This is a genomic window from Stenotrophomonas sp. (genome assembly GCF_032061965.1).
Taxonomy (GTDB): domain Bacteria; phylum Pseudomonadota; class Gammaproteobacteria; order Xanthomonadales; family Xanthomonadaceae; genus Stenotrophomonas.
In genome coordinates this window covers 1-57671 of the sequence record NZ_DAMBEF010000022.1, presented here as the reverse complement: position 1 = coordinate 57671, position 57671 = coordinate 1, and the positions used below count along the sequence as shown (strand labels likewise).

Genomic DNA, 57671 nt, shown 5'->3' with positions numbered 1-57671 from the left:
CCCAGCGCGCCGGCCAGGCCGAACGGCAGCAGCACGCAGAACAGCCAGGCACAGCGGTGCAGCAACAAGGTGTAGGCAAACGGCAGCGGCGTGCCGGCAATACGCTCACAGCCGGCCTGCACGCTGGCCATGCCGTGCAGGCGGGCTTCGAACTGGGCGTAGAGATAGGGATCCAGCCTGCCCTCGCGCAGCGGCACGGCCAGTTCGCTGGCCAGCTGGTTCAAGGCGCCATCAGGAATATTGCGCCGCGCCAGTACCGCGGCCTGGTCCGGCTGCAACCACGGCGCACAGGCCGCCGCTTCATCGCCGCCGCGCAGGCGTGCAGCCAAGGCATGGGCAAAGCCGGTCACCAGCTGCGTGCCGCGCAGGTGCAACTGCGGCTCGGCCACCAGCAATGCGTTGGCCTCGCGGGCAAAACCGCGCGCTTCGATCAGCAACTGGCCCCATAGCTTGCGGCCTTCCCACCAACGGTCATGGCAGGCGTTGTTGCGGAAACTCAGGAAGATCGACAACACCAGGCCCAGCAGGGTGAAGGGCACCACCGACAGGCCAGTGCCCCCCAAGGGATGCCAGCTGCGGCTGAACGCGGCCACCAGCACCGCCAGCACGCCGATGGCCAGCACCTTGGGGGCGATGGCCGGCACGATGGAGCCGCGCAGGATGTACAGCAGCTGCCAGCCAGTGGGACGGGGGCGGATGATCATCGAAGGAGCTTGGGGCCGTGACGGGCCGATAACGCCGGAATATTCCGGACAGCCCAGCTATTTTACGCCCCCGGCCTGTATAGGACCGGGCTGGATGCTCCCGTCAGACGATGCCGCCGCCGATGCTCAGGCGGATCACGCCGACCACGATCACGATGCCGTTGAGGATCAGGCCGGTCTTGGCCCGCCCGCGCTTGGCCGCTTGGGTGAACAGCAGGCCGATGGCAGCAATGATCGCGCCAATGGCAGCAAACGGGATCAGGAACCAGTTGCCCCACCCCAGCAACGGGATGAATGCCAGCACCATCCACAACAGGGCGACGATGCCCCAGATCAGACTGATCAAGCCCATGCGTATTCCCTCCAAAGGATCTGGGGCCCAAGATAGCCGGGAACCCCGGCCGTGCCTATGGCCGGATTGTCGCCGGATTCAGTCAGGGCGACGGATCATCCACGGACACCGACTCATCGGGGAGTACGCCATGAAATTCCCGCTTGCCATCGCATTGGGCATCGCCCTGGCCACTGGCGGCTGCGCCAGTACCTCCAAAGTGATGCTGGGCCAGGCCCGCGCGCCGGTGGACCCGGCCAGCGTGCAGATCTACTCCACCCCGCCGGCCGGATCGGTGGAGATCGCCCAGCTCGAATCCTCCAGCGCGGTCGGCTTTGGTACCCAGGGCCAGACGGATGCCGCCATTGCCCGGCTCAAGCGTGAGGCTGCAGCACTGGGCGCCAATGGCGTGATCCTGATGGGCGTCGGCGCTGGCGGCTCGCCAGTGGGCATGTCGGTAGGCGCAGGCAGCTTTGGCCGGCACACCGCCGGTGGTCTGAGCGTGGGCATCCCGACCCAGCAGAAACGCGCCGCAGGCGTGGCGATCTGGGTACCGCCGCAAGCGCAGAACTGAGGAATCAGGCAAGAAAAAACCGGCCCTGCAGGCCGGTTTTTTCGTTGTTCTGCCCGCTCCGGGGGGGACACGCGCTCAACGCATGGCTTGAGTGGGCGAGCGTCACGGCAATGGACAAACCGATGCCAAATGCCGGCACGCGGGCGTCGGTCGGCAAGATCATCGGTTGCCAAGCTCCCGGGTGCGCTGCGCTTACCCGGGCTACGGTGATTGACCCATGTGCCGGCTTACTGCTTGCGCTGGGCCGGGACAAAGACCTCGTTCACGGCGGCGGCCAGCTGGTCCGGCGGCAGCAGGCCTTGGTCGAGCAGGAAGTTGTTGAAGGCCAGGCGGTCGAACTTGTCCCCCAAGGCCAGTTCGGTCTGCATGCGCAGTTCCATGATCCGCGTGTAGCCGTAGAAGTAGCTGCAAGCCTGGCCCGGTGAACGCACGGTGTAACGGTCCAGTTCCTGCGTGGCCATGGCCTCGGACAGGCCCACGCCCTCCACCAGCACCTTGCGGGCCTGATCGCGGTCGGTCTGGCCCAGGTTGAGTGCCGGGTCCAGCATGGCGCGGGCCGCACGCAGCAGGCGGAACTGCAGGGCGATCATCTGCCCGTCCAACGGCTCGAACGGCACCATCTCGGCTTCGGCATACAAGGCCCAACCTTCGACATTGACCGAGTTGAATGCAAACAGCGTGCGCGCCAGCGAGATGCCGCGCTCCACCATCGCCGCGAACTGCAGGTCGTGGCCCGGGCGCCCTTCGTGTGCACTCAGGGTCCATGCCGCCGAGCCAAAGTTGAAGTCGTCGTACTGCGCTTCGGCACCCGAGGCCGGGTTACCCAGCGGCAGCACGAAGGTGCCCTGCTGGCCGGTGTTGCCGACCAGCGGTGCCGGCAGGTAGTGCGGTGCCGGCGACGCGGCGCTTTCGGCCTCGCTGCCCAGTCGCATCTGCAGCGGACGCTGCGGCACATCGACGATGCCCTGCTTGCGGATGATCGGGTCAATCGCATCGATGACGCCGCGGTAATGCGATTCGAGCTGGTCGTTGCCGATCTTGTCCTGCTTCAGCGCGCGGATCACCGCGGCGTAGTCGCTGTTGTCGGCGACCTTCAAGCCCTTGGCCTGCACCACCAGCGGTGCCAGCTGGCGCATCATCGCGCGGGTTTCCATGTATTCGAGCTGGGCACGCTGCATCAGCAGGGCCGGGTCGATGTCCACGCCCACTTCCTTGAGCTGGAAGGCATACAACTCGGCCGGCAGACGGTTGTCGGTACGCGCCTTGGGCAGCACTTCCTTCTGGGTCCAGGCGATGTAGTCCTTCATCTGCGTGGACAGCTCGGCCAGCGATGCATCAGCGCCTTCGATCTTGTACTTGGCAAACAGCTTGCCGATGCCAGCGATATAGGTATCGACGTTGGCCAGCGCCTGGTCGACTTCAATCCTGGTCGGCTGCAGCAGGTTGGGCGTGCCACTCTTTTCTTCGTAGCGCTGGCGCGCCAGCGTGGCCAGCGGCTGCGTGCCCGGCGCCTGGCCGAGGTAGGCCTTCAGGCGATCCAGGGCTTTCGCGCGGCGGGCCTCGGGCACCTGGTCGGACAGCAGGCCGTTGAGGCCGCCAAACACCGTTTGCGGGACATCCACCCACGGCATCAGGTACTTCTCGTTGAGAGTGCTGCTCTCGATGTTGCGTTCCGCCGCACCGATCAGGATCTGCAGGTCCTGGCGCACATTCGGGTCGCGCTCGACCTGCAGTTTCTCGCGCAGCTGCTCGCGTGCCTTGCCCAATGCGGCGCGATAGCGGTTGCTGTTGTCGGCGCCCAGGTCGACGACCTTGTCGTCATACCCCGGCACACCGAAGAAGCTGGTCATTTCCGGCTGGAACGGCGCCTGCGCCTGCAGCAGGATCTGCGCCAGCTCGTTGCTGTGTGCCACCCATGCCGGTGCTGCCGGTGCGGTCTTGGCGGCAGCGGCGGGCGCTGCAGTTGCGGTGAGCGACAGCGGGGTAGCGAGCGCCAGGGCAACGGCGAGGACGAGAGGCTTCATGGGTGGCTCCAGAGGGAATGCGCAGACCATAGGCAGCCACCGCAGCGCCGGCAAGGGCCGGAAGTCCGGGGAGCGCGCCGACGGCCGCAACATCGGGCCCTGATCTGCCCCGCCCGCCCGGTTGCCCCGGTGGATGGTCATGCCCCACGGCCACAACACGGTGTCCCGGCCAGGGCCGGCGCCGTCGCTTCAGGGGCAGTGCGCGGTCACCGCACACAGCTTTTCGTCGGCGGTGCGCAAGTCCAGCTTCTCGTGCCGGCCGGGCAGCGTGATGCTGAGCTTGTCGAACTGCCACGCCGCATTGCCGGAGCGGCTGGCCTCAAGGTTGATGCCGGCCTTGCCGTGTGGGCCGGAAATGCGGATCAGCATCGACGCCTGGCTGACATCGGCGAAACGCCCAATGTTGCCGAATACGAACGATGCTTCTTCGATCGGCTGCCCCAGGGCCGCCTGAACCTCCGGCGCAGCCCTGGCACGCGCCAGCGCCTGCTGGTACGGCTCACTGCTCTTGAGCGGTGCCGACATCTGCCGGAACCCGCTCCAGCTGGCCAGGCCCCAACCACCCAGCATCACCACCACGGCCAGCGGCAATACCCACTTCAGGTTGCGCTGGAACCAGTTCCGCGGCGGCTTGCCCGAGGCGCTGCCAGGCAGTGGCGGTGGGGCGGCTGACATTCCCTGTCCCCTGCCTGTCAGGGCTTGAGGCAACGGCCGAGGAAGTTCTCGGCCATGCGGTAGCGGTGCAGTGCATCCGCGCCTGACAAACCGTGCTTGGCACCGGGATAGGTCATCAGCTCGAACGGTTGGCCACGCTTCTGCAAGGCGCTCATCAGGCTGGTCGAGTTGGAGAACAACACGTTGTCATCGGCCATGCCATGGATCAGCAGCAGCGGCGAGGTCAGCCCGGCGATATGGGTGAGCACGCGCGCTTCGCGGTAACCGTCGACGTTGGCCGCCGGCAGGTTCATGTAGCGCTCGGTGTAATGCGTGTCGTACAGGCCCCAATCGGTGACCGGTGCACCGGCCACGCCGCAGGCGTACTGGTCCGATGCCTTGGCCAGCAACATCAACGTCATATAGCCGCCGTTGGACCACCCCTGCACGCCGATACGGCTGCCATCCACCCACGGCTGCGCCTTCAGCCACTCCACGCCCTTGAGCTGGTCGGCTACTTCCACCGTGCCCTGCACGCCGTACAGCGCGCCGCCGAAGTCGCGGCCGCGACGCGGCGTGCCACGGTTATCCAGCGAGAACACCACGTAGCCGCGCTGGGCCAGGTACTGATTGAACAGGTGATCGCCACGGCCGGGCCAACTGTCAGTCACGGTCTGCGAGGCCGGACCGCCGTACACATAGACGGCAACCGGATACTTCTTCGCCGGGTCGAAGCCTTCGGGCTTGATCACACTGTAGTTCAGCGGGGTCTTGCCATCGGCGGCGGTCAGCGTGCCGTACTCGACCGGGCGCTGCGCATCGCGGTACCGGGCGTAGGGGTGCTTGGCGTCGGCCAGGTTGTTGTCGAGCAGGGTGGCGATCTTTTCGCCATTGGCCCGGAACAACTCGATCTGCGGCGGCGTGGTGTGGTTGGACCAGCTGTCCACATAGACGCTGGCGTTGTTGGCGAACGCGGCGCTGTGCATGCCCGCCGTCTTCGACAGCTTGGTCGGCGTGCCACCGGCCAGCGGCACGGAATAGATTTCGCTGCGCAGCGCGGATTCCACGCCGGCACGGAAGTAGACGGTACCGGCGCCTTCATCGACGGCCAGCAGCTCGTCCACCGGCCAGTTGCCAGAGGTCAGCGCAGTCATGTTGCTGCCGTCGGCGTTGGCCACGTACAGGTGCTCGAAACCGCTGCGCTCGGACGACCACAGGAAGCGGCCATCCTTGAGGAAGCGCAGGCTGTTGTGCAGTGGCACCCAGGTCTTGCCGGTCTCGGTGACCAGCACCTGCTGTTTGCCGTCTGCCAGGTTGACCTCAATCAGCTCCAGCGTGTGCTGGTTGCGGCTCTGGCGCTGGAAGCTGAGGTGCTGCGGATCACGCCAGTTGACGCGGGTCAGGTAGATGTCGGTCTGCTTGCCCAGGTCCACCCAGTTGACCGTTGCATCAGCGCGCGGCGCAATCACGCCCAGGGTGACCAGCACGTTGGGATCACCGGCAGCCGGATAGCGCTGCTCGATCATCTCCACGCGGTCGGCATACATTTCATAGCGCTTCTGCACCGGCACCGGGGTTTCATCGATGCGGGCGAAGGCAATGGCCGAGTCATCCGGCGCCCACCAGTAGCCGGTGTGGCGGTCCATTTCCTCATCGGCGACGAATTCGGCCACACCGTTGCCGATGGTGGCGCTGCCATCGCGGGTCAGCTGCAGCTGCTTGCCGCTGGCCAGGTCGATCACCCACAGGTTGCGCTCGCGCACGAAGCTGACAAAGCCGCCCTTGGGCGAGAGCTTGGCATCGGTGCTGAAGCCTTCGCCGTGGGTGAGCTTGCGCACCGCATCGCGGCCCTGCTTGCCCAGGTCGTACAGGTACAGCTCGCCGCCGAGCGGGAACAGCAGGGTCTTGGCATCCGGCGACCACTGGTAATCGACGATGCCGCTGTAGGCGGCAATCCGCTGGCGTTCGCGGCGGGCCTTTTCGGCATCGCTCAGGGTTTCGGTGCCAGGCAGCACCACCTTGGAATCGACCAGCAGCCGGGTCTGACCGCTGGCGATGTCGTATTCCCACAGGTCCAGCTGCTTGACGTCGCTGTCCTTGCCACGCAGGAAGGTAACCCGCGAGCCATCCGGCGCCACCTTGGGCTTCATCAACGTTGGGCCGGACAGCGGCGCATTGCCGGTGATGGCTTCGAGGGTGAGCTTTTCAGCGTGCACGGCGGGGGTGGCGAGAATCATGGCAAGGGCGAGGAACAAGGGACGCATGGTTTACCTGTCAGTGACAGCACGGATCAGGCAATGCTAGCCGAGCCCCGGCCGCATTGCCCCTGCCGTCAGTCAGTCGCGCCTGCCGAACAGCAGGCGCTTCTCTTCGTCGCTGAGCGGCTGTCCGGCCTGCGGATTGACCGTCGGGCCGACCGCATAGGCACGCTGGGTTGCGGGCCGATCGGCAATGGCCTGGTGCCAGCGGCGCAGGTGCGGGAAGGCATCGAAATCCACCGGCAGCTTGGCGTAGGCGCCGATCCACGGGTAACTGGCCATATCGGCGATACCGTAGTCCTCGCCGGCCAGGTACGCGGTTTCGGACAGGCGCTTGTCCATCACCCGGTGCAGGCGCCGCACCTCGCTGTCATAGCGTTCGATGGCGTAGGGAATGCGCTCGGGTGCGTAGACATTGAAATGTCCCATCTGCCCGCTCATCGGGCCCAGACCGCCCATCTGCCAGAACAGCCACTCCAGGGTGGCGGCGCGGCCGCGCACATCGCTGGGGATGAAGCGGCCGGTCTTCTCGGCCAGGTACAGCAGGATCGCGCCGGACTCGAACACGCTCAGCGGCGCGCCGCCATCGGCCGGGGCGTGGTCGACGATGGCCGGCATCTTGTTGTTGGGCGAGATGGCCAGGAATTCGGCCTGGAACTGGTCACCCTTGCCGATATTGACCGGGTGGACGCGGTACTCAAGCCCGGCCTCCTCAAGGAACAGCGTGATCTTGTGGCCATTGGGGGTGGGCCAGTAGTACAGGTCGATCATGAATGCGCCTCCATCAAGACTGACACCGAGTGTACCTAGGACCGGCGCTTGGCAAGGTGCAGGATCGACCATTACCCTGCCTGCTTTCCGCAACGCAGCATCTCTTTCATGTCCGAGTACAAACCGCTCAGCCCGCTTTCCTCCCTGATCTTTGCCTCGCGCTGGCTGCAGTTGCCGCTGTACCTGGGCCTGATCGTCGCCCAGTGCGTCTACGTTTTCCTCTTCGCCACGGAACTCTGGCACCTGGTGTCCGACGCGCGCGGGCTGAGCGAACAGAAGATCATGCTGATCGTGCTCGGGCTGATCGACGTGGTGATGATCTCCAACCTGCTGGTGATGGTGATCGTCGGCGGCTACGAAACCTTCGTCTCGCGCCTTGGCCTGCAAGGCCACCCGGACCAGCCGGAGTGGTTGAGCCACGTCAATGCCTCAGTCCTGAAGGTGAAACTGGCCATGGCGATCATCGGCATTTCTTCCATCCACCTGCTGAAGACCTTCATCGAGGCCGGGCAGCTGGGCATGCCGTTGTGCACGCCTGAACTGACGGCGATCAAGTCGCCTTGCACCAGCTTCACGCGTGAAGGCGTGATGTGGCAGACCATCATCCACTGCGTATTCATCCTGTCGGCCATTGGCATCGCGTGGACCGACAAGCTGATGTCGAACGGGTCGGGGCATAAGGGCGCCGCACACTGAACCTGCTGATGGGCGTCACCATCATGTGACGCCCATCACTGTTTTGCCCGAACCCTACCTGCCACTGCCGCAGACCGGGCACACGATGCTAGATTCGCGCTTTATTGCTGGGTGGCAAGGCATCGGGAGTGCCGCGCCCATCGCCTGCCGGGCCCATGCAGTCCACGTTGTCCGTCGATTCAAGGGGATGTTTGATGTCGCACGTCACGAAGCTGCGCCTGTTGGCGCCCGCCCTGCTGTTGGCCACCCTGGCCGCCTGCTCGGGCAAGGATGAAACCGCGCCGGCCGCTGCTGAAGGCGCCGCCGCACCTGCCGCCACCTCCCCCGCCACGGTTGCCGCCGACAAGGCTGCCGCGGAGAAGGTGCAGGGCATGGACACCACCCAGCTGCGCGATGCCGCCAGCGCCGCACTGCGCGAGAACCGCATGTATGCACCGGCCGGTGACAACGCGCTGGAGTATTACGTCGCCCTGCGCGACAAGCTGCCGAACGACGCGACGATCAAAAGTGCCCTGACCGACCTGCAGCCCTACGCCCTGATCGCCGCCGAGCAGGCCCTGGGTCGCGAAGACTTCACCGAAGCCCAACGCCTGATCACCCTGCTGGAGAAGGTGGACCCCACCGCACCGGCGCTGCCGCGCCTGAAGCAGGGCGTCACCGGCGGCATGCAGGTCGCCGAGCGTCGTACCGTGGAAGAAGCCGACAAGGCCAAGAAGGACGCTGAGAACAAGGTCAAGCAGCAGGCCGAGCAGCAGCGCCTGGCCCAGCAGCAGGCCGCCGAAGCCAGCGCGGCGCAGGCGCTGGCCGCCAAGCAGGAAGCCGCGCGCAAGGAAAGCGAGCGCCTGGAAGCCGACCGCCAGGCCGCCGCACGTCGCGAAGCCGAGCAACGCAGTGCTGCTGCAGCCGCCGCCCAGCAGGCCGCCGCGCCGAAGCCGGCCGCAGCCGCACCGTCGCTGCGTGCGGTCAGCACGCCCGCGCCGCGCTATCCGGCCGACGCACTGCGCTCGGGTACGTCCGGTGAAGTGCTGGTCGAGCTGACCGTCGGCACCGATGGTTCGGTCACCGACGCCCGCGTGCTGCGTGCCAACCCGGCCCGCGTGTTCGACCGCGAAGCACTCAATGCGGTGCGCCGCTGGAAGTTCGAGCCGATCGGCAGCCCGGTCACCACCCGTCGCACCTTGGCGTTTGCGCCGAACAAGTAATTGGATTTTGTCTGCGAAAAAGCCCGGAGCGATCCGGGCTTTTTCTTTTGCAACCTGCGCGTAGAAACACGCCTGCCATTGAAGCGCGGAACTCGCGCCCCTGCGGTAGCCCGGGTAAGCGCAGCGCACCCGGGGCGGTTGGCATCCGTTCGCAGCCGCGTCGGTGACCTGATTCCCGGGTGCGCTGCGCTTACCCGGGCTACGTTGCTTTTGGTAGTGCCGAGCCACGCTCGGCAGAAGCCTTACCGGTGAAGCCCCTGCCGAGCATGGCTCGGCACTACGGGTTCGGCTTGCCGAGCATGGCTCGGCACTACACCCCGCCAGGCCACGCATGGCCCGGCGAAACGCTATCAGCCGGAGATCGCCAGGCGCTCCTGCCGGTAACGCCATACCGCTACTGCCCACAGCAGTACCGCCAGCAATGCCGAGGCAGCCAGGTACACCGCCCACTGCGTCGCCGACGGCATCTCGCCGCGCGTCACCTTCACCAGCATCTGGTTCTGCGACAGGAACGGCACGGCGTACTGCCACAGCTGGGTGTCCTTCAGCGGGTAGGCCATCAAGGCGTAGCCCGGCAGCATCGGCAGAAGCATCAGCCACACCATGTGGCTCTGCGCTTCCTTCATGCTCTTGGAGCTGGCCGACAGGCAGGTCAGCAGCGCTGTACCGATCAACACCAACGGCAGCAGGATCACCAGCAGCTTGCCCATTGCCGCAAAGCTGACGTCCAGCGAGCGCGCGGCACCACCGCCGATGCTGGCGCTGACCTTGAACGACACCAGGATCAGCAACATCGATGCCAGGCCCAACACCACCGCCGCCAGCATCTTGCCGCTGACCAGTGCACCACGTGCGGCCGGCGTGGCCAGCAGCGGCTCCAACGATTGCCGCTCGCGCTCACCGGCGGTGGTATCCATGGCCAGGTGCGAGCCACCGATGAAGGCGAACAACATCAATACCAACGGCAGTACCACCGACAGGAAGATGCCGCGCTTGGCCTCGGCCGTGGCCAGGTCACGTGTGCCCACATTCACCGGCGCGGCCACCATCGGATTGACGCCACGCGCCAACAAGCGCAGCGCGCCCATCGACTGTCCGTACTCATTGAGCACGGCGCGTACCCGCGCGATCTGCACATCACCGGTACGCCGGGTGGTATCGGCAACGATCTCCACCTTGGCCGGCTTGCCGGCATGCCAATCGGCGGCGAAATCCTTGTCGATCACCACCGCCAGGTCCTGGTGCTGGCTGCGGATCAGCGCTTCGATATCGGCGGGTGCCTCGGTGGCGTTGATGCCGCGACTGGCCAGGAAGGCCACAAGATTGGGCGCGCGAGCCATCCCTTCAACCGGGATGGTGAGGTCCTTTTCCAGCTGTGTTTCGGCACGCAGGTTGGTCAGCTTGTTCATGCCCAGGAACAGCAGCGGGTACAGCAGCGGTGCGGTCAGCAGGGTCAGCAGGAAGGTGCGGCGATCGCGGGCGAAGTCGCGCAGCTCCTTGCGCATCACCGTGATGATGGCGCGGAAGTATCCGGTCTGGCTCATGCGTGCAGGCCCTCCTCGCTGCCGATCAATTTCACGAACGCGTCTTCCAGGTTGTTCTCGTGGGCCTGCTCGCGCAGTTCCTCCGGCGTGCCCTGGGCCACTACCCTGCCCTGCGCGACGATGACAATGCGGTCACACAGTGCGGCCACCTCCTGCATGATGTGGCTGGAGAAGATCACGCAGCGGCCTTCCTCGCGCAGCTCCTTGAGGAAGCCACGCAGGCCACGGGTGGTCATCACATCCAGACCATTGGTCGGCTCGTCGAGGATCACGTTGCGGGGGTCATGGATCAAGGCGCGGGCGATCGCGGTCTTGGTGCGCTGGCCCTGGCTGAAGCCTTCGGTTGCACGATCGAGGAAGTCCTCCATCTGCAGGGCCTTGGCCAGCCGCGCGGTGCGTTCGACGATGGCGGCCGGCGACATGCCGTGCAGCTCACCGAAGTAATCGATGTTCTCGCGCGCGGTCAGGCGCTTGTAGACCCCACGCGCATCGGGCAATACGCCCAGGCTGCGGCGGACCGTGTTGGGGTCGACCGCGGCATCGACGCCATCGACCAGCACGCGGCCGCTCTCCGGGGTCATCAAGGTGTACAGCATGCGCAGCGTGGTGGTCTTGCCGGCGCCATTGGGGCCGAGCAGACCGGTGATCTGGCCGTCATGGGCGGTGAAGCCCACGTCATCCACGGCGATCACTGGCGTTTTGTCCTTGCCCTTGCCGGGGAAGGTCTTGCGGAGTCGTTCTGCAACGATCATGGAAGCGGATTCCTCAGTGATGCGGTGATGTCACGGTTCCCAGCCATTGAAGCTGGTGAACGGCGGCACGTAATTGAGCTTTTCCAGGCAGGCACCATCGAGTGCCTTGGCATCGGCGGTGTCCACGAACTGGCCAAACAGCTTGGGCATGCAGCCGGCACCGATCACGTTGTGACCTTGGCCGCGCAGCACGAACAAGCGGCCATTGCTCAGCGTCTTCACCACCTCCTCGCCATAGCGCGGCGGCGTGACCGGATCGAACTCGCCCTCCAGCACCAGGGCCGGCACCTTGCCTGCCAGCGGCTTGTGGAAGTCGGCCGGCGCGGTGCCCTTCGGCCAGGCGGCGCACATCGCACCCAGGCCCTGTGCCATCTGGTCACCCAACACGGTGCCGGCATTGTTGGCCGCCGCTTCCGGCGCAAGGCTGTCGGCGTCCTCGCTGCAGATGACCGACAACTGCATGCCCATGGCCATGGCGTCCTTCATGTCGTCCTGCATCATCTGCGCCAGTGCCATCAGCTCTTCGTAGCGACCACCGTTGGCCTCGTGGATCAACTTCGGCAACAAGGCCGCTGCCGCCGGCATGTAGGCATACATGCGCACCAGCCCTGCCACGTTTTCCGCACGCAGCATGTTCTCGCGCGACTGCCCGGTAGCAGCATCGCGGTAGCGCACGCTCACCGGCTGTGCACGCAGCTTGGCCAGCAGCGCATCCAGTTCGGCGCGCGGATCGCCCAGCTTTTCCTTGCAGGCAGGCGAGTTGGTGCACTGGGCGAACTGCAGGGCCAGCGCATCATCCAGGTTGCGGGCGAAGATATTTCCCAGCTGCAAGCTGTTGGGCACTACCGAATCCAGCACGATGCTGCGTGTGGCCTGCGGATGGCGCATGGCGTACTGCTGTGCCACGCGGGTGCCATAGCTCACGCCGACCAGGTTGATCTGCGCCGCGCCCATGGCCTGACGTACCGCATCCAGGTCGGCCACCGCTTCGGTGGTGGTGTAGAACCGCAGGTCGGCCTTGGCTGCGAGCTGTGTCGCGCACTTGGCTGCCTCGGCCTGCATCGCCGCCGCCGACATGTCCTCGCCTTCGTAAGCCGCACAGGACAGCAGGTTGGATTCACCCGTGCCGCGCTGATCGACCAGCACCACGTTGCGGTGCTTGCGTACCTCGCGGAATGCGGCATCCACTTGCGGATAGGTTGCCACCGCCGCCTGGCCCGGCCCGCCGGCCAGGAAGAACACCGGATCGGGCTGTACTTCGCCTTCCTTTTCCGGCGTGAGCACGGCGATGTTCAAGGCGATCTTGCGCCCCTGCGGGTTGGCCCGGTCCTCGGGCACCTGCAGCGTGCTGCATTGGGCCTCGAGGGCTTCACGACTGAACGGCGAGCTCAGCGTGCAGGGCTTGAAGGCAAGCGTACCCAGCTGCAGGGACTTGCCTGCGGTCGGCTCGCCATCGGCACTCGCCGAGGGTCCGGCGGCTTTGCAACCCAGCAGGCCTGCCACGAGGGCGGCGGCCAGCAAGGTGATTCGGGTATTGCGGGACATCATCGGAACAGCCCCTCACGGTTGGATGGAACAACGGTTCTGCCTATACCAGACGCAGCGGCGGCAGCTATGTGACAGCAGGGAAGAAAATATCTTCGATCTTCGCCCCGAACAGATCGGCAATGCGGAATGCCAGCGGCAGGCTGGGATCGTACTTGCCGGTTTCCAGCGCATTGACCGTCTGCCGCGATACCTGCAGCTGCTCGGCCAACTCACCCTGCGACCAACCCCTGGCATCGCGCAGCTCGCGTAATCGGTTATCCACCAGGCGCCTCAGTTGTAGCGCCGCACGACCACGGCCTTGGCCAGCCCATAGGCCAGGCAGACCAGTGGGAACACCCAGATCATCGCGCTGCCGGAGGGTATGTCGATCACCTTGGCGGTCTGCAGGAAGCCACCGGTCAGATACACCAGCGACACGAAGGCGGTGGCGAAGCTGACGGCTTCCAGCTCGATGCGCTGCTGCAGCTCGTCCACATCGCGGATGTAACGCACCATCGCCCGCAGCATCAAGACGATCGGCGGCACCGGCAACAAGGCAATGAGTACACGCAGCAGCGGCTCGTCCACGCGCTTGAGCAACAGGCTGGAAATAATCAGCAGCACCGCATAGCCGCCCATCGCCCACATCACCTCGCGGGTGTAACGACGCCGCAGGGCTGCCGGCGCGCTATCGCAGCCATCGGGCATCAACCGCTGCAGCAACGCCGCCAGTACCAGCCCGGCGGCGATGCCCAGCAGGCCCCCTGCCAGGCGCTGGCTACCGTCGAAGTGGGCCCACAGCCACACTGCAGCACCGCCCAAGGCGCTGACCGCGGCCCCCGCCAGGATGAGCGCAATCCTGCGCCCGCGGCTCACCGCGCTACCCCACAATACCGAGCGACTGCATGAGGCACGCAGCGCGGCAACGAATGGCAGGGACAACCAACCGGCGTCATGACGGATTCCTGTAAAGGATGCTTTACACATCCTGCGGGTAGCCGTGCCGGGCTGTCAAGCTCCCTTTACACAAATGAAGTCAGCACCGATACCCGGCCCGCGCTCGTCAGGCGACAGCACCGCACTTGCAGCAACCCCACCATAGCCGCCATCGACGATGCAGGCGCGATCACGACCGTTTGCCTTGGCGTGATAGAGCGCGACATCGGCGCGCGATATCAACTGCTGCAGCGTGCAGGTCCTGTCGGCCACAGCCACCCCGATGCTGACGGTGTAGTGCAACGCTGCGGCCTGGGTGGGCACCGATGCAGCCCGCACCGCCTGCACGGTCGACTGCGCTGTTTGCATGGCTACCGCGGCATCGGCACCAGGCAGCAACATGATGAATTCCTCGCCCCCATAACGCGCCAGCACCGCGCCAGGATGTGCCGCACATGCCCGCATCACGATTGCGAAATGACACAGCACCTCGTCACCCACCAGGTGCCCCCAGTTGTCATTGATGCGTTTGAAGTAATCCAGGTCCAGCACCAGCAGTGCGAAGGGACGGTCACTGGCCCGCGCCGCGTCCATGGCTTTGCGGCCGGCATGCAGCAGCGCGCTGCGATTCAACAGGCCGGTCAAGCCGTCATGGCTGGCACGCTCGTTCAATTCGCACAGCAATTGCTCGACCAGCAGCAACATCAGCGCCGAACATTGCGCTATCAACAAGACGATGCCGGCACTCATCCGCTGCGACAGCGCCATCGTGACGTGATGTTGTGTCGCCGCGGAAAAGTCAGACGACACTCCCAGGCCGTAGATGCCATGGGCCACATGTGCGGCAAACACGAACGCCGCCACGTAGTAGCTCATGCGCAAGCGGGTTGGTGGCTGTCGCAGCAGCATCCAGGCAAGCCAGGAATAAAGCACCACCGACCACAGGCAGGACAGTGCCCGCTGCAGGCCTGGCACATGGCATACAAGGCCATCGAGCAACATGACGACCAGCAAGGGTGCCAATACCAGTACAGGCTTCCATACCGGGAGTGGACGCCGCACATGCAGGGACACGCCCTGCAACAGCAACACCCCACCGCACAGCGCAAAAGCGGCGAAAACAACGCTCGGGCCCAGTTGCGACAACGTGGGATCGGATTGCCGCATGTACACCGCAGCGGACCACAGCCACAGGCTTGCCGCCCATGCGCGCAAGGCGGGCCGTCGCGGCAGGATCAGCAGCAACATGGAGAAGCCGATGGCCGCGCCAATGCTGACCGCAGCGCTGATTGACGCAAGGGGACTGCTGAAGCTTGCGATCATCGGGACGGCCTCCTTCCTTGGCACGTCCAGACGATAACCGCGACACCGCGCGTTCAGCCGTTGGCGAACGCGCAATCAGTCACGAAACACTTTCCCGTTCCGGGCATACAGCAGCGCAGGGCCTACTTGCTGCTGACGTACTTCTCGCGGCGGATCTGCGGCATTGGCAGACCGGCCTGCTTCAGCACTTCGACGCAGGTATCGACCATATCCGGGTTGCCGCACAGGTAGGCGATATCGCGGGCCGGGTCCGGCGCGATTTCGGCCAGTTGCTGCTGCACGTAGCCCTTGCGGACATCCGCGTGCGGGTTTTCCGGCAGTTCCCGCGACAGGCACGGCATGTAGCGGAAGCCGGGGTTGGCAGCGGCGAAAGCATAGAAGTCATCGCTGTACAGCAGCTCTTCCGGGCTGCGTGCGCCCTGCAGCAACACCACTTCCACGCCACGCTCGGCCATGGCCGCCTTCAACTGCGGCAGCATCGAACGGTACGGGGTGACGCCGGTGCCGGTGGCGATCAGCACGTAGCGGGCATTGTGGTCGCCCGGCTGCAGGCAGAAGCGGCCGAACGGGCCGCTGCCGCTGACGTGGTCGCCCAGGTCCATGCCCTCGAACAAGGCCGTGGCGGCGCCGCCGGGAACGAAGCTGACCGCGATTTCCACCGCCTCGCCCGGGCCCAGGGCGCGGTCATGGATGGTGGCCAGCGAATAGCTGCGCTTGGTGGCGCTGCCATCGGCGTAGTCGAAGTGAATCTGAATGAACTGACCGGGCAGGAAATCCAGCGGCTGGCCGTCATCACGGACGAACTGGTAGTGGCCGATGCTGGGCGCCAGCATGCGGCGGCCGACCAGCTTGAGGGGAAATTGGATTGGCACAGGAGGGGAACAGTGTGTAACCGGGTATGGACCGCGGGGCCTCCTATAATACCGGCCTGCACTTATCCGACGCCTGTACCCGGCGCGAAGGCCCGAGATTGGATTCCCCTATTGTTCCCGGCGCAGCTGCCCTGCGCATCACCGACCTGCGCAAGACCTATGACAATGGCGTCCAGGCCCTGAAGGGCGTGTCGCTGGAGGTGGCGCCGGGCGACTTTTTCGCCCTGCTGGGGCCCAATGGCGCCGGCAAGTCGACCCTGATCGGAATTGTCTCTTCACTTGTGAACCTGAGCGAGGGCCAGGTACAGGTGTTCGGCAGCGACCTGGTGGCGGCACGCAGCGCGACCATGCGCCTGATCGGCCTGGTACCGCAGGAAATCAACTTCAACCTGTTCGAAAAGCCCTTCGACATCCTGGTCAACTACGCCGGTTTCTACGGGATCCCCCGCGCCGAGGCCGAGGTCCGCGCCGAGGAAGAGCTCAAGCGCGCGCACCTGTGGAACAAGGCGCAGATGATGAGCCGCACCCTCTCCGGCGGCATGAAGCGCCGGCTGATGATCGCCCGCGCGATGATGACCCGGCCGCGCCTGCTGATCCTCGACGAGCCCACCGCGGGCGTGGACATCGAGATCCGCCGCGACATGTGGAAGACGCTGCAGGAGATCAACGCCGCCGGCACCACCATCATCCTCACCACGCACTACCTGGAAGAGGCCGAGCAGCTGTGCCGCAACCTGGCCATCATCAACCATGGCCGCATCGTCGAGCAGGGGCCGATGCGTGGCCTGCTGGCCAAGCTTGACGTGGAAGGCTTCCTGTTCGACATCGACGGCGAACTGCCGGCGCAGCTGCCGCATATCGAAGGCGCCACCCTGGTCGCCACCGACACGCATACGCTGGACCTGGACATGCCGCGCGCGATGGACCTGAACCGTGTTTTCGACGCCTTGAATGCTGCCGGCATCCGCGTGCGTTCGATGCGTACCAAGAGCAACCGCCTGGAGGAGCTGTTCGTGCGCCTCACCGGCAACCTGGAGAACAGCGCCGCATGAGTACCCCCGTTCCCGTGACCGACAGCAGCCGCAACTGGGTGGCGCTGGGCACCATCGTTCGTCGCGAGGTCAACCGCATCCTGCGTATCTGGGGCCAGACCCTGGTCCCGCCGGCCATCACCATGACCCTGTACTTCCTGATCTTCGGCGGCCTGATCGGCTCCAAGATCGGGCAGATGGGCGGCTACAGCTACATGCAGTTCATCGTGCCGGGCCTGGTGATGATGAGCGTGATCCAGAACAGCTACGGCAACATCAGCTCCTCGTTCTTCGGCGCCAAGTTCGGCCGCCATGTCGAGGAACTGCTGGTCAGCCCGATGCCGAACTGGGTGATCCTGTGGGGTTATGTGGCCGGCGCCGTGCTGCGCGGCCTGATGGTGGGCGTGATCGTGCTGATCATCGCCATGTTCTTCACCCCGGTGCGCATCCCGCATCCGCTGGTGACGCTGAGCACGGTGCTGCTGGGCGCGACGATCTTCTCGCTGGCCGGCTTCATCAACGCCGTGTATGCCAAGAAGTTCGATGACGTGGCGATCGTACCGACCTTCATCCTGACCCCATTGACCTACCTGGGCGGCGTGTTCTACTCGGTGACCCTGTTGCCGGGCTGGGCGCAGGCGATGACCCATGCCAACCCGATCTTCTACATGGTCAATGCCTTCCGCTACGGCCTGCTCGGCAGCAGCGATGTGCCGTTGTGGGTGTCGTATGCCTTGATGCTCGGCTTTGTTGCCGCACTCACTACCCTGGCCTTGTGGCTGCTGCGGCGGGGCGTAGGCCTGCGTAGCTGAAAGAAGGCGCCGAAAGGCGCCTTCTTTCTGGTTTGATTTTGGCGTTTGAGGCAGCAGCGTGAGCCGCGAAGCACAGAACCCAGACGCAAAAGCATTACCCCTCCCCAACCCTCCCCTTGCCTCTGGCAACGGGAGGGAGCTGCATCTCGCGGCTCACGCCAGTCCTACAACACCCCGAGCACCTATGATGGCTCCACTCCCCTTTAGTTGATGGATAACCAAGCAATGCGCATCCTGATTCTCGGTGCCGGCGGTACCGGTGGTTACTTTGGCGGCCGGCTGGCCCAGGCCGGTGTTGATGTCACCTTCCTGGTGCGCCCCAACCGCGCCGCACAGCTGGACCGCGACGGCCTGGTGATCCGCAGCCCGCTCGGCGATGCCGCATTTCCGGTCGCCCACGTCACCGCCGAGGCCTTGCCGCAGCTGGCGAAAGAAAAGCCCTTCGATCTGATCATCCTCAGTTGCAAGGCGTATGACCTGGACAGTTCGATCGACGCGATCGCACCTGCAGTAGGCGCCACCACCACAGTGCTGCCCATCCTCAATGGCCTGCGCCATTACGTCGCCCTGGATGCGCGCTTCGGACGCGAACGCGTGCTGGGCGGGCTGTGCTTCATCAGCGCGACCAAGGCCGAGGATGGCGCGGTGTTGCACCTGGACAAGCCGGCCAAGCTGACCTTCGGCGAGCGCGATGGCGCGGCGGACAGCACGCGTGTGACCGCCCTGGCAAAGGCCTGCGAACAGGCCGGCATCGATCACGTCGCCTCGGCCGACATTGCCCAGGAACAATGGATCAAATACACCTTCCTGACCGCGTTGGCGGCCGGCACCTGCCTGATGCGCGCCGACGTCGGCACCATCGTCGCCAGCGACCACGGCAGCGCTTTCATGCAGCATTTGTATGCCGAATGCCTTGCCGTCGCCACGCACGCCGGCCAACCCATTCCCGCAAAGGCGCAGGACATTGCGCTGGGCGCCATCACCAAAGCCGGCTCACCGATCAAGGCATCGATGCTGCGCGACCTGGAAGCCGGTCAACGCGTAGAGGCCGCGCATATCGTCGGCGACATGCTGGAACGCGCGCTCGCCGCCAGCCTGCCGGCCACGCTGCTGCAGACCGCCTACTGTCACCTGCAGGCCTACGAGTCACAGCGCAGTGCTTGAACCTCCATCGGTGTGAACGCATGCAACGTTCACACCGGTGGTTTATCTTCGCCGGTACAGGGGATGTACACGCGAAGGACCGAGATGAACAAGTACCCCGCGCTGGCCTTGGGCTGCGCTTTGAGCATGATGCTGGCCGCCTGCAACCGCACCTCGCCCGATGAGAGCGCAGCTGCTGCATCGACTGCTCCCGCCATCGACACGACACCGGTTGCCGCCAGCGACACCGCACCGGCAACGGTAACGCCCGATGGCATCCAGGACCGCGAGGGAAAGCCTGTCCCCGTCCTGCCTTTCGACATCAGCGGCATCGCCACCAGCGACAAACCGTTGGGCGCGTTGCCCTTCTTTGGCCTGCCACAGGGCTATGAGCCGTTGAACGCCCCGCACGTGCGCGCCTGGGCGCGCTTCCCGGTGCGCCTGGGCGACGGCGTGCACTGGGTGGAAGGGCCAAGCTGGTCGGCGCAGATTGCTGTCCCCAGCAGCGCAGGCAAGACCTTCTCGGGCCTGGAGCTGCAACGCAATCTCGATGGATTGCTGGAAGCCGCGGGTGCGAGCAAGGTATTCGAGGGTCCCGAGCACCGTGACATCTATTACGGACCACAGCTGGAAGACGAGATAGGCGGCGGCTTCATCGATGCCGTCAACAACAGCGCCGACGCACCGACCACCGTGCATGTGATCCGCCAGGCGCAACGCAATGTGTGGGTGCAGCTCTCGCTGGATGCCAACCATGCTGGCTTGGTGGTGCTGGAAGAAGTGCCGTTCTCACCAACCGCGCAGTGGTCCGACAGTTTCCCCCATCTCGGCCTGCCGGCGGGCTACAGCGATCGAAACAAGCCTATCCAGCGCGATTTTGATCGTTTCCCGTTCTGGACCGGCGACCACTTCGAGCAGGTTGAAGGCAAGGTCTGGGCAGCCGACTTCGACAAGGATGACCACGCTTACTCGATGCATGAGGTACGCCGGAATCTTGCGGCGATGATGGCGACAGTCAACGCAACCAAGGTGTTCGAAGGTCGCATCCCCAAGCAACAGGCGGAGTCGGTGCCTGAGTCGGTGCGCTCGGCGTACTCGGGAAGCGCGGGCTACAACTGGGATGATTTCGATCTGGTGGTGTACCGCGCCGATCTGCCCGACGGCCGCCAGATCTGGGTACATGCGCGTCTGGAGTACCTCAGTGCCGGCTGGGTCGTGGCCGAACGCAAGGGTTTCGAGCAGACCGCCGCCCTGCTGCCCGCATCCGCCTTGAAGCAGCAACTGGATGCGCAGGGGCATGTCGCCATCCAGGTCAACTTCGCCAGCGACAAGGCGCAGATCCTGCCCGACTCACAACCGCAGCTTGACCAGGTCCTGACCCTGCTCAAGCAGGACCCTGCCTTGCAGCTGTCGGTGGAGGGACATACCGACAACAGCGGCAGCGCTGCCCATAACCAGCAATTGTCCGACGCGCGGGCTGCGTCGGTAGTGGCCAGCCTTGCCGCCGCCGGCATTGCACCGGCACGGCTGCAGGCACGTGGCTGGGGACAGGACAAGCCGGTAGCCGACAATGGCAGCGACGCCGGCCGTGCCCGCAATCGCCGCGTGGAGCTGGTCAAACGTTGATCAGGCAGGGCTGCACTGCAGCCCCCGTTTCACCGCTGCGGCAGACGGAAGAAGGCGCGGGTCGCCGCGGTCGCATTGGCCGCAGTCACGGCCACGTCCTCGCCGCGGTCACGCGCCAGCTCCTCGACGATGTGCGACAGGAACGCCGGCTCGTTGCGGCGGTCCTTCGGCATCGGCTTGAGGTTGCGCGGCAACAGATAGGGCGCGTCGGTTTCGATCATCAGCCGCTCGGCGGGGATGTGCTTGACCAGCTCGCGCAGGTGCGCGCCACGCCGTTCGTCGCACAGCCAACCGGTGATGCCGATATACCAGTCACGGTCGAGGTAATCGAACAATTCGCGGCGCTCGGCGGTAAAGCAGTGCACCACCGCCGGGCCCAGCTTGCCGTCGAAGTTCTTCATCATCGCGATGAAATCGTCATGCGCATCGCGTTGGTGCAGGAACAGCGGCTTGCCGACACCATCCACGGCAAGATCAACGGCGATCTGCAGCTGACGCTCGAAAGCCTTGCGCTGGGCCGGGCGCGGCGAGAAATCGCGGTTGTAGTCCAGCCCACACTCGCCCACCGCCACGACTTCCGGGTGTACCTGCAACGCGCGCATCTCGGCATCGCATTCGTCGGTGTACTCGCTGGCGTGATGCGGATGCACGCCAGCGGTGGCGTACAGGAAGCCGGGATGGCGCTGCGCCAGGGCCAGGGCCATCGGCGAATGCTCGCGGCTGGCGCCGGTGATCACCATCTGCACCACGCCAGCGGCCTTGGCGCGCTCCAGCACCGCGTCCAGGTCGCGATCGAAGGATTCGTGGGTGAGGTTGGCGCCGATGTCGATCAATTGCATTGAGCTGGGGGATGGGCAGACAGAAAGCGTGATTGTAGAGGTTTGCTTCCAACCCAGCCCCTCCACCATGAACGAAGCCCGGTAGCCCGGGTAAGCGCAGCGCACCCGGGGGCTCCGAGCGCGGGGCCAGAACATTCGGCGAAAAGCCCCGGGTGCGCTGCGCTTACCCGGGCTACGCGGCGCTCGGCGCGCGCGGCTTCTACAATGCGCCGATGGCAACTGCATTCCCCATCACTCCACTGCTCCCCGATATCCTCCAGCAGCTGGCCGCGCATCCGCGGCTGGTATTGGAAGCACCGCCCGGTGCCGGCAAGACCACCCAAGTGCCGTTGGCGCTGTTGGACGCCCCATGGCTGCAGGGCCACAAAATCATCATGCTGGAGCCACGCCGCGTGGCCGCACGCAGCGCCGCCAGCTTCATGGCCCGGCAGCTCGGCGAACCGGTGGGCGAAACCATTGGCTATCGCATCCGCTTCGAGAACAGGGTTTCCGCGCGCACCCGCATCGAAGTGGTTACCGAAGGCATCCTCACCCGCATGCTGCAGGATGACCCGCTGCTGGAAGGCGTCGGCGCGCTGTTGTTCGATGAGTTCCACGAACGCCATCTGTCTGCGGACCTGGGCCTGGCATTGGCGCTGGACGTGCAGGCGCAGCTGCGTGATGACCTGCGCATCGTGGTGATGTCGGCCACCCTGGATGGCGAACGGCTGGCACAGTTCCTGGACGCACCACGCCTGTCCAGCGAGGGTCGCAGCTACCCGGTGGAAGTGAGCCACTTCCCGGCGCGTCGCGACGAATCCCTGGAAGCACAGACACGGCGCGCGGTGGAACAGGCGGTGGCCCAGCATCCCGGCGATGTATTGGTGTTCCTGCCTGGGCAACGCGAGATTGCGCGGGTGCAGGCGGCTTTAAGCCCCTCCCCCTCCGGGGGAGGGGTTGGGGAGAGGGTCGGGGGCGCAGCCCACATCGGCCAACTTCAGCAGGCTTCGCCCACACCCGCATCCGGCGCTGCGCGCCACCTTCTCCCGCAGGGAGAAGGGTTTGACGTCCTCCCCCTGCACGGCGAACTACCGATCGAACAGCAGACCCGCGTGCTGCAGCCCGACCCCGACGGCCGCCGCCGCGTGGTGCTGGCCACCAATGTCGCCGAATCCTCGGTCACCCTGCCCGGCGTACGCGTGGTGATCGATGCCGGCTTGGCGCGCGAACCGCGCTACGACCCCAACAGCGGTTTCTCGCGCCTGGACGCTGTGACCATTTCGCAGGCCTCTGCAGACCAGCGCGCGGGCCGTGCAGGCCGTGTCGCCGCCGGCTGGGCATGGCGGCTGTGGCCACAATCGCAGCGACTGGACGCCCAGCGCCGACCAGAAATGGCGCAGGTGGAACTGGCGGGACTGGCCCTGGAACTGGCCGCCTGGGGCAGCGATGAATTGCGCTTTGTCGATCCGCCGCCCATCGGCGCCCTGTCGGCTGCGCGCGAACTGCTGCAGCGCTTGGGCGCCTTGAGCCCGGACCTGACCATCACCGCGCTGGGCAAGCGCATGCTGGCGATGGGCACCCACCCGCGCATGGCCGCAATGCTGCTGTCGGCCAGCACACCCCGCGAACAAGCACTGGCCGCCGATGTTGCCGCGCTGCTGGAAGCACGTGATCCGCTGCGTCAGGGCGGCGATGCACTGGCCGCCCGCTGGCGCGCCTTGGCTGCATTCCGCACAGGCCGCGCGCCGCAGGATGCCAACCGTGGCGGGCTGGCCGCAATCGACGCTGCTGCCAAGCAATGGCGCCGTCGCCTGCGCTGCGATGCCCTGCCCCCGACCGATATCGAAGCCCATGAGCTTGGTGACCTGCTGGCCCATGCCTTCCCCGATCGCATCGCCACCCAACACCCGACCGATCCACAGCGCTACCAGCTGGCCAATGGCCGCAGCGCGCGCCAGTTCGACAACAGCGACCTGCGCGGGGAACCGTGGCTGGTAATCAGCGAGCTGCGCCACGATCCGCGTGATGCACTGATCCTGCGTGCAGCGCCGGTCGACGAGGCACGCCTGCGCCGCGACTTCCCTGCCCGCTTCAAGCAACAGGACGTGGTGCGTTGGAACAGTTCCAAGCGTGCCCTGGAAGCACGCCGCGAAAGCAGCTTCGAACGCATCGTGCTGGACAGCCGGCCGGCCGGCCAGGTGAACCCGGCACAGGCGGCACGCGCACTCACCGATGCCGTGCGCGAACTGGGCCTGGAGGCACTGCCATGGACCGAGAACCTGCAGCAATGGCGTTGGCGGGTGATGGGCCTGCGACAGTGGATGCCGGAACTCGAGCTGCCGGATCTGTCCGACGACGCCTTGCTGGCGACGCTGGAGGCTTGGCTGCAGCCTGCCTTCAACGGCAAGACGCGGCTGGACGCCTTGTCCGAAGAGGAGCTGGGCGAAGCATTGAAGTCGGGCATCGACTGGAACCAGCGGCAACTGCTGGATCGGCATGCCCCGCTGCGGGTCAGCGTGCCCTCCGGCATGGACCGGCGCATCGACTACGCCATCGATGATGACGGCCATACGCCTCGTCCACCGGTGCTGGCAGTGAAGCTGCAGGAACTGTTTGGACTGGCGGATACGCCGCGGATTGCCGATGGCCGGGTGCCCTTGCTGCTGCACCTGCTGTCACCCGGCGGCAAACCGCTGCAGGTGACCGGCGACCTGCGCAACTTCTGGCAGAACACCTATGCCGAAGTCAGGAAGGAAATGAAGGGACGCTACCCCAGGCATCCATGGCCGGATGATCCATGGAGCGCGACGGCGACGCATAGGGCGAAGCCGCGCGGGACTTGATGTCGTATTGGCTTTGAGCGGCTGTACCGACGCCAAGCAGAAGCAGGAGCAAAAGCACCCCTCCCCAACCCTCCCCTGCGCTATGCGCAAGGGAGGGGGCCAGTGCGGCTGTGCTGCAAGCTGACAAATTGCCAGGAACCGCCTCCTCCCTTGCACATAGCGCAGGGGAGGGTTGGGGAGGGGTAGCTTCTGACGTTCGCAGTTGCCGTTGCTTCAGCTTCAGCCTTCCGAAGCAACGCTCAGCACTTCCCGGCTAACATCCCCTACACGCCCCTTTGGTAAAACTTAGGGTCTGACCTGTACCCACAAGGAGTCCCCCCATGAGCAAGTTCAGCGATATCACCGGTCCGGCACTGGAACGCGCCCTGGAACTGGTCAATCACGCCGGCGACAACATCAAGACCGGTGGCTCCAGCGCGGCCGAATGGCTCAAGACCGGTGCTGCCATCGGCGCAATGAAGACCGGCGGTCGTGCGGTAACCCGTGTCGCCAAGCGCAACCCCACCGCCACCGTGGCTGTTGCAGCCGTGGGCCTGGGGCTGCTCGGCTACGCGCTGTACCGCCGCAACAAGCGCGACAACGAAGCCATTGAAGCCAAGTCGCGGCAGATCGCCCAGCGCCGTCGCCATGCCGCCAGCGTCACCGACGAAACCAGCGACATCGGCAGCGACGCCTGAGTAACAGCACTACCGGGAGGAGGAGTGGGAAACGAGCACGCGCAGCAGCGCGGCGCTGTTCTCTCACTTCTCCTCTTTCAGTTTCAGCCCTGGACCTGCCGCCACTGCCCCGGCAGCAGCGCGTCCAGCGCATGCGGGCCAATTGAAGCGCGGACCAACCGCAGGGTTGGCAATCCCACCGCCGCCGTCATCCGGCGTACCTGGCGGTTACGCCCCTCGCGCAGGGTGATCGCCAACCACGCATCCGGCACCGTCTTACGGAAACGTACCGGTGGATCGCGTTCCCACAGCACCGGCGGCGGCTCCAGTACATGCACCTGCGCCGGCAGGGTCGGCCCGTCTTTGAGCTGGACACCCTCACGCAGCGCGCGCAGCTTTTCCTCGCTGGGCACGCCTTCCACCTGCACCCAATAGGTCTTGGGCTGCTTGTGCTTCGGGTCGGTCAGGCGATGGGCCAGGTTGCCGTCATCGGTGAGCAGCAACAGCCCCTCACTGTCGTAGTCCAGCCGCCCGGCGGCATATACGTTGGCCGGCAGGCCAAAACCGGCGAGGGTGGCACGCGGCGGTTGGCTGCGGTCAGTGAACTGACACAGCACATTGAACGGTTTGTTGAAGGCAATGAGCATGAGTGGACAACGATGATCCCGCCCATGGTCCGCAGGCGGTAAGGGCCATCCCATGCAAGCGGAAATGCCCGACGGGGCGGACTGCAGGGCGGATGGCAAGGCTGGGCAATGATGGAGCAAAGCCCGGCGCGCATCCACCGCGCCGGGCAGCCAGGCCACCTTCCGGCCGGCTTACTTCTTCACGAAACGCAGCGTCATCCGGTCGCTTTCACCAATCGCCTTGTACTTGGCCGCATCCGTGGCGTCGTGCTTGTTGGACGGCGGCAAGGTCCACACGCCACCGGGGTAGTCCTTGGTGTCGGCGGGATTGGCGTTGATCTCGCTGCTGTCCTGCAGGGTGAAGCCGGCAGCCTCGGCCATGGCGATCATCTGCGCCTGGCCGACATAACCGCTCTTGTCATCGGCCGGCACGTCGGCCTTGGCACGATGCTCCACCACGCCCAGCGTGCCACCCGGCTTGAGCACGGTGTAGAACGCCTTGAACATGCCCTCGGCCTGGCCATTGGCACGCCAGTTGTGCACGTTGCGGAAAGTCAGCACCAGATCGGCCGAGCCGGGCACACCCAGGACCGGCGCGGCGGGGTCGTAGGCCACCTCGACGGCACGGTCATACTGCGCCGGCGCATCGGCAAATTTCTTTGCCAGGCCATCGCGCCCGCGTTGCTGGTAGTCGCGGCCACCGCCGGCCGGCAGTGCCGCCGGGTCGACGACCGCCGCGACGTACTTGCCACCGTCGCGCAGATAGGGCGCCAGGATTTCCGAATACCAACCGCCGCCCGGGGTGATCTCCACCACCGTCTGCGTTGGCTGCAGGCCAAAGAAGCTCAACGTCTGCGCCGGATGGCGATATTCATCGCGCTGCACATTGGCCGGCGTGCGCCAGCTGCCGGCAATGGCCGCCTGCAGGTCCGGTGCGACCTGCGCGCTGGCGGTCGCAGCGACAGGCTCGCTGGCAAACCCCGCTGCAGGAAAGGATGACGCAACAGCCAAAAGACAGGCACACAACAAGGGCGCAGGCGTTTTCATGGAAGTCTCCAGCAGAGGGTTGGCCGAGCCTAGCACGTCAATGCCAGTGCCTTGGACCGACAAATGTTCACAACCTGTTAGTGCCGGCGCGGGCAACGGAACGCTGTTTTCACCGCTTTGCCACGGAATTGGAACGCCCTGCGTCTATGCTGCAACGCTGGACAACAAAGGAGGAATGCATGCCACCGTCACGCGAACTGGGCCGCTCCGGCCTGCAGGTCACGCCTATTGCCTTTGGCGGCAATGTATTCGGCTGGAGTGCGGATGAGAAAACCTCCTTCAGCCTGCTCGACGCTTTCGTCGATGCCGGCTTCAACCTGATCGACACCGCCGATGTCTATCCGGCCTGGGTGCCAGGCAATCGCGGTGGCGAATCGGAAACCATCATCGGCCGCTGGCTGCAGCGCAGCGGCAAGCGCGACAAGGTGGTGATCGCCACCAAGGTCGCCAAATGGGCGGAACATCCTGGCCTGTCCGCAGAAAACATCAATGCTGCGCTTGAAGATTCCTTGCGCCGCCTGCAGACCGATGTGATTGATCTTTACCAGGCCCATGAAGATGACGAATCGGTACCGCTGGAAGAATCACTGGGTGCTTTCGCACGCTTGATCGAAGCCGGCAAGGTGCGCGCCATCGGTGCCTCCAACTACAGTGCAGCACGCCTGCGCGATGCACTGAAAGTGTCCTCCGACTACCACCTCCCGCGCTACGAAACGCTGCAGCCGGAATACAACCTCTACGACCGTAGCGGCTACGAAGCCGAGCTGGAGCCGTTGGCACGCGAGCAGGGCCTGGGCGTGATCAGCTATTACTCGCTTGCCAGCGGCTTCCTCACCGGCAAGTACCGTGATGCCAACGACGCGGGCAAGAGCGCAGCGCGTGGCGCCAAGGTTGCCGCGCAATATCTGAACCCGCGTGGCCTGCGCATCCTGCAGGCCCTGGACGATGTCGCCGCCAGCCACCGCGCCACACCGGCGCAGGTTGCGCTGGCATGGTTGATTGCCCGCCCCGGCATTACCGCGCCCATCGTCAGCGCCACCAGCGTGCCGCAGCTGCAGGAAATCCTGGCCGCAGCGCAGTTGGAGCTGTCGCCGATTCAGCTTACCCAGTTGGAGACCGCAAGCGCGGAAACGTGAACCGGCGTGCTTGATTCCCCCCCTGTGCCCGCCTTAGCATCGGTTGGACAGGGGGTAGACCGCGAATGGAGTCCTACCCATGCAGACCACATCCGCAGCCCAACGCAGCATCGACCGCGACGCCGAACTGACCTACTGGCGTGGCATCCATGCGATCGGCCATCTCGGCCAGCACGATTTCGACCACTACCAGCGCCTGCTGGAAATGGGTTACGACGTGTATCAGGCGTATCCACGCGCCAACGAAGAACAGCTCTACAAAGTGCTGCAGGACAGCTACCACCGCCACAGCCCGGCCTTGGCCGTGTCCTGGGATGAAGCGCGCTGGCTGGTGCGCCACGCCTGGCACCACGCAGACCCACATTGAGCAACGCCCCTCCCTTTGGCCGACGGCCAAAGGGAGGGTGGATAACGCCCGCAGCGGCGTCAGCCGCGACGCCACGGCAACATCGAGCGCGGTGCCGCCAATCCCCCACTCCGTCCTTCGGCCTGCCGTCAAAGCGACAGGGCATTGCAAGGATGGACTGACGACAGCCGACGACGCATCGCGCGCTTATTGCGTATAGGCAGCCTTCGCCATCGCCTGTGACAAATAGTCCAGGAACGAGCTGATCCGCGCCGACACCGCCGTGTTGCGGTAGTACACCGCGTGGATGGGCTGGCGGACCTCCAGCGTCTGCGCCGGCAATACCTGCACCAACTCACCGCGCTCGCGGTCCTGCTCGGTCAGGAAATCGGACAGGCAGACGATGCCAACGCCTTCCAGTGCCAAGCGATGCAGGATTTCACCACTGGATACAGCCAGCGCCGGTGTCACATGCAGCGGATTTCCCGCGCTATCGGGCACCGGCCAATAGTTGAGCGAATCCGGCTCGTTGAAACCGATCAAGGCATGCGCCTGCAGTTGGGCGACATTGCCGGGCGTGCCGTGCTGCTGCAGATACGCCGGGCTGGCCAGTACCCGCAGTCGGCTGTGGCCCAGGGCCCGCGCATGCAGGGTGGAGTCGGCCAGTGGCCCGATGCGGATGGCGATATCGGTGCGGCGTTCCAGCAGGTCGATGTAGCGCTCGCTGCTGTTCAACTCCAGCGCGACCTGCGGGTACTGCGCGCGGTAGCCGGCCACCAGCGGGGCAATCACGTGCAGCATGAAGGGCATTGCCGCATCCACGCGCAAGCGCCCGGAGGGAATGCCGCGGCGCGCGGCAATCTGCTCCTCGGCTGCGTCCACCGACGCCACGATGGCACGCGCCTGGGCCAGGAAGGTCTCGCCCTCGGCAGTGAGCTGCAGGCGCCGCGTGGTGCGGGTCAGCAGGGTCGTGCCCAGCTTCTCCTCCAGCCGGCCCAGCGCGCGGCTGACGCCGGAGGTGGTCTGGCCCAGCAGCTCGGCAGCGGCGGTGATCGAGCCGGTGTCGATCACGGCGATGAAGGCCTGCATTTCATCGAGGGTGGTTTTCATCGGCAGGGGCCTTGGCGGGGGATGGGTAATTATTGACTGAAATTCAATAGTCATTGCAGGCATCGCGGCTTTTTCGGCAACAGTCGTCCCGGCAGACTGCGCAGCCTCTTTCCAAGGAACTGCCCATGTCACGCGGTATTCCCCTAGCCCTGCTGGCGCTGACCCTGGGCGCCTTTGCCATCGGCACCACCGAATTCGTCATCGTCGGGCTGATCCCCACCATCGCCACCGACCTGCAGGTCAGCCTGCCTTCGGCCGGGCTGCTGGTCTCGCTGTATGCCTTGGGGGTGGCCGTTGGCGCCCCGGTACTGACCGCACTGACCGGACAGGTGCCGCGCAAGACCCTGCTGGTGGCGCTGATGCTGCTGTTCACCCTGGGCAACCTGATTGCCTGGATGGCCCCGGGCTATGCCTCGCTGATCGTGGCGCGGGTGCTGACCGGGCTGGCGCATGGCGTGTTCTTCTCGATCGGGTCGATCATCGCCACCTCGGTGGTGCCCAAGGACAAGGCGGCCAGCGCCATCGCGATCATGTTCACCGGGCTTACCGTGGCGCTGGTCACCGGCGTCCCGCTGGGCACCTTCATCGGCCAGCACCTGGGCTGGCGCGCCACCTTCCTGGCCGTGGCGGCACTGGGCGTGGTCGCCCTGGCCGGCAGCCTGCTGTTCGTGCCGCGGCAGCTGCCACGCAGCACGCCGGCGAGCTTCGGCCAGCAATTCGCGGTACTGGCGCAGCCGCGCCTGTTGCTGGTCTATGCGATGACCGCGCTGGGCTATGGCGGCACCTTCCTGTCCTTCACCTTTCTCGCCTCGATCCTGCAGGACGTCAGCGGTTTCTCGGCCAACGCGGTGAGCGCGGTGCTGCTGGTCTACGGTGTGTCGGTGGCAATCGGCAATCTGTGGGGCGGCCGGCTGGCCGACCAGCGTGGGCCGATCCCGGCACTGACGCTGATCTTCGCCCTGCTGGCGGTGGTGTTGTTCGCACTCACCTTCACCGCCTACAACCGCTGGCTGGTGCTGCTGACGGTACTGGCGTTGGGCGCGGTGGCGTTCGGCAACGTGCCGGGCCTGCAGGTGTATGTGGTCAAGCAGGCACAGCGCTTCGTGCCGCAGGCCACGGACGTGGCCTCGGGCCTGAACATCGCTGCATTCAACATCGGCATCGCGCTGGGCGCATCGCTGGGTGGGCTGGTGGTTGAGCATATCGGCCTGATGCATACGCCCTGGATCGGCGCGCTGGTGGTGCTGGGTGCGCTGGCCCTGACCGTACTCAGCGGCCGCCTGGATCGACGTGACGGCGTGGAAATGCGCGCTGCCGGCATCGCTGTGGGCGCGCACTGACGCAACACGCTGTTCACCCCTTACCGACTTTTCGTTCGCCATGCACGGCGTAGCCTGCAGGCAATCCCCCCTGGAGCTATTGATGAACATTCCCGCCATCGGCCTGGGTACCTATCGCCTCAAGGGCGAGGTGCTGACCACCTCCGTGCACAACGCACTTGAACTGGGTTACCGCGCCTTTGATACCGCGCAGATTTACGACAACGAGGCCGATCTGGGCGCGGCGCTGGCTACCGGCAAGGTGCCGCGTGAGCAGCTGTTCCTGACCACCAAGATCTGGATCAGCAACTTCACCCATGACGCCTTGCTGGACAGCCTGCGCGAGAGCCTGCGCAAGCTGCAGACCGACCACGTGGACCTGGCCCTGATCCACTGGCCATCCCCCAATGACCAGGTGCCGATGACCGAATATCTTGGCGCGCTGCGTGAAGCCAAGGCGCTGGGCCTGACCAAGGCCATCGGCGTGTCCAACTTCACCGTCGACCTGACCCGCCAGGCCATCGACATTCTTGGTGCCGATGCCATCGCCACCAACCAGATCGAAGTACATCCGTATCTGCAGAACCGTGCCTTGATCGCCTATCTGCAAGAACAGGGCATCGCCGTCACTGCGTTCATGAGCCTGGCTTACGGTGCGGTGCTGAAGGACCCGGTGATCCAGGCCATCGCCGACAAACACCAGGCTACGACTGCACAGGTGGCCTTGGCCTGGGCATTGCAACAGGGCTATGCGGTGATCCCGTCCTCTACCCGGCGCGAGAACCTTGCCGGCAACCTGCAGGCAGCCCAGCTGCGGTTGGACGCCGATGACATGCAGCGCATCGCCGGCCTGGATCGCGGCCAGCGCGTCGCCAACCCGGAGATCGCCCCGGCCTGGGATTGAGCGTCGATCAGGGCGCGGCGGACAGCAGCCAGCTGCGCATCGCCGCGCTCACCTGTTCGGGCTGCTCCAGTGGCGCCAGATGTCCGCAGTCGTCGATCACCACCAGCGATGACTGCGGCATCAGCGACGCCATCGCTTCGCTGACCGGCAAGGGCGTGATCGCATCGTTGCGGCCGCAGACGATCAACGCCGGGCCGGACCAATCACGCAGCACCTGGCTGCCATCGACGCGTTGCAGGCGACTTTGCCGCAGGAATACCTCCGCGCCCAGACGCGAGGTCATGCTGCGCACGGTGTCCACCAACAGGTGATCCTCAAGCCGCGACGCATCGATATAGCTGCGCATCAGCTTGTCACCGAAACCATGAAAGGTACCGGGCAGGCGCACGCTGTTCTGCTGCGCCACGCGCTGCGCGGCACGCTCCGGTGAGTCGGGTTTGAACGAGGTATCCAGCAAGGCCAGCCGCGATACCCGCTGCGGGGCGATGCGCAGGATTTCCTGGGCGACATAGCCACCGAGTGAGAAACCGGCCAGTGCGAACTGTGCCGGCGCGGTCGCCAGTACATCCTCGGCGACGGCACGCATGCTGTCCTGGCGTGTGAGATCGCCCACCTGGCAGTCGGCGATATCGGCGAGGTCATCGAGCTGGGCCTGCCAGAGCGTGGCGTCGTTGAGCAGGCCAGGCAGCAACAGCAGCGGGATCTTGCCGGCGGAATCTTGGTTCGTTTGCATGCCGCCATTGTCGCCCCTTGCAGTGGCCGGGTGTAAGCATGGCCACCGCTCCCACTGGTTCCCCTTTCCTGGTTCCCCGTTCCTGGTTCCTAGTTCCTCGTTCCTAGTTCCTCGCTCCTGGTTCCTGGCACTAACCTATGGGCAGCGTCACATTCATGATGGTGGAGTCATCCGGGTCGGACTTCACCTTGAAGCCCAGGCTCTGGCACATCGCCAGCATGGTGGTGTTCTCACGCAACACCTGGCCTTCCACCATGTTCAGACCCTGCCACTGCGCATACTCGATCATGATCTGCATCAGCTTCCAGCCGATGCCATGACCCTTCAGATCGGAACGGATCAGGATGCCGTACTCACCCCGGTCGTAATCGGCATCAGCATGCAGCCGCACCGCGCCCAGCATTTCACCGCTCTTGGGATCGATCGCCACCAGCGCGATGGAGCGTGCGTAGTCGAGCTGGGTCAGCCGCGCGATGAACTCGTGGCTGAAATGCTTCACCGACTGGAAGAAGCGCAAGCGCAGGTCGTCGTCGGTTACCCGCGCGAAGAATGCGCGGAACAATCCGTCGTCCTCCGGCCGCACAGGGCGGATGAAGGCCTTGGCACCGTCTGACAGATCAATGGTGCGTTCCCACTCGGTGGGATACGGGAAGATCGCAAAACGCGGATGGCCACGGCCCTTGTGCAGGCGCCGTACCGGGGTAATGGCGATGCGCGCATCCAATGCGATCACGCCGTTGCGGTCGGCCAGCAAGGGGTTGAGATCCAGCGTGCGGATTTCGGGAATATCCGCCGCCAACTGCGCCAGCTTAACCAGCACCAGCGCCACCGCGCGCTCATCGGCAGCCGGCACGTCGCCATAGGCCTTGAGGATGCGCGAAACGCGGGTGCGGCCGATCACTTCGTGTGCAAGGCGCAGGTCCAGCGGCGGCAGGGCCAGGGTCTTGTCGTCAATCACTTCCACCGCAGTACCACCACGGCCGAACACCACCACCGGGCCAAACACCGGATCGTCGGCAATGCCGGCGATCAGCTCGCGCGCCTTGGGCCGGGTCAGGCTCGGTTGCACCAGCACGCCCTCGATGCGTGCCTGCGGGCGTTGCTCGCGGGCGCGTTGCAGGATCGAGGTGGCCGCTGCCTGTACCGCGCGCAGGGTGCTCAGGTTCAAGCGCACGCCGTCGACTTCGGATTTGTGCGGGATATCCGACGAGAAGATCTTCACCGCCACGCTCAGTCCCTTCTCCAACAGCGGCTGCGCCAGTTCCATGGCCTCGTGCGGATCGCGCGCCACCATCACTTCCAGCGAGGCGATGCCGTAGGCCTGCAGCAGCTTGTGGGTGGCCACCGGGTCCAACCATTGCTGGTCATTGGCCAGTGCCGCCTCGACCAGGCCGCGCGCCGCCGCCACATCCACCACGAAATCCGCCGGCAGGCTGGGCGGGGTTTCCATCAACGCCGCCTGCGCCTCACGGTACTTCACCAGATGCTGGAAGCCACGCACCGCTTCGGCCTCGCTGGGATAGGTGGGCACGCGCGCGGTGTTGAGCGTCACCGTGGCGCGGTCATCATTGCCCAGCCACACCGCGAACACCGGCTTGTCGCGCAGCTGCCGCGAGCGCAGCCCCAGGGTGTTGGTGAGTGCCTGCGCGGCGTCCGCCGAAGAGGTGAATGCGGTGGGCACATTGATCACCAACACCGCGTCGTTCGCGTCATCGGACAACAGCGCCTCGATTGCCGATGCATAGCGACCGCCATCGGCATCGACCACGATGTCGACCGGGTTGTCGCGTGACCAGCCTTCCGGCAACACCTTGTCCAGCTGCGCGACGGTTGCCGGTGACAGTTCGGCCAGCGAGCCGCCCAATGCCTGCAGCTGGTCGACCGCCAGCCGCCCAACGCCACCGCCATTGCTGAGGATGGCCAGGCGACGGCCGGGGAACGTGCCCAAGCGGCCCAGCGTTTCGGCTGCGGTGAACAACTCGTCCAATGCATTGACGCGCAGCAGGCCGGCACGGTTGAAGGCCGCACCGTAAACCGCGTCGGAGGCGGCCAATGCCTGCGAATGGGTGGTGACCTCGGCATCACTGCGCTTGGGCTGGCGCCCGGATTTGACCACCACCACCGGTTTGGCACGGGCGGCCGCACGCGCCGCCGACATGAACTTGCGCGCGTCGCTGATCTGATCGACGTAAAGCAGGATGGCGCGGGTGCGGTAGTCGGTGGCGAAGTAGTCAAGCAGGTCGCCGAAATCCACATCCAGTGCATCGCCCAGCGACACCACAGCGGAAAAGCCGATCGAACGGGCAACGCCCCACTCCACCAAGGCCGCGGCGATCGCGCTGGATTCGGAAATCAGCGCCACATCGCCGGCCTGCGGCGTATGCGCGGCGATGCTGGCATTGAGCCGCGCGTGCGGGGCGATGACGCCCAGGCAATGCGGGCCCAGCACGCGCATGCCCTTGGGACGCGCTGCGGCCTCAACCTGCGCTGCCAAGGAGCCGGGGCCCTTGCCCAGGCCCGCAGTCAGGATGATGGCGCCTGCAACACCCAGCTCGGCAGCCTGCCCCACCACCTGCGGCACCAGGCTGGCCGGCACCGTGATGACGACCAGGTCCGGTATCCACGGCAGATCCTTGAGCCGTTTGACGGTGCGCATGCCGTCAATCTCGGCATACCGTGGGCTGACCCAGCCGATCTGTCCGGCGAACCCCCCGGCACGCAGGTTGCGGATCACCGCACGCCCGGCCGAACGCTCCCGGGGACTGCCGCCCACCACGGCCACCGAACGGGGGCGGAATACGGTCTGCAGGTGATAGGTGCTCATCGTGACGCCTGTTGCGGGTACCGGGTCAAAGGTACACGGCCAGACACGGGCGTGGCTTGCTTTGGATCAACTTGCCGGTGGTTGCCAGACGCGGCCGTACACGCAGTGCTGCATATCCCCCCACTCGCGCGTCCCTTGCCCACCCTCAACGCAGCAGATGCACCAGTGCATCCCGACAGCGGTTGGCGGATATTCGCTTTCGTTGACGCCGCAGTCCGCATAATGGCCGGGCCGGGTGCGCCGGTGCACCAGAAGAACCCGCCCATGCATGGCACCGGTCTCGAACTTGCCTTGGTACTGCTGCTGGCAGCCGTCATCGCCGTGCCGGTATTCAAGCGCTTCGGGATGGGCGCGGTGCTGGGCTACCTGGCCGCCGGCGTGGTGCTGGGCCCTTACGTACTGGGCTTCGTGCAGGACACCGACCGCATCCTCAACGCCGCCGAGATCGGCGTGGTGATGCTGATGTTCGTGATCGGCCTGGAACTGTCGCCGTCGCGCCTGATGGTGATGCGGCGGTCGGTGTTTGGCGCTGGCAGCGTGCAGGTACTGCTCAGCGCCTGCGTGCTCGGCGGCCTGCTGCTGCTCAATCATTTTTCCTGGAAAAGTGCCTTGGTGGTCGGTACCGCGCTGGCGCTGTCCTCCACCGCCGTGGGCTTGCAGCTGCTGTCCGAGCACAAGGCGCTCAATACCGATCAGGGCCGCCTGGGGTTTGCCATCCTGCTGTTCCAGGATCTGGTCGCGATCCCGTTGCTGGCGGCCATCCCGCTATTGGGCGGGGTCAAGAATGAAACCCTGACCTGGCAGGACGCTGGCATCGCCCTGGGTGTGCTGGCAGCCGTGATCGTATTGGGCCGCCCGCTGCTGCGGCGCCTGTTTGCGGTGGTGGCACGAACCCGCATGCCGGAGGTGTTCACCGCCAGCGCGCTGCTGGTGGTGCTGGGTACCGCCTGGCTGATGGCCGAAGCCGGGCTCAGCGCCAGCTTGGGCGCCTTCGTTGCCGGCGTGCTGCTGGCCGATTCCGAATTCCGCCACGAGATCGAATCGCAGATCGAGCCCTTCAAGGGACTGCTGCTGGGCCTGTTCTTCATCGCCGTGGGCATGGGCATCGACCTGAAGCGGGTTGCCGCCGAGCCGGAGCTGATCGCCGCGGGCGTGGCGATCCTGCTGGTAGTGAAGTTCTCGATCCTGCTGGCACTGGGCAAGGCGGCCCGGCTGCCGCTGCGCAGCGCCCTGGTGCTGGCCAGCGTGCTGTGGCTGGGCGGTGAATTCGCCTTCGTGGTGTTCAACGAAGCCGAGCGTGCGCACCTGCTGGGACGTATCAACCATGACCGGCTGGTGGCCATCGTCAGCTTGTCGATGGCGATCACGCCGCTGCTGCTGCTTGCCCTGCAGGGTGCACTGCGATCCAAGCCACAGCAGGCCGCACCCGAGCATGCACCGGATGCCGCCTTGAAGGATGCCGGCGCGCAAAGGCCGCAGGTGCTGATCGCCGGCATGGGCCGCTTTGGCCAGATCATCGGCCGCCTGCTGACCGCACAACGCATACCGTTTGTCGCACTGGAAGCCGACCCGGACACGGTCGAAGACATGCGCCGCTTCGGCAACCAGCTGTACTACGGCGACCCGACGCGGCCCGAGCTGCTGCGCTCGGCCGGTTCAGAGCACATCCGCGTGTTCGTGATGGCCATGGACGATCCGGAAACCAATCTGCGCGCGGTACGGCTGGTACGCCGCATGTACCCCGATGCGACCGTGCTGGCGCGCGCACGCAACCGCCAGCATGCGTGGAAGCTGATGGACATGTCGGCGGAACCCTTTCGCGAAGTATTCGGCTCCAGCCTGGAGGCCAGCGCACGGGTGTTGACCGCGCTCGGCATCCCCGATGCGGTGGCCCGCGACCATGTGCAGCGCTTTCGCGAACATGATGAGCAACTGCTCAAGGCCCAGCACCTGGTCTATGACGACGAAGCCGCCGTGATGCAGACATCGCGCGATGCACGTGCCGACCTGATGCACCTGTTCGAAGCCGATGCCGGTGAAAAGCAGGAGTGAGTCAACGCGGTAACGACGCTATCGCCGCGCCACGCAGTTTCAGCGCTGGAGCGTGCTGATCGCTTGACCCGGCCAGGCATACCGCGAAACTCAGTTGCGGTCGCGCAGGAAGCGGGCCATCGACGACACGCCTGGCACCGCGGGCTCGAACTCGCCGGCCACGTCGATGAAGCCGCGCATGATCGCGATGTCCCGCGGGCTGCGGTTCAGCGCGTCACGCAGGTCCGGATCGGCGCCGGCACGCAGCAGGCGCTGCACCAGCAACGGCAAGCCGTGCAGCGCGGCCAGATGCAGCGGGCCAAAACCACGCGGGTCGCGCACGTCCAGCGACACTTCTTCGTCGAGCAGGCGCTCCACCGCGGCCAGCACGACATGCTCATCGCAGGCGGTGCCCGGCTCGGCGCGGGCGCCCAGTACCAGCAGCAACGGGGTGACCGTGCCCGCCGATGCCTGGTCGGGTTCGGCGCCGGCCAGCAGCAGGGAATCCAGCAGCGCAAGCAGGCGGCCACGATCACGCGAAGTAAAGCCGTACAGCGCCGCGCAGTGCAGCGGTGCCAGTTGCTGGTCGTCACCGGCATGCACGTCGGCACCGGCGGTAAGCAGGCGCGCGACGATATCCGGCAGGCCCAGTGCGGCCGCCAGCATCAGCACGGTCACCCCGCCGGGCAAGCGGTGTTCGAGCTTGGCGCCGGCCGTCAGCAAGGCCGCGACGATCGCTGTCTGGCGCATGCTCACCGCTGCCGACAGCGGCGTCGCACCACTGGCAGCGGCATGTTGCGGGTCTGCACCCAGCGACAGCAGCAGGTCGACCACGGCCGCATGGCCACCACCGGCCGCACGCAACAGCGCACTGCAGCCCTGCGCATCCACCGCGTCAACGGCGAACCCAAGATTGATCAGACGGCGCACGGCGTCAGCATCGCCGGCCATGGCCGCAGCCGGTACGTCGGCATCACGCAGCGCGCGCAGTGGCAGCGGCCAGCCGCGCCAATCCAACAGATCGGCAAGGTCGCGACGTCCGCTGGACAGCGCCACACCCAACGGCGTCTGGCCATCGGCCGCACGCGCATCCGGTGACGCCCCCTGCAGCACCAGTTGCTTGAGCGCGGCCTCGCGCGCGAGCGCGGTGGCCAGGTGCAGGGCGGTCATGCCATGGCTGTCGCGTGCCTCGCGGTCGGCGCCGTTGAGCAGCAGCCACTGCTGCAGCTTCAGCCAGCCCAGGCGCACGGCCAGCGACAAGGCCGGATCGCCGGCCGGCGACGGGCCGAACGGATCGGCACCGCGTTCCAACAGTTCCAGAGCGAATTGTTCGGTGCTGCGGGCACCGTGGTCATGCTGCGCGCAGGCCGCCAGCAGCCGGGTCAGGCCACCGGCACCGGCCGGCGAGACGCCGTGGTGCAGCAACACCTGCAAGGTCGGGATCGCATCCACGCCGCGCGACAGCAGCGCGAACATCGGCGTATCACCGCAGGCATCAAGCACTTCCGGCGCGGCGCCATGCGCCAGCAGCCAATCGATCACCCGCGGCTGCAGGGCCAGTTCCGGATCATGCAGCAGGCCGCCGAGCTCGTTGGCCGAACACAACCTGGCCAACGGCGCCATGCCATCGACGTTGCCGAATACCAGGGCTTCGCGCAGCAGGGCCAGCGGTGCGCGGTCATTGAGTACCGGGACCGTTTCGCCACCTTCACCTTCGCTGCTGGCCTGGGCGGCGTCGCTCACCGCGGCGGGCAGCGGATAGGCCGGGTCCAGCAACGAGACGATGGACCAGCGGCCCGCAGCCGCAGCATGGTCGACGGCGCGGCGACCATCGCCGCCCACGCTGTCGCCGGCAATGCCCAGGTCCAGCAGGCGGCGGATCAGCGCCGCGGATACGTGCTCGGCACGGCTGGCCAGCAGCAAGGCGTTGTTGCCGTCGGCATCGACCGCATTGACATCGGGCTGGTGGGCTAGCAGGCGCTCCAGCACCCCGGCGTGCCCCTGCGCGGCAGCGTCCAGCCATGGGGTACGGCCAGCGGCATCACGCGGCTCGATGTTGGCACCGGCGTTGAGCAGGGTTTCGACGATATCGACGTGGCCAGCCAGCGCGGCTTCGTGCAGGGCACTGCGGCGCTGGCGGTCGCGCGCATCCAGCCGCGCCTTGTGCTTGAGCAGCAGTTGCACGCCGGCCGGATCGTCGTCATCGGTCGCCGCTGCCTGTACCAGCACCGGCACGCCATCGCTCGGTTCGACCTTGGCACCGCGCTCCAGCAGGAACTTGGCCAAGCGCCAGTTGCCGGCCTGGCAGGCCACCGCCAACGGGCTGTGGCCATCATTGTTGAGCGCATCGATCTCGGCCGCGGCGTCGCGCAGCAAGGCGGCCACACCCGGGTCGGAACTGCGCGCGGCATGGTGCAGCGGGGTGTTGCCTTCGGCATCGGTGGCGCGCGGGTCGGCGCCATTGGCCAATAGCGTCATCACCGCTTCGGGGCGACCGTGCCAGCTGTCGCGGGTGGCCGCCAGCAGCGGGGTCACACTGCAATGGGGTTGGTTGACGTCGACGCCACGGCTGATCACCGCCCGCAGCAGGCGCAGGTCCGGCAAGACCGCCGCCAGCACCACCAGGCTGCGCTGGTCACGCGAATCGGCCGGCGGAGCCGCGTGCACGTCAGCACCGGCATCGAGCAGCTGCAGGGCACGATCGACGCGGCCACCACGGGCGGCGGCATACAGCTGCGGCACCAGTTCATGCTGGTCCAGCGGCTCCAGCGGCTGCGGCTCCTGCAATGCTTCGGCGAACGGATCGAAGCCTTCCCGACGCTCACCCAGCTGCGGCTCCACCGGCGCCACGGCCACAGCGGCCGGTGCTGCGCGCATGCGCTGCAGCAGGTAATGCAATGCCGGCACCAGCAGCATGCTGGCGATGGCCAGCGGCCAACGCGCGTTGGTGGGCAGCAGGCCCGGCCACGCCGGCGCCACCACCGCCGCGCACAGCAACAGCAGTACTGCCGCCGCGCCCAGGCCATGCCAGGAATCAAGCCCGCGCCCGGCCAGCGACTGCCATTGCGCGCGCAGGTCGCTGTCTTCGCGCTCCAGCGCATGCCACAGCGGCCAGGTACGCCACAACGCCAACACCGCCACGCTGACCGCAACACTCAACGCCAACACCGCCGCCAGGCTGCCGCTGTCATGCAGCGCCGCCAGCGGCCAGGATACGAGCAGGGCCAAGGCCGCAGGACCGGCGACCCACAGCGCCAGCAGACCCGGCAGTTGCCGCTTGAACAGGCTCGCCGAAGGCGCCAGGGTCCGGCTGCGGCGCTGCCATGACACCGCCAGCGCGAAGGCTGGCTGCGCCAGTACGCCGCACAGCGCGGCGACCACGCCACCAAGGCCGGTCAACAGGGTGAGCAGCAGGCCGATGCCAAGGGCAATGGCAAGCGCACGGGTACGCAAGGCTTCAGTCATCGCGACCGTCGATGCGGGGGACTTTCACCGGCGCCAGGGGCTGGGGTGGCAACTGCAGGTGGAAACCGCGCTCGACCAGATTGGCGCGCACCAGCGTCGCGTCGGCTTGGGCCAAGCGACGACCAGGTGTCAGGGCGACCTCCAGCACGAAGGTGTACGGGGCCAGCGTAGCGCCCACTGAAGCCGGGATCGCTGCGAAATCATCACGCTTGGCGAGGTAGACGTAGGTGTCCTGCTTGCGTTGGCTTTTATAGACGTAGGCTTGCATGCCAGCGGGCTTTGCCCTGCATGGGGATCAGGGATTGTGTCGGAAAGTTGGCGCTGTTGAAAGGCGCTGCAATAGGTGCGGGCCGTATTTTCTCGCATTTCGTTCATTCATAGATATCAATATTTTGTTGTGATCCGGGTCACCGGGCCAACGGTCAAGCCGGCTGACAGGCTGCTGCCGATATACTCCCGCCCCGTCGAACCCATGGAAGAACGCGTGAGCCCTGCAGCACCGCCGCGACTGCGGCCGTTGAATGTATTGGCGCATACCGCCACCACCGCGCTGGGAGCCGGGCTGCAGGCGCAGCGCCGAGGCTTGCTGGAGCAGCGCAGCGGGCTGCGCTGCAACGACTTTGGCAACGCCCCCCTGCCCTGTTGGATCGGCCGCGTGGACGGGGTGGAAGCGGTGGTCCTGCCCGCCCACCTGGGCGAGTTCGCCTGCCGCAACAATGCATTGGCGTGGCTGGCCCTCCAGCAGGACGGCATCACCACGACCTTGCAGCAGGTGGTGGAGCGCCACGGTGCCGCCCGGGTTGCGGTGGTGATGGGCACGTCCACCTCCAGCATCGGGGCCACCGAGGAGGCTTACGCCCGCCTGCAGGCCGATGCCGACGGCCAGTTTCACTTCCCGTCGGACCTGATGCGCCCGCGCATCCATACCCCGCACTCGCTGGCCGACTTCGTGCAGGCCGCCACCGGACTGGCCGGCCCGTGCGTCACTGTGGCCACGGCCTGCTCGTCCAGCGCCAAGGTGTTCGCCCAGGCCGCCCGCCTGATCGACGCCGGCTTGGCCGATGCAGCCCTGGTCGGCGGCGTGGACACACTCTGCGGCAGCGTCCTGTTCGGTTTCAACTCCCTGCAACTGGTGGCACCAACACCCTGCCAGCCATTCGATGCACGCCGGGTCGGCCTGTCCCTCGGCGAGGCTGGCGGCTACGCGGTGCTTGAGCGCACGGAGGCGGGTCCAGCAACGGCACTGCAATTGGTTGGCTATGGCGAATCCAGTGATGCCCACCATATGTCTGCGCCCCACCCGGAAGGCTTGGGCGCGCGTTTGGCGATGCAGACCGCATTGCAGCGCGCCGGTATCGAAGCCGGCCAGGTCGGCTACCTGAACCTGCACGGCACCTCGACGCCGGCCAATGACAGCATCGAAGCCGCCGCCGTTGCCGCGCTGTTCCCGGCGACACTGCACGCCAGCTCCACCAAGGGCTGGACCGGCCACACCCTGGGCGCGGCCGGCATCGTCGAATCGGTCTTCGCGCTGCTGGCGTTGTCCGACGGCATCCTGCCGGGCACGCTCAACAGCGAGATCGCGGACCCGGCCTGCGGACCGCAGATCCGCTTTGACAACGGCCAGGCCGATATCAATTACGCAATGAACAATTCCTTTGGCTTCGGCGGCAACAACTGCTCGCTGGTATTCGGCAAGGCAGGATGAAGCAGATGCTGGAAGCAACCTTGGAAGGCATCGGTTTCTGGGGCAATGGCCTGCCCGACTGGGATAGCGCCTGCGCCTGGATGCGCAATGGCGAACGCCCCGAAAACCCGCCCGCACGGCCGTCGCCGCAACTGCTGGCCGCCAACGAACGACGCCGGGCACCGGGTACCGTGGCAGTGGCGCTGGAAGCAGCGTTGGCTGCCTGCCACGCTGCAGATCGCGAACCGGCAACGCTGCCGTCGGTGTTCACCTCCACCCACGGTGAGCTGACCATCACCGACTACATGTGCGCCACGCTTGCGCAGGACCCTTGCGCCATCTCACCCACCAAATTCCACAACTCGGTGCACAACGCTGCTGCCGGCTACTGGACGATAGGCGCCGGTGCGCATGTCGCGGCAACCGCGATCAGCGCCGGACCGTATAGCTTTGCGCAGGGCTTGCTGGAAGCCATGGTGCAGCTGCATGCAGGTGAAGAAGCCGTGCTGTTGGTGGCCTACGACGGCATCGCCAGCGGTCCGGTCGCCGAAGCATCACCCAGTGAGGGCCTGATCGGCGCCGCTTTCGTGCTGTCGCGCAGCGCCTGTGCAGGACTGCCCGGCCTGCAGGTGAAACTTGTGCCGCGCCCGCCGCAGGAACAGCCGCAACGCGCCAGCGATGGACCGCTTGCACAGCTGTTCAAGCACAATGCGATGCAGCCGGCGCTGCCGCTGCTGGAAGCACTTGCCATGGATCAGGAGAAGCTGTGGATGCGCGCAGGTACTGCACAATGGCTGGAGATCAGCATCCGTCATGACTGACCTGCAGCCGCTGTCGGCAAGCAACGTTGCCGTGGTCATTCCGGCGTTGAACGAAGAGTTGCGCATTCGCCAGGTGGTCGAGGACGTGCTGCATTACTTCCCGCACGTGATCGTCATCGACGACGGCTCCACTGATCGCACCGCCGAATGCATCGCCGACCTTCCAGTCAGTGTGCTGCGCCACCCGCAGCGCATGGGCAAGGGCCACGCGCTGCGCAGCGGTTTTGCCGAGGCCAGCCGCCGCGGCCTCCGAGGCGTCCTGACCCTGGACGGCGATGGCCAGCACACCGCCAGCGACCTGCCACGCCTATTGGCCAGCGCCAACCGCTTTCCGCATTGCATCATCATCGGCGCGCGCCTGCGCAAGCGCGCCTCGCAACCCTTGTACCGTCGCCTGGCCAATGAATTCGGCGACTGGGGCATCGCCTGGGGCACGCACTACCAGGTTGCCGACAGCCAGAGCGGGCAGCGCTTCTACCCGGCCGAGGTGATTGCCTTGCGTGATATTTCAGCCGAGGGCTTCGTGTTTGAAGCACAGGTGGTGATCTCGGCAGCACGGCAGCTGGGCACGCGCTGCGTGTCGGTACCAATAGAATCGCGCTACCGCTGCGCCGGCAGCGATGAGCAGTTCCGTCCCAGCCACTTCAAACCGCTGCAGGACCTGTACCGGATCACCAGCCACATCGTGCTGCTGGCGCTGCGACACGGCGGGCTGTGGCGTGTCTACCGCACCATCCGCGCCAATCCTCCGGTGATCGACAGCACCGATGCGGCCAGCTGACGTCTCCTCGTCAGCCCATGCCGCCGTTGATGCCGATCACCTGGCCGTTGATATAGCCGGCAGCATCGCTGCACAGGAAGGCCACCAGTGCAGCCACTTCTTCCGGCCTGCCGGCACGCGCAGCCGGCACCGTCTGCTTGATCAGCTCAGGCGGAAATGCCTCAGTCGCCATCTGCCCTTCGATCACGCCGGGGGCAACGACGTTGACGCTGATGCCACGGCTGGCCATTTCCCGCGCCAGCGACTTGCTGGCACCGTGCAGGCCGGCCTTGGCTGCGGCGTAGTTGGTCTGCCCGCGATTGCCCAGCACCGCCGCCACCGACGAGACGCTGACGATGCGGCCCCAGCGGGTACGCGCCATTGGCAGCAGCAAGGGCTGGGTCACGTTGAAAAAGCCGTTGAGGCTGACATCGATCACCCGCTGCCAGCGCTGCGCATCCATGCCGGCCATCGGTGCATCGTCATGGATGCCGGCATTGTTGACCACGATCTGGATCGGGCCATCGGCTAGCAGGGACTCAAGCGCCACCCCGGCGGCCACGCCATCGGCCACATCGAACGCAACCGCCTGCGCGCTGCCCCCACCGTCAATGATCTGTGTCACCACAGCCTCGGCGCGGGCGAGGTTGGCATTGGCGTGAACGATCACGTGCACACCATCAGCGGCCAGCTTCTGGCAGATCGCTCCGCCCAGGTCGCCACTGCCGCCGGTTACCAGGGCGCGTCGTTGCTTGCTCATGTGTGGTCTGCTCCGCTCTGTCTCATTCAATATTCACGGCAACTGCAGCATCACCGCCGCGCGTCCTTCGGCCAGTAGCTGTTCGCGATGGTGGATGCGGAACGCGTACTGCTGGCTGCCCGCCCCTTCCACGAGCACCTGTGAGGTCGCCTGCAGAGCATCGGGCAGGTCGTCGATGCGTGCGACGTGCAACTGCACGTCGCGTAGCGCCACCAGCACGCCGGGGCGCACTGGGCCACCCAGCTCGCGTCCACGCAGGCCGCCATGCACCGCCATTGCCTGCGCGCCGTATTCGCACAGATGGATGGCGCGCAGCTGGTTGTCACAGCGCAATGGATGCTGCGGATCTCGATGGTTGCAGGCACGCAGCGTAATCGCCTGCGGCGACCAGCTCAGCACTTCGTCCCACAGGCACATGCCGCCCTGGTGTGGCACCAGTTGCTGGATTTCCTCACGCCCCAACATGACGCGTCCCCACTAGCGGATGGCGCGAAATCAACAGCGCCAACACGAAATTGCACACCACCCCCAATGCCACCGTGCTACCGATCGCACGCAGCACCGGGATCGAGGACAGACCCAGCAGGCTGAACACCAGCAGCGTCATCACGCTGCAGACCAGCAAGCCGTGCAAGGTGCGCAGCTGATCGGCATGGCTGTCGCCGGCGTGCTCGAAGAACAGCCCGTAATCCAGGCCCAAGCCGGCAGCGAGAATCAGCCCGATCAAGTGGAACAGGTTCAGCTCCACACCCAGGCCGCGCAACACCGCCAGCACCAGCAGCGTGGTCAGCAGCATCGGCAGCAATACCCGCAGCACACGCCGTGCGGATCGCAGCGCAACGCTTACCGTCAAGGCAAGCAACAGCACGGCGACGGCAAGCGCCACCAGTACGCGACTGCGATAGTCGGCCACCAGCGATTCCGACGCCTGCTTCATGTCCAACAGTTCCGCGCCATGCAGCTTCGCCGTGCTGGCCACTGCCGCCACATCATGCAGGCCGCTGAGCGAGATCAGCGCAATGGCATGGTCCGCGCCCTGCACCAGCAAGCCATCAACCGCGATTGCCAGCGGCGTGCCCTGCAGATCCGACAGCTGCAATGCTGGCGCACGCCGCGCCTGCATGACGTCGGCCACGAACGGTTCGAAGGCATCGTCGATGAAAGGCGTGCCTGCAACCGCCGTGGCCAGGGCGGCACGCAGTTGGGCTTCATCAGGCAGTTGCTGCTGACGCTGGCGCTGGGTCGCGGCGCTGGGTAGATACCGTGCCGCCATGTCATAGCGGTCGAGCTCGCCATTGGCGACCAGGGCATCGAGCGCAGGACGCAGTCGCTCACTCGCTGCCAGCACCGTCTGCGCGTCGCTGCCACGCACGGTGATCAGGTAGCGCACATCCGGGGCCCCCAGCTCGCTGCGCAACTGCGCATCACGGGCCAGGTCCTGCGGGTCAACCGGGGTGAGTCGGCCCAGATCGTTCTGCCAGAACGCGCCCGGTGCCAAGACCATCACCGCCACCGCGGCCGCAGCAAGCAGCGCCAGTGACCAACGCGGACGCGGCAGGCGCTGTGTGTGCTGCCAAACACGCGCCAACCACGCCGAGTCGGCGAAGTCGCGCGTGGCCGGATCAATCAGGGCCGGCAACAGATAGCGGGTAGCCAACGCGGCCGTGGCCAACGCGGTGATGGTGAAAACCGACAGCTGCTTCAGCCCGTCCACGCCTGAAAAAAGGAAGGTCAGATAGGCAATGCAGGTAGCGATCACGCCCGTGCCAAGTGTTGGCCACAGCGCACGCACGTTGTCCCATGCCGAGCGGCCTGGCCGCTGGTGGCTGAAGAAATGGATGGGGTAGTCCTGTACCACGCCGATCAGGGTGAAGCCGAAGGCGATGGTGATGCCGTGCACGCCATCAAAGCCCAGCGCGACCGCGCACAGGCCGGCGAGCCCGGCACTGGCCAGAGGCAGGAAACCAAGGATGGGCATCTTCCAACTGCGGTAGGCAAACCACAACAGCAGGATCATGCCGATGGTGTCCAGGGTGCCGATCATGCTGGCTTCGCTGGCGGTGCGATTGCCGATCTTTACCGAGAACGCACCGGGCCCACTGAGCTCGAGACGGCTGCCACTGCTGCCGGCAATGGTGGCAAAGCGCGTGTTGATCGTATCCACCGCCAACTGCTGCGCCCCCGGATCAAAGCCAGCAGCGTGGGTCTGCAGCAACAGCAGGGCCTGCTTGCCACTGCGATCGAACCAGACATCGTCGATCCGCCGCGGCGCGCTGGCGGGCTGCAGGGCTTCAGCCACACGCAATACCTGCAAGGTGGGGTCGGATGGCAGCAACGGCTCGATCAGGCCACCCGCAGGCGAGCCCAGGTCCTGCAGCCGCATCTGCAACGCTTCGGACAGACGCTCGCTGCTGAAGGCGTCGGCGGGCAAGCCATCGATCAAATAGCGATAAGGCAGCAAGCGTTCTGGAAACGCGTCCAAGCCGGCCTGCTCACCATTGGCGATCAACTCGAACTGGGTATCGGCGGACAGTGCTTCACGCAGCGCGCGCGATTGTTGCGCAAGCTGTTCCGGCGGGGCACCAGAGAGCGCAACCAGCAACAGGCGCGCGCCCGGACCTTCGCCAAGCTCGTCCAGTAGAAGTTTCTGGGCCGGCGTGCGTGCATCGGGCATGAACTTGCGCAGGTCGCCACTGACCTTGATGCGCTCGCCTATCCACAGGCCTAGCAGGCCAAGCAGTAACAGCCAGGTGATGGCCAGGCCTATGCGATGCGTGGAAGTCAGCTTCAACGCGAAACATCCGCATGACACAGGCCCGTCAGCGCCGTGGCATCGCGTTGGCTGGCGGCTGCGATGGCCGCTCCGCCCAACAAGGTGCGTTGCAGATCGCCCTTTGCCGGCTGGGTTTCGATGCAGCGCAGTTCGCCATCACTGCCATGCAGGGTTACGGCGCGAACGCGACGTGCCAGTGCCTCAGCACGCGGGGTCAACTGCAGTTGCCAGCGCTGCGCCGTGCCCGATGCCTGCAGGCGGTAGCTCTGCTGCAAGGCAGCCAGATCACCGGCGAGCATGGCACCAAAGCTGGCCTGCAGGTCGGCAAGCTCCGGCACCCGCTGAAGCGCGAAGACGCGCGGCGCTTTGCCGGCGCGCGCAATGCTGACCTGCCCGTCGGCAATGGTGGTGGTCTCCGCATACGGCGTGCGTACTTCGCGCACCAAGGTGCCGGTATCCGGCCGCCGATACTGGCCCTCGACCCGCAACGGCTCCTTCAACAAGGCCGAGCCGCGCAGTTCCAGGAAAGGCGTCTGGCTGGGCGCTGGCTGCGCCAGCTGGCGCAGTATCCAGGCGGCATCAATGCCGCTGGCCGAGGCCGGGCTGCTGATCAGCAGGCTTGCCAGCAGGCAGGTCAGCAGATGTCGCACGCGCTTGGGAATGCCAGAAATCATAGAAATTGAACCAGTTGTAAGGGGCCAGCCGCAGGTGATGCTCCAACCTGCCGGCGTAACGGTGGATAAGCGTGGACAGGATTTCGCTGCGCCGGGGGCGGGGGATATCCACCGTTTCGGCAAAGGTCTCAAAGCGCAGATCGTAACGATTGCCGCCCCGGTAGAGCCCAAACGCCAGTACCACGGGGGCCTTCAGTGCGCTGGCGATCAGCCACGGGGCACTGGGGAAAGCCGCCTGCTCACCCAGCAACGGCGCGGACACGGAAGCTTCGCCGGGGCGCACCCGATCGACCAGCAAGGACACCATCTCGCCAGCTTCCAGCGCCTGCTGGATGGCCAGTACGATCGAGGCACCATCCTGGCCGGCGTCAATGATGCCGGCGGCCAGCGAGGGATCCAGCTCCGCCAGCAGCTCGGTGATAGCCGCATTGTGCGAGCGATCCATCAGCACCCGCAGTTTCAACTCGGGGCGCTCCCGCGCCAGTACCCGCAGCGCATCGAAGCTGCCCAGGTGCGAGCCGAACACCAGCACGCCGCGGCCCTGATCCAGCAATTGCAGCAATGCGTCGGTGCCGCTGCTGCGGATATCGAACAAGCGCGTGCGCCCGGCCATCAGGAACACGCGGTCGAGGATGGTGGCGGCAAAGGTGTGGATGTGGCGGGCAACCGCCAGCGCCGACGCCGGCCTGCCGCGCACCCGCTGCAGGTAGTCGCGCGAAGCACGGCGCTCGGTGCCGCGCATGCAGAAGAAGTAAAGGGTGATCGGATAAAGGCAGGCCCGGGCGATACCACGGCCGCCATGGCGGGCAATGCCGCCAATCAGGCGGATGGCGAAACGGCCACCGCCTTCCGGACGATCCTTCCAATCGGCGTCATTCATGCAGGGCCGCCTTCGTCGGCCAGCACCAGTTCACCGCGCACCAGCACCTGATCATCGCGAAGTACACGGAATTTCCAGCGCGGCGCCTGCCCGTCCAGCTCTACCCGCGCCACCTCGTCGGGGAGCAGCGGCGCCACGAACTTCACCTGCGGCAGGCGCAGTGCGCCGACCGCACGCCCCTGATCGGCGGCCACGGCCCGCAGCACCTGTTCCAGCAACACCACGCCGGGCACCAACGGCCTGCCCGGGAAATGTCCAGGCAGGCAGGGATGATCGGAAGGGATGCTGAAGCGCATGACGTGCTGTACCCGGATTTTGTGCAGACAGGATACCGGGCGGCATCCCGTTCAGCGCAGCAGATCGCGCCAGAATGCCGGCCCCAGCTGTCCCATCTGACGCGCGAAATCCCAGGCATTGCGGTACGGTCGCTGCGGGAACAACTGCGAGCGGACCGCATATTCCAGGGCAAAAAAGCCGCCCAACAGGCCCCAATCGGCGATATTGGCGCACCATGACCACTGTTCATGGGTCACCGGCCACCATGGCTGGATGCCGAACGCGGCAAGCAGCCCATCAGGCACCGCGCTCATCGCCAAGCCCAGGTTGATGCTGGCCAGCAGCACCAGCACCGCCACCCAGGCGGCGCTCAGGCGCCGGGTGTAGCGCTCAAGCTTGGCTGTCACCGGCATATCGGCACGGGCATACAGCGCCTGCACGATGCGTGTGATCAAAGGCACCTGGCCGGGCAACAGCGAGCGCGCGAATCCCCAGGCAACCAGCAGCGGAAAGACCACGGGCGGTGCCAGCAGCAGCATCCAGGCCCAGGCCGAGCCCCCCAACCAGCACAACAAAGCCGTACTTGCGGCCAGCAGCGCCCAGGCCCAGGCCCGCCAACGCGCGAGTGGTTCGAGCAGGCATAGCAGGACCAGTCCGATCAGTGCGGCGGCGGCCCACATGCCTTCGTTGCGCAGGCTGGCCACGTGCGAGAGCACCGGATAGGCCAGCAGCAGGATCACCCGCAGCACCAGCGCCGCCGGCCCGTGGCCGGGTTCATGGCCGGCAGCGGTCACGCCGCTCAGGCCGCTTTGTTGGCTTGGACGTGCGCCGACAGGGCGCGCAGGGAGCCAAAGATGCGGCGGTTGTCCTCGTTGTCCGACCGCAGCTGGAAGCCATAGCGCTTGCTGATGGCCAGTGCCAGCTCCAGTGCATCGATCGAATCCAGGCCCAGGCCGTCGTTGAACAGCGCGGCTTCCGGGTCGATCTGGGCCGGGTCCACATCTTCCAGGTTCAGGCTTTCGACCAGCAGAGCGGCCAGCTCGCGTTCGGCTTCACTTTGTTGCGACATTTCCACACCTACGGCAAATAGAGGCGCAACGATCCGGCATCGCCGACAGTTGCGCAAGCATGACGGGTACAGATCGCGGGGTATCATTGGTGTCTCTGTGATGCCCGATACGCCGTGCAATGACGTTCCTGCTCCACTGCCCCCCCCTGTTTGACCCCCTGCCCAGGCTGCCTGGCCACCGACGGCACGGGGGCCTGAGATGAATGCCTGCACCTCGCCCACCGACGCCGCCGCACTGCGGGTCGACTATGCCGATCCCTCACGGCTGCCGGCGCTACTGGCCGATCCTCAGGTCCTGGCGATCTTCGCCTTCGAGGCCGGCGGCACCGCCCCGGCCTGCGACGACCCCCGCTACCTGCAGGTCGGTCTGCAGGCCGATGGCGCGGCCCAGTTGGAAGTGTGGCGCAGCGACAAGCCGGTCCGCTGCGGCCGCGATGCCGATGGCCTGGCCTGGGCCACCGATGGCGCGCTGATGTTCGGCGCGCTGCAGCTGGACGAACACCAGCATGGCGGCATCCTGGGCGCCTCCGAGCAGGCCTACGATCGGATGTTGCAGGCCCTGCCTGCTCACGGCTATCCGCACCTGCTGCGGATCTGGAACTATCTGGACGCAATTACCGAAGGCGATGGCGACGGCGAGCGCTACCGCGAATTCTGCGTGGGCCGTGCCCGCGGCATCGGCACCATCGACACCGGCACCCTGCCCGCAGCGACCGCCATCGGCAGGGTCGATGGCGTGCGCGTGCTGCAGGTGTACTGGCTGGCCGCGCGTAGTGCCGGCACGCCGTTGGAAAACCCGCGCCAGGTCAGCGCCTACCGCTATCCGCGCCAGTACGGCCCGCAATCGCCCAGTTTTGCCCGCGCCATGCTTGCCGCAGCCGGCAGCCAGTTACCCTTGCTGTTGTCAGGCACCGCCAGCGTGGTCGGCCACGCCACCCTGCATGGCGACTGCACGCAACGCCAGCTGCAGGAAACCTTTGCCAACTTTGAAGCGCTGATCGGTGCGGCGCGGAAGCATCGGCCCAGCCTGCCCGAGCATTTTGGCAAGGGCAGCCGGCTCAAGGTGTATGTGCGCGATGCGGCGGAGATCGCCGAGGTTCGCCAGGCCCTGGCCACCCACCTGTCCCCACAGGTGCCACATATCGTGCTGCATGCAGCCGTATGCCGGCGCGACCTTCGGGTAGAGATAGACGGCGTCCACGACGCCTGAACCCACGCCGGCGGTGATCCGCCGGCTCCTGCAGCCAGCTCAGTGGTGCAGCAACGCCACCACCGCATCACGCGGCAGCTTGCCGGTTTCGTTGCGCGGCAATGCCACCACCTTGCGCAGCGGGCGCGGCAGGAAAACCGGATCCATCAGTTCACGCAGCTCACGCAGGATGTCGGCCTCTTCGCGTTCCGGAGCGACTACCAGTGCCGCGATACGGCCCACCGCATGCCCAGGCTCAGGTGCCAACTGCACCACCACGGCATCGACAACGCCGGGCACCGCCTGCAGCTTGCGAGTCAGATCCCCCAACGAGGCACGTTTGCCGGCGATTTCCAGCAGGTCGGCGCGGCGGCCGCGCAGTACGAAGCGGTCATCCGGCAGCAGTTCGACCAGATCGGCCAGCACCACCGGTGCAACAAGATGGTCGGCATGTACCCGCGTGCCGTCCGGTTGTGGCTCAAGGCGAACGCCAGGCAGCAGTGTCCACGCCGTCTCAAGCGCCGTCCGCCGGCGGGCAAAGATGCAGGTCTCGGTGGAGCCGAACATCTCACGCACTTCGGTGGCAAACGCTTGCTCGGCCGCCGCCGCCAACGCCTGCGGCAAGGGAGCCGTGGCGGTAACGATGCCGGCCAAAGGTGGCAGGCTCACACCGGATTCCACCAAGGCCTTGAGGTGGACCGGCGTGGTGACCAGCACGCGCGGCGCCGCAACTTCTTCCAGTGCCAGCACCACATCCTGCGGAAAGAACGGGCGCCCGGCCTGCAGCGTGGCAGGCGCCAGCATCGGCAGCAGCACAGCCATCTCCATGCCGTACATATGCTGCGATGGCACCGTGGCCACCAACGAAGGTTGTGCATCACCCCACAGACCCTGCAATGCCTGCAGGTTCTGCTCGGTACTGCGCAGGAACGAGCCCCAGGTCTTGCTGTTGGCGCTGGGGGTGCCGGTGCTGCCGGAGGTGAAGCCTATCGCCACCAACTGCGCATCGGACAATTGTGGAATCTCGCCGCCCAGGCGCGGCAGGACTGCCGGCAGCACGAAGCTGCCCGTGGGCAGGTGCTCCAGCGCTTCATCGGCCACGCAATAGGTCTGCGGATAGCGCTGCTGCACATCGGCTACCACTGCATGCGCGCGCGAAGGCGGCAACAGATTCACCTGCCCGCGCAAGGCCACCGCGCAGAAAGCCACAAGGAAGCGGTAGCGGTCTTCACACAGGTTGACCGCGTGCTGGGCAGACGGAAGCAAGCCAGCCACCGCGCGCACATGGTCGTAAAAGGTCTGCAGATCGATCGATTGCCCCGCACCAACAGCCAGCAAGCGGTGCAGCCCTCCCTTGGCAAGCGGATGGCGTGAGGTGGAAGAGAACTGCTCTGAAACAACCGACATGCGACTGCGATGACCTCGTTCTTGGGCGCTGGCCATGATGGCAGCGACCACCACGGGGCCGCCAGCTTGGCCGTGCGCGGCCACGCTGGCAAGCCGCAGCATCCACTTCCTGCCTAGTGGTAACCCGCTTCAGCCGTCACCTTGCCGCGGAATACCCGGTACGACCACACCGTATAGCCTAGGATCACCGGCAGCAGCACGACCAGCCCGACCAGGCTGAACGCCAGTGACGAGGCCGGCGCCGCCGCCTGCCACAGGGTCAGGTGGGGCGGCAGCAGGTAGGGCCACATGCCCAGCACCAGGCCGATGAAGCCCAGCACGAACAGGGCCAGGGTCAGCAGGAAGGGCGGCAGGTCGCGGCGCGGATGCATGGCGCTGCGCCACAACGCCACCGCCACCACCAGGGTCAGCAGCGGCACCGGCGACAGCCACCAGAAGTTGCCGCCGCTGAACCAGCGCTCCATCACCCGCGACTGCAGGAACGGCAGCCAGGTGCTGACCAACCCCATGAACACGATCACCGCCACCATCAGCGGCCGGGTGAGTGAACGCGCCAGCGCCTGCTCACGGCCCTCGGTCTTGAGGATCAGCCAGGTACTGCCCAGCAACGCGTAGCCGGTGACCACCGCCACCCCGGTCAGCATCGAGAACGGGCTGAACCAGCCAAACGCACCGCCGCTGTAGTGCCCGTCCTGCATCGGCAGGCCCTGTACCAGCGCGCCCAGGATCACCCCCTGCGCAAATGCCGCCAGCAGCGAACCCAGCGCGAAGGCCACGCTCCACAGCGCGCGCGAACGTTGTGCCTTGAAGCGGAACTCGAAGGCCACGCCGCGGAATACCAGCCCCATCACCAGCAGCAACACCGGCAAATAGAGGCCGGACAGCAGCACCGCATAGGCCTTGGGAAAGGCCGCCAGCAGGCCGGCGCCACCCAGCACCAGCCAGGTTTCGTTGCCATCCCAGATCGGCGCGGCGGTATTCATCATCACATCGAGCTGCTGCTCGTCATCGGCGAATGGCGCCAGGATGCCGATGCCGAGCACGAAGCCATCCAGCACCACGTACATCAGCACGCCGAAACCAATCACCGCGAACCATGCCACCGGCAGCCAGGTTGTCATTTCCATCTCAGCGCTCCTCCAGCGGCTCGTTGACGCCGGACAGCGGCCGCGCCGGGGTATGCATGCCGTCGTCCTGTGGCGGCAGGTCATACGGTGCCGGGCCGTTGCGCAGGATCTTGACCAGGTACCAGATGCCCCAGCCGAACACGAACAGATAGCCGATCACATAGACGGCCAACGACACCGCCGTCATCCACGCACTCTGCGTGCCCACGGCATCGGCAGTGCGCAACAGGCCGTAGACGACCCAAGGCTGCCGCCCCATCTCGGTGACGAACCAACCGGCAACCAGTGCAATGAAGCCACTGGGCAGCATCCAGTTCCAACCACGCAGCAACCACTTCGATTGCAGCAGACGACCGCGCCACAACTGGAATGCCGATATCCACGCCAGCGCCAGCATCAACGAGCCCAGCCCAACCATGATGCGGAACGCATAGAACACCGGCACCACCGGCGGGCGCTCGCTGGCCGGCACCGAGGTCAGCGGCGCGAAGCTGCCGTCCAGGCTGTGTGTCAGGATCACGCTGCCGAGTTTGGGGATGGCGATCTCGTAACCGTTGCGTTCTTCCTTCTCGTTAGGCACCGCGAATACCACCAGCGGCACGCCTTCGCCGGGCTTGGTTTGATGCCAATGCGCTTCCATCGCAGCGATCTTCATCGGCTGATGTTCAAGCGTGTTCAAACCATGCATGTCGCCGACGAAGATCTGTACCGGCACCGTCAACGCGGCAAATGCCACCGCTGCAATCAACATCTTGCGGCCGGCCTCCACATGCACGCCACGGCGCAGATACCACGCCCCGACACCGCCGATCACGAAGCAGGTGGTGATGAACGACGCCAGCGCCATATGCGCCAATCGATAGGGGAAGGACGGGTTGAACACCACCTGCCACCAGTCCTGCGGATGCACGATGCCATCGACCAGCGTGTAGCCAGCCGGCGTATGCAGCCAGCTGTTGGACGACAGGATCCAGAACGTGGAAAACAGCGTGCCCAGCGCCACCATGCAGGTGGACAGGAAGTGCAGCCGCGGCGACACCTTCTCCCAGCCGAACAACATCACGCCAAGGAAGCTGGCTTCCAGGAAGAACGCGGTCAGCACCTCGTAGGTCAGCAAGGGACCGATGACGGTGCCGGCCACTTCGCTCAGGCGCGGCCAGTTGGTGCCGAACTGGAAGGCCATCACGATGCCGCTGACCACGCCCATGCCGAAGGACACCGCGAAGATCTTCTGCCAGAAGAAGAACAGCTCGCGCCAGACCGGATTGCGGGTGCGCAGCCAACGCCACTCGACGAAGGCCAACCAGCTGGCCGTGCCGATGGTGAAGGCCGGAAACAACACATGAAAACTTATGACGAACCCGAACTGGATCCGGGATAACAGCAGCGCTTCCACCGCGCTTCTCCAGAGAGGTTTTTTAATTGGGGCGATTCTGGTCCTGTATCGGTTAAGAGCGGATGTGACCGGTTGTCGCAGTGCGTCAAAAAGTCGCAGCAGCTAGAGCTCCCTCCCTTTGGTGCAGCCAAGGGGAGGGTTGGGGAGGGGTCGGCTCTGCTGCTCCTGTAGAGCCGAGCCATGCTCGGCTGGGGCCTCACCGGGAAAGCCTCTGCCGAGCATGGCTCGGCACTACACCTCTCCTCCCGGCAAAGCTCGACCCCTGTAGAGCCGAGTCATGCTCGGCTGGGGCCTCACCGGGAAAGCCTCTGCCGAGCATGGCTCGGCTCTACCTTCTGCCCCGGCCTTTGGCCGCGCCGGGCGATGGCGACAAACATTGCCGATTCCGGCAACTCACCTGCCGAACCCTGCGCCCATGACCTGTGGCCCAGCCCGCCGGGTTGGGCTGCTGCTACCCTTGCCCGGTTCTCTTCACCGGTGCCGAATGATGCCCAAGCTCCTGCCCCTGTCCCTGCTGTTGTTGACCGCTTTCGGCAGCGCCCATGCCGCGCCCACGCCGATCACCATCGAGCAGGCCATGGCCAACCCGGACTGGATCGGCCCGCCGGTGGAATCGGCCTGGTGGTCATGGAATGGCCAGCAGGTCGAGTACACGCTCAAGCGCCAGGGCAGCCAGGTACGTGACAGCTTCCGCCTGCCGCTGGCCGGCGGCGTCGCCCAGCAGGTGGCCGATGACCAGCGCGGCACCCTCGACGCGGCTGATCGCGTCTATGACAGCAGCCGCCAGCGCATGGCCTTTGTCCGCAATGGCGACGTATTCGTGCGCGACCTGCGCAGCGGCGGCCTGACCCAGCTCACCCGCAGCAACGATCGCGCCAGCGGTGTCAATTTCGCCAGCGATGGCGGCGTGATCTGGCAGGTCGGCAACAGCTGGTTCCACTGGAACGCCCGCAACGGCGTGACCAGCGAAGTCGCTGAGCTCAAGGCTGACAAGAACCCGGCTGATGCACCCAAGGCCGACGTGCTGCGTGACCAGCAGATGCGCACCCTGTCCACCCTGCGTAGCGACCGCGCCCAGCGCGATGAACTGCGCGAGCAGGGCGAGCGCTGGCGCCAGGCCGATCCCACCCGCGCACCGGCCCCGATCTTCCTCGGCGCCGATGTCGAGATCGTCGACAGCGCGCTCTCGCCCGATGCCCGCCACCTGATCGTGGTGACCAAGCCCAAGGGCTACGAGGAAGGCCGCGGCGGCAAGATGCCGCTGTACGTGACCGAATCCGGCTACGAAGAAGCCGAGGACACCCGCACCCGCGTTGGTCGCAATGATCCGGAGCCGCATGCGTTCTGGTTGGCCGATGCCAGCACCGGCAAGGTCGAAGCACTGTCGCTGGACAACCTGCCGGGCATCGCCACCGACCCGCTGGCCGACCTGCGCAGCAAGGCCGGCAAGGACGCGCTCAAGGGCAACCGTCCGCTGGAACTGATGAGCGACTTCATGGGCGGCGGTATCCGCTGGAATGCCGATGGCAGCCAGGCCGCGATCATGCTGCGCGCCAATGACAACAAGGACCGCTGGATCGTCACCACCAGCGCCAGCAGTGCACGCCTGGAGAACCGCCACCGCCTGACCGACGCCGGCTGGATCAACTGGGGCTTCAACGACTACGGCTGGATGCCGGACGGCCGCACCCTGTGGTTGCTGTCCGAAGAATCCGGCTACTCGCATCTGTACACGCAGAGTGGCAGCGCCAAGCCCAAGGCGATTACCTCGGGCAACTGGGAAACCTCGGCACCGGTGGTCAGCGCCGACGGCAACAGCTTCTACTTCGTCTGCAACCAGAAGTGGCCGGGCGATTACGAAGTCTGCAACGTCAACGCCAACGGCGGTGCCGTGCGCGAAGTGACCGCGCTCGACGGCGTGGAAGACTTCAGCCTGTCACCGGATGGCCAGCAGTTGCTGGTGCGTTACTCCGCACCGTACCTGCCGGCCCAGGTGGCCGTACTGCCGGTCAGCGGCGGGCAAGCACGCAAGCTCACCGACACCCGCAGCGCCGAATTCAAGGCACGCGAGTGGGTGCAGCCGCAGATGGTGCAGGTGCCGTCCAAGCACGGCGCCGGCCACGTCTGGGCCAAGTACTACGGCCCGGAAAAGCTTGAAGCGGGCAAGCAGTACCCGATCGCCATGTTCGTGCACGGCGCCGGCTACCTGCAGAA

At 65.9% G+C, this 57671-nt stretch carries 52 protein-coding genes (1 of these 52 running past the window's edge); 19 read left to right on the top strand and 33 right to left on the bottom strand.

The genetic code is table 11. The features are described from left to right. Positions 1-704: the 5' portion of a bestrophin family protein gene (locus RT460_RS12625; RefSeq protein WP_313319315.1), read on the bottom strand. The gene continues 211 nt to the left of window position 1, outside the view; only the first 704 of its 915 coding nucleotides appear in the window; it begins with the start codon at positions 702-704; the stop codon falls past the left edge of the window. Between the two features lie 103 nt (positions 705-807). Continuing rightward, positions 808-1056, bottom strand: coding sequence for a hypothetical protein (locus tag RT460_RS12620; RefSeq protein WP_313319314.1), 249 nt, complete (start codon positions 1054-1056; stop codon positions 808-810). A gap of 130 nt (positions 1057-1186) precedes the next feature. On the opposite strand from RT460_RS12620, the gene RT460_RS12615 reads away from it, so the two are divergent. Beyond that, positions 1187-1609, top strand: a complete 423-nt coding sequence (locus tag RT460_RS12615) for a hypothetical protein (RefSeq protein ID WP_313319313.1) — start codon at positions 1187-1189, stop codon at positions 1607-1609. A gap of 4 nt (positions 1610-1613) precedes the next feature. Here the strand turns inward: RT460_RS12615 and RT460_RS12610 are convergent, their stop codons facing one another. From RT460_RS12610 to RT460_RS12590, 5 genes are all read right to left on the bottom strand, one after another. Further along, positions 1614-1772, bottom strand: a complete 159-nt coding sequence (locus tag RT460_RS12610; RefSeq protein ID WP_313319312.1) for a hypothetical protein — start codon at positions 1770-1772, stop codon at positions 1614-1616. Positions 1773-1836: 64 nt separating this feature from the next. Next, positions 1837-3633: a DUF885 domain-containing protein gene (locus RT460_RS12605; RefSeq protein ID WP_313319311.1), complete on the bottom strand. Its 1797-nt coding sequence runs from the start codon at positions 3631-3633 to the stop codon at positions 1837-1839. A gap of 189 nt (positions 3634-3822) precedes the next feature. Further along, complete coding sequence (locus tag RT460_RS12600) at positions 3823-4308, bottom strand: cytochrome c oxidase assembly factor Coa1 family protein (RefSeq protein ID WP_313319310.1); 486 nt, start codon at positions 4306-4308, stop codon at positions 3823-3825. 17 nt (positions 4309-4325) lie between these two features. Continuing rightward, positions 4326-6551, bottom strand: a complete 2226-nt coding sequence (locus RT460_RS12595; RefSeq protein ID WP_313319309.1) for a S9 family peptidase — start codon at positions 6549-6551, stop codon at positions 4326-4328. A 72-nt stretch (positions 6552-6623) separates the two neighbouring features. Continuing rightward, a complete protein-coding gene (locus RT460_RS12590) occupies positions 6624-7316 on the bottom strand; it encodes a glutathione binding-like protein (RefSeq protein WP_313319308.1) in 693 nt (230 codons plus the stop codon). A gap of 108 nt (positions 7317-7424) precedes the next feature. On the opposite strand from RT460_RS12590, the gene RT460_RS12585 reads away from it, so the two are divergent. Together RT460_RS12585 and RT460_RS12580 are read left to right on the top strand one after the other, a co-directional pair. Then, positions 7425-8012: a TIGR00645 family protein gene (locus RT460_RS12585; RefSeq protein ID WP_313319307.1), complete on the top strand. Its 588-nt coding sequence runs from the start codon at positions 7425-7427 to the stop codon at positions 8010-8012. 194 nt (positions 8013-8206) lie between these two features. After that, on the top strand, positions 8207-9214 hold the full coding sequence (locus tag RT460_RS12580; RefSeq protein ID WP_313319306.1) for an energy transducer TonB: 1008 nt from the start codon (positions 8207-8209) through the stop codon (positions 9212-9214). Between the two features lie 350 nt (positions 9215-9564). On the opposite strand, the gene RT460_RS12575 is transcribed toward RT460_RS12580, so the two are convergent. The 7 genes from RT460_RS12575 to RT460_RS12545 all read right to left on the bottom strand — a co-directional run bounded on the left by RT460_RS12575 (position 9565) and on the right by RT460_RS12545 (position 16168). Then, entirely contained in the window at positions 9565-10758 is a 1194-nt protein-coding gene (locus tag RT460_RS12575) for an ABC transporter permease (RefSeq protein ID WP_313319305.1), read from the bottom strand. Further along, the gene (locus RT460_RS12570) at positions 10755-11510 is read right to left on the bottom strand and encodes an ATP-binding cassette domain-containing protein (RefSeq protein ID WP_313319304.1); all 756 of its coding nucleotides are present in this window, start codon (positions 11508-11510) and stop codon (positions 10755-10757) included. Before RT460_RS12570 ends, RT460_RS12575 begins: the two co-directional genes overlap by 4 nt. Positions 11511-11540: 30 nt before the next feature. Then, entirely contained in the window at positions 11541-13055 is a 1515-nt protein-coding gene (locus tag RT460_RS12565; protein ID WP_313319303.1) for an alpha/beta hydrolase, read from the bottom strand. Between the two features lie 67 nt (positions 13056-13122). Beyond that, entirely contained in the window at positions 13123-13320 is a 198-nt protein-coding gene (locus tag RT460_RS12560; RefSeq protein WP_313319302.1) for a helix-turn-helix transcriptional regulator, read from the bottom strand. An 8-nt stretch (positions 13321-13328) separates the two neighbouring features. Continuing rightward, positions 13329-14024, bottom strand: a complete 696-nt coding sequence (locus tag RT460_RS12555) for a hypothetical protein (RefSeq protein WP_313319301.1) — start codon at positions 14022-14024, stop codon at positions 13329-13331. Positions 14025-14048: 24 nt separating this feature from the next. Beyond that, complete coding sequence (locus RT460_RS12550; protein WP_313319300.1) at positions 14049-15296, bottom strand: GGDEF domain-containing protein; 1248 nt, start codon at positions 15294-15296, stop codon at positions 14049-14051. Between the two features lie 122 nt (positions 15297-15418). Beyond that, complete coding sequence (locus RT460_RS12545; protein ID WP_313319299.1) at positions 15419-16168, bottom strand: ferredoxin--NADP reductase; 750 nt, start codon at positions 16166-16168, stop codon at positions 15419-15421. Between the two features lie 98 nt (positions 16169-16266). On the opposite strand from RT460_RS12545, the gene RT460_RS12540 reads away from it, so the two are divergent. The 4 genes from RT460_RS12540 (at position 16267) to RT460_RS12525 (ending at position 20780) form a co-directional block, all read left to right on the top strand. Continuing rightward, positions 16267-17220, top strand: coding sequence for an ABC transporter ATP-binding protein (locus RT460_RS12540; protein ID WP_313319298.1), 954 nt, complete (start codon positions 16267-16269; stop codon positions 17218-17220). Continuing rightward, on the top strand, positions 17217-18011 hold the full coding sequence (locus RT460_RS12535; protein WP_313319297.1) for an ABC transporter permease: 795 nt from the start codon (positions 17217-17219) through the stop codon (positions 18009-18011). Before RT460_RS12540 ends, RT460_RS12535 begins: the two co-directional genes overlap by 4 nt. Positions 18012-18236: 225 nt before the next feature. Beyond that, positions 18237-19175 carry a 2-dehydropantoate 2-reductase gene (gene panE, locus RT460_RS12530; RefSeq protein WP_313319296.1) on the top strand — a complete coding sequence of 313 codons (939 nt, stop codon included), beginning with the start codon at positions 18237-18239 and terminating at the stop codon, positions 19173-19175. A gap of 84 nt (positions 19176-19259) precedes the next feature. Beyond that, a complete protein-coding gene (locus RT460_RS12525; RefSeq protein ID WP_313319295.1) occupies positions 19260-20780 on the top strand; it encodes an OmpA family protein in 1521 nt (506 codons plus the stop codon). Positions 20781-20809: 29 nt separating this feature from the next. On the opposite strand, the gene RT460_RS12520 is transcribed toward RT460_RS12525, so the two are convergent. Further along, on the bottom strand, positions 20810-21619 hold the full coding sequence (locus tag RT460_RS12520; RefSeq protein WP_313319294.1) for a TatD family hydrolase: 810 nt from the start codon (positions 21617-21619) through the stop codon (positions 20810-20812). 212 nt (positions 21620-21831) lie between these two features. On the opposite strand from RT460_RS12520, the gene hrpB reads away from it, so the two are divergent. Together hrpB and RT460_RS12510 are read left to right on the top strand one after the other, a co-directional pair. Further along, positions 21832-24441 (top strand): ATP-dependent helicase HrpB, encoded by a 2610-nt coding sequence (hrpB, locus tag RT460_RS12515; RefSeq protein ID WP_313319293.1) that lies wholly within the window; start codon positions 21832-21834, stop codon positions 24439-24441. Positions 24442-24761: 320 nt separating this feature from the next. Then, on the top strand, positions 24762-25118 hold the full coding sequence (locus RT460_RS12510) for a hypothetical protein (protein ID WP_313319292.1): 357 nt from the start codon (positions 24762-24764) through the stop codon (positions 25116-25118). 83 nt (positions 25119-25201) lie between these two features. On the opposite strand, the gene RT460_RS12505 is transcribed toward RT460_RS12510, so the two are convergent. Beyond that, positions 25202-25744, bottom strand: coding sequence for a pseudouridine synthase (locus RT460_RS12505; protein ID WP_313319291.1), 543 nt, complete (start codon positions 25742-25744; stop codon positions 25202-25204). 171 nt (positions 25745-25915) lie between these two features. Next, positions 25916-26770 (bottom strand): methyltransferase, encoded by an 855-nt coding sequence (locus RT460_RS12500; protein WP_313319290.1) that lies wholly within the window; start codon positions 26768-26770, stop codon positions 25916-25918. Positions 26771-26949: 179 nt separating this feature from the next. Between RT460_RS12500 and RT460_RS12495 the strand changes: the two genes are divergently transcribed. After that, complete coding sequence (locus RT460_RS12495; protein ID WP_313319289.1) at positions 26950-27906, top strand: aldo/keto reductase; 957 nt, start codon at positions 26950-26952, stop codon at positions 27904-27906. Between the two features lie 79 nt (positions 27907-27985). Then, on the top strand, positions 27986-28273 hold the full coding sequence (locus RT460_RS12490) for a hypothetical protein (RefSeq protein ID WP_313319288.1): 288 nt from the start codon (positions 27986-27988) through the stop codon (positions 28271-28273). A 186-nt stretch (positions 28274-28459) separates the two neighbouring features. Here the strand turns inward: RT460_RS12490 and RT460_RS12485 are convergent, their stop codons facing one another. Next, complete coding sequence (locus RT460_RS12485; protein ID WP_313319287.1) at positions 28460-29362, bottom strand: LysR substrate-binding domain-containing protein; 903 nt, start codon at positions 29360-29362, stop codon at positions 28460-28462. Between the two features lie 125 nt (positions 29363-29487). Between RT460_RS12485 and RT460_RS12480 the strand changes: the two genes are divergently transcribed. Together RT460_RS12480 and dkgB are read left to right on the top strand one after the other, a co-directional pair. Next, complete coding sequence (locus RT460_RS12480; protein ID WP_313319286.1) at positions 29488-30702, top strand: MFS transporter; 1215 nt, start codon at positions 29488-29490, stop codon at positions 30700-30702. An 82-nt stretch (positions 30703-30784) separates the two neighbouring features. Further along, entirely contained in the window at positions 30785-31585 is an 801-nt protein-coding gene (gene dkgB / locus RT460_RS12475; RefSeq protein WP_313319285.1) for a 2,5-didehydrogluconate reductase DkgB, read from the top strand. Between the two features lie 7 nt (positions 31586-31592). Here dkgB and RT460_RS12470 read toward each other — a convergent pair whose 3' ends face one another. Both RT460_RS12470 and RT460_RS12465 read right to left on the bottom strand, forming a co-directional pair. After that, on the bottom strand, positions 31593-32318 hold the full coding sequence (locus tag RT460_RS12470; protein ID WP_313319284.1) for an alpha/beta hydrolase: 726 nt from the start codon (positions 32316-32318) through the stop codon (positions 31593-31595). 130 nt (positions 32319-32448) lie between these two features. Next, a complete protein-coding gene (locus RT460_RS12465) occupies positions 32449-35142 on the bottom strand; it encodes a bifunctional acetate--CoA ligase family protein/GNAT family N-acetyltransferase (RefSeq protein WP_313319283.1) in 2694 nt (897 codons plus the stop codon). A 264-nt stretch (positions 35143-35406) separates the two neighbouring features. Between RT460_RS12465 and RT460_RS12460 the strand changes: the two genes are divergently transcribed. Further along, the gene (locus tag RT460_RS12460) at positions 35407-37194 is read left to right on the top strand and encodes a monovalent cation:proton antiporter-2 (CPA2) family protein (protein WP_313319282.1); all 1788 of its coding nucleotides are present in this window, start codon (positions 35407-35409) and stop codon (positions 37192-37194) included. Between the two features lie 90 nt (positions 37195-37284). Here the strand turns inward: RT460_RS12460 and RT460_RS12455 are convergent, their stop codons facing one another. Together RT460_RS12455 and RT460_RS12450 are read right to left on the bottom strand one after the other, a co-directional pair. Beyond that, a complete protein-coding gene (locus RT460_RS12455; RefSeq protein WP_313319281.1) occupies positions 37285-40638 on the bottom strand; it encodes an ankyrin repeat domain-containing protein in 3354 nt (1117 codons plus the stop codon). Further along, positions 40631-40906 carry a YcgL domain-containing protein gene (locus tag RT460_RS12450; protein WP_313319280.1) on the bottom strand — a complete coding sequence of 92 codons (276 nt, stop codon included), beginning with the start codon at positions 40904-40906 and terminating at the stop codon, positions 40631-40633. The genes RT460_RS12455 and RT460_RS12450 overlap by 8 nt, the downstream gene beginning before the upstream one ends. A gap of 240 nt (positions 40907-41146) precedes the next feature. On the opposite strand from RT460_RS12450, the gene RT460_RS12445 reads away from it, so the two are divergent. Genes RT460_RS12445 through RT460_RS12435 form a run of 3 tightly spaced genes read left to right on the top strand, consistent with a single transcriptional unit; the run spans position 41147 to position 43927 of the window. Then, a complete protein-coding gene (locus RT460_RS12445; protein WP_313319322.1) occupies positions 41147-42346 on the top strand; it encodes a beta-ketoacyl-[acyl-carrier-protein] synthase family protein in 1200 nt (399 codons plus the stop codon). A gap of 5 nt (positions 42347-42351) precedes the next feature. Beyond that, on the top strand, positions 42352-43146 hold the full coding sequence (locus RT460_RS12440; protein ID WP_313319279.1) for a beta-ketoacyl synthase chain length factor: 795 nt from the start codon (positions 42352-42354) through the stop codon (positions 43144-43146). Then, positions 43139-43927: a glycosyltransferase family 2 protein gene (locus RT460_RS12435; protein WP_313319278.1), complete on the top strand. Its 789-nt coding sequence runs from the start codon at positions 43139-43141 to the stop codon at positions 43925-43927. Before RT460_RS12440 ends, RT460_RS12435 begins: the two co-directional genes overlap by 8 nt. Positions 43928-43937: 10 nt before the next feature. Here RT460_RS12435 and fabG read toward each other — a convergent pair whose 3' ends face one another. Genes fabG through RT460_RS12395 form a run of 8 tightly spaced genes read right to left on the bottom strand, consistent with a single transcriptional unit; the run spans position 43938 to position 50338 of the window. After that, entirely contained in the window at positions 43938-44666 is a 729-nt protein-coding gene (fabG, locus tag RT460_RS12430) for a 3-oxoacyl-ACP reductase FabG (protein ID WP_313319277.1), read from the bottom strand. 33 nt (positions 44667-44699) lie between these two features. Next, positions 44700-45131: a phosphotransferase gene (locus tag RT460_RS12425; RefSeq protein ID WP_313319276.1), complete on the bottom strand. Its 432-nt coding sequence runs from the start codon at positions 45129-45131 to the stop codon at positions 44700-44702. Then, entirely contained in the window at positions 45118-47478 is a 2361-nt protein-coding gene (locus tag RT460_RS12420; protein WP_313319275.1) for an MMPL family transporter, read from the bottom strand. The genes RT460_RS12425 and RT460_RS12420 overlap by 14 nt, the downstream gene beginning before the upstream one ends. After that, a complete protein-coding gene (locus RT460_RS12415; RefSeq protein ID WP_313319274.1) occupies positions 47454-48089 on the bottom strand; it encodes a LolA-related protein in 636 nt (211 codons plus the stop codon). The genes RT460_RS12420 and RT460_RS12415 overlap by 25 nt, the downstream gene beginning before the upstream one ends. Continuing rightward, positions 48019-48993 (bottom strand): acyltransferase, encoded by a 975-nt coding sequence (locus tag RT460_RS12410; protein ID WP_313319273.1) that lies wholly within the window; start codon positions 48991-48993, stop codon positions 48019-48021. The genes RT460_RS12415 and RT460_RS12410 overlap by 71 nt, the downstream gene beginning before the upstream one ends. Next, positions 48990-49289: a hypothetical protein gene (locus tag RT460_RS12405; protein WP_313319272.1), complete on the bottom strand. Its 300-nt coding sequence runs from the start codon at positions 49287-49289 to the stop codon at positions 48990-48992. The genes RT460_RS12410 and RT460_RS12405 overlap by 4 nt, the downstream gene beginning before the upstream one ends. Before the next feature lie 51 nt (positions 49290-49340). Next, on the bottom strand, positions 49341-50063 hold the full coding sequence (locus tag RT460_RS12400; protein WP_313319271.1) for a ketosynthase: 723 nt from the start codon (positions 50061-50063) through the stop codon (positions 49341-49343). A 5-nt stretch (positions 50064-50068) separates the two neighbouring features. After that, positions 50069-50338, bottom strand: coding sequence for a phosphopantetheine-binding protein (locus tag RT460_RS12395; RefSeq protein WP_313319270.1), 270 nt, complete (start codon positions 50336-50338; stop codon positions 50069-50071). A gap of 199 nt (positions 50339-50537) precedes the next feature. On the opposite strand from RT460_RS12395, the gene RT460_RS12390 reads away from it, so the two are divergent. Continuing rightward, positions 50538-51548: a pteridine-dependent deoxygenase gene (locus RT460_RS12390; protein ID WP_313319269.1), complete on the top strand. Its 1011-nt coding sequence runs from the start codon at positions 50538-50540 to the stop codon at positions 51546-51548. A 39-nt stretch (positions 51549-51587) separates the two neighbouring features. Here RT460_RS12390 and RT460_RS12385 read toward each other — a convergent pair whose 3' ends face one another. From RT460_RS12385 to RT460_RS12375, 3 genes are all read right to left on the bottom strand, one after another. Further along, positions 51588-52934 carry an AMP-binding protein gene (locus RT460_RS12385; protein WP_313319268.1) on the bottom strand — a complete coding sequence of 449 codons (1347 nt, stop codon included), beginning with the start codon at positions 52932-52934 and terminating at the stop codon, positions 51588-51590. A gap of 113 nt (positions 52935-53047) precedes the next feature. After that, positions 53048-54061 (bottom strand): cytochrome d ubiquinol oxidase subunit II, encoded by a 1014-nt coding sequence (gene cydB / locus RT460_RS12380; RefSeq protein ID WP_313319267.1) that lies wholly within the window; start codon positions 54059-54061, stop codon positions 53048-53050. Position 54062: 1 nt separating this feature from the next. After that, on the bottom strand, positions 54063-55457 hold the full coding sequence (locus tag RT460_RS12375; protein ID WP_313319266.1) for a cytochrome ubiquinol oxidase subunit I: 1395 nt from the start codon (positions 55455-55457) through the stop codon (positions 54063-54065). 487 nt (positions 55458-55944) lie between these two features. On the opposite strand from RT460_RS12375, the gene RT460_RS12370 reads away from it, so the two are divergent. Then, the coding region (locus RT460_RS12370) for a DPP IV N-terminal domain-containing protein (protein WP_313319265.1) at positions 55945-57671 on the top strand (1727 nt) is incomplete at its 3' end.

Excerpts from the sequence above, each read along its gene's own strand:
- RT460_RS12620 (WP_313319314.1), bottom strand. The coding sequence starts at position 1,056 with ATGGGCTTGATCAGTCTGATCTGGGGCATCGTCGCCCTGTTGTGGATG.
- RT460_RS12615 (WP_313319313.1), top strand. The coding sequence starts at position 1,187 with ATGAAATTCCCGCTTGCCATCGCATTGGGCATCGCCCTGGCCACTGGC.
- RT460_RS12610 (WP_313319312.1), bottom strand. The coding sequence starts at position 1,772 with ATGATCTTGCCGACCGACGCCCGCGTGCCGGCATTTGGCATCGGTTTG.
- RT460_RS12605 (WP_313319311.1), bottom strand. The coding sequence starts at position 3,633 with ATGAAGCCTCTCGTCCTCGCCGTTGCCCTGGCGCTCGCTACCCCGCTG.
- RT460_RS12600 (WP_313319310.1), bottom strand. The coding sequence starts at position 4,308 with ATGTCAGCCGCCCCACCGCCACTGCCTGGCAGCGCCTCGGGCAAGCCG.
- RT460_RS12595 (WP_313319309.1), bottom strand. The coding sequence starts at position 6,551 with ATGCGTCCCTTGTTCCTCGCCCTTGCCATGATTCTCGCCACCCCCGCC.
- RT460_RS12590 (WP_313319308.1), bottom strand. The coding sequence starts at position 7,316 with ATGATCGACCTGTACTACTGGCCCACCCCCAATGGCCACAAGATCACG.
- RT460_RS12585 (WP_313319307.1), top strand. The coding sequence starts at position 7,425 with ATGTCCGAGTACAAACCGCTCAGCCCGCTTTCCTCCCTGATCTTTGCC.
- RT460_RS12580 (WP_313319306.1), top strand. The coding sequence starts at position 8,207 with ATGTCGCACGTCACGAAGCTGCGCCTGTTGGCGCCCGCCCTGCTGTTG.
- RT460_RS12575 (WP_313319305.1), bottom strand. The coding sequence starts at position 10,758 with ATGAGCCAGACCGGATACTTCCGCGCCATCATCACGGTGATGCGCAAG.
- RT460_RS12570 (WP_313319304.1), bottom strand. The coding sequence starts at position 11,510 with ATGATCGTTGCAGAACGACTCCGCAAGACCTTCCCCGGCAAGGGCAAG.
- RT460_RS12565 (WP_313319303.1), bottom strand. The coding sequence starts at position 13,055 with ATGTCCCGCAATACCCGAATCACCTTGCTGGCCGCCGCCCTCGTGGCA.
- RT460_RS12555 (WP_313319301.1), bottom strand. The coding sequence starts at position 14,024 with ATGTGTAAAGCATCCTTTACAGGAATCCGTCATGACGCCGGTTGGTTG.
- RT460_RS12550 (WP_313319300.1), bottom strand. The coding sequence starts at position 15,296 with ATGATCGCAAGCTTCAGCAGTCCCCTTGCGTCAATCAGCGCTGCGGTC.
- RT460_RS12535 (WP_313319297.1), top strand. The coding sequence starts at position 17,217 with ATGAGTACCCCCGTTCCCGTGACCGACAGCAGCCGCAACTGGGTGGCG.
- panE (WP_313319296.1), top strand. The coding sequence starts at position 18,237 with ATGCGCATCCTGATTCTCGGTGCCGGCGGTACCGGTGGTTACTTTGGC.
- RT460_RS12525 (WP_313319295.1), top strand. The coding sequence starts at position 19,260 with ATGAACAAGTACCCCGCGCTGGCCTTGGGCTGCGCTTTGAGCATGATG.
- RT460_RS12520 (WP_313319294.1), bottom strand. The coding sequence starts at position 21,619 with ATGCAATTGATCGACATCGGCGCCAACCTCACCCACGAATCCTTCGAT.
- hrpB (WP_313319293.1), top strand. The coding sequence starts at position 21,832 with ATGGCAACTGCATTCCCCATCACTCCACTGCTCCCCGATATCCTCCAG.
- RT460_RS12510 (WP_313319292.1), top strand. The coding sequence starts at position 24,762 with ATGAGCAAGTTCAGCGATATCACCGGTCCGGCACTGGAACGCGCCCTG.
- RT460_RS12505 (WP_313319291.1), bottom strand. The coding sequence starts at position 25,744 with ATGCTCATTGCCTTCAACAAACCGTTCAATGTGCTGTGTCAGTTCACT.
- RT460_RS12500 (WP_313319290.1), bottom strand. The coding sequence starts at position 26,770 with ATGAAAACGCCTGCGCCCTTGTTGTGTGCCTGTCTTTTGGCTGTTGCG.
- RT460_RS12495 (WP_313319289.1), top strand. The coding sequence starts at position 26,950 with ATGCCACCGTCACGCGAACTGGGCCGCTCCGGCCTGCAGGTCACGCCT.
- RT460_RS12490 (WP_313319288.1), top strand. The coding sequence starts at position 27,986 with ATGCAGACCACATCCGCAGCCCAACGCAGCATCGACCGCGACGCCGAA.
- RT460_RS12485 (WP_313319287.1), bottom strand. The coding sequence starts at position 29,362 with ATGAAAACCACCCTCGATGAAATGCAGGCCTTCATCGCCGTGATCGAC.
- RT460_RS12480 (WP_313319286.1), top strand. The coding sequence starts at position 29,488 with ATGTCACGCGGTATTCCCCTAGCCCTGCTGGCGCTGACCCTGGGCGCC.
- dkgB (WP_313319285.1), top strand. The coding sequence starts at position 30,785 with ATGAACATTCCCGCCATCGGCCTGGGTACCTATCGCCTCAAGGGCGAG.
- RT460_RS12470 (WP_313319284.1), bottom strand. The coding sequence starts at position 32,318 with ATGCAAACGAACCAAGATTCCGCCGGCAAGATCCCGCTGCTGTTGCTG.
- RT460_RS12465 (WP_313319283.1), bottom strand. The coding sequence starts at position 35,142 with ATGAGCACCTATCACCTGCAGACCGTATTCCGCCCCCGTTCGGTGGCC.
- RT460_RS12460 (WP_313319282.1), top strand. The coding sequence starts at position 35,407 with ATGCATGGCACCGGTCTCGAACTTGCCTTGGTACTGCTGCTGGCAGCC.
- RT460_RS12455 (WP_313319281.1), bottom strand. The coding sequence starts at position 40,638 with ATGACTGAAGCCTTGCGTACCCGTGCGCTTGCCATTGCCCTTGGCATC.
- RT460_RS12450 (WP_313319280.1), bottom strand. The coding sequence starts at position 40,906 with ATGCAAGCCTACGTCTATAAAAGCCAACGCAAGCAGGACACCTACGTC.
- RT460_RS12440 (WP_313319279.1), top strand. The coding sequence starts at position 42,352 with ATGCTGGAAGCAACCTTGGAAGGCATCGGTTTCTGGGGCAATGGCCTG.
- RT460_RS12435 (WP_313319278.1), top strand. The coding sequence starts at position 43,139 with ATGACTGACCTGCAGCCGCTGTCGGCAAGCAACGTTGCCGTGGTCATT.
- fabG (WP_313319277.1), bottom strand. The coding sequence starts at position 44,666 with ATGAGCAAGCAACGACGCGCCCTGGTAACCGGCGGCAGTGGCGACCTG.
- RT460_RS12425 (WP_313319276.1), bottom strand. The coding sequence starts at position 45,131 with ATGTTGGGGCGTGAGGAAATCCAGCAACTGGTGCCACACCAGGGCGGC.
- RT460_RS12410 (WP_313319273.1), bottom strand. The coding sequence starts at position 48,993 with ATGAATGACGCCGATTGGAAGGATCGTCCGGAAGGCGGTGGCCGTTTC.
- RT460_RS12405 (WP_313319272.1), bottom strand. The coding sequence starts at position 49,289 with ATGCGCTTCAGCATCCCTTCCGATCATCCCTGCCTGCCTGGACATTTC.
- RT460_RS12395 (WP_313319270.1), bottom strand. The coding sequence starts at position 50,338 with ATGTCGCAACAAAGTGAAGCCGAACGCGAGCTGGCCGCTCTGCTGGTC.
- RT460_RS12390 (WP_313319269.1), top strand. The coding sequence starts at position 50,538 with ATGAATGCCTGCACCTCGCCCACCGACGCCGCCGCACTGCGGGTCGAC.
- RT460_RS12385 (WP_313319268.1), bottom strand. The coding sequence starts at position 52,934 with ATGTCGGTTGTTTCAGAGCAGTTCTCTTCCACCTCACGCCATCCGCTT.
- cydB (WP_313319267.1), bottom strand. The coding sequence starts at position 54,061 with ATGGAAATGACAACCTGGCTGCCGGTGGCATGGTTCGCGGTGATTGGT.